At 65.3% G+C, this 53,332-nt stretch carries 53 protein-coding genes and 1 pseudogene; 32 read left to right on the forward strand and 22 right to left on the reverse strand.

The window, feature by feature from the left end:
* Positions 1-248: 248 nt before the first annotated feature.
* From AB1A62_RS19210 to AB1A62_RS19275, 14 genes are all read left to right on the forward strand, one after another.
* Positions 249-1,094, forward strand: a complete 846-nt coding sequence (locus AB1A62_RS19210; protein WP_366663084.1) for a LysR family transcriptional regulator — start codon at positions 249-251, stop codon at positions 1,092-1,094.
* 181 nt (positions 1,095-1,275) lie between these two features.
* Positions 1,276-2,415 (forward strand): mandelate racemase/muconate lactonizing enzyme family protein, encoded by a 1,140-nt coding sequence (locus AB1A62_RS19215; RefSeq protein ID WP_366663085.1) that lies wholly within the window; start codon positions 1,276-1,278, stop codon positions 2,413-2,415.
* Between the two features lie 1,092 nt (positions 2,416-3,507).
* Positions 3,508-4,299, forward strand: a complete 792-nt coding sequence (locus tag AB1A62_RS19220) for a cyclase family protein (RefSeq protein WP_366663086.1) — start codon at positions 3,508-3,510, stop codon at positions 4,297-4,299.
* 93 nt (positions 4,300-4,392) lie between these two features.
* Positions 4,393-4,896, forward strand: a complete 504-nt coding sequence (locus AB1A62_RS19225) for a MarR family transcriptional regulator (RefSeq protein WP_366663087.1) — start codon at positions 4,393-4,395, stop codon at positions 4,894-4,896.
* Between the two features lie 39 nt (positions 4,897-4,935).
* Positions 4,936-7,101: an indolepyruvate ferredoxin oxidoreductase subunit alpha gene (locus AB1A62_RS19230; protein ID WP_366663088.1), complete on the forward strand. Its 2,166-nt coding sequence runs from the start codon at positions 4,936-4,938 to the stop codon at positions 7,099-7,101.
* Positions 7,098-8,639: an indolepyruvate oxidoreductase subunit beta family protein gene (locus AB1A62_RS19235; RefSeq protein ID WP_366663089.1), complete on the forward strand. Its 1,542-nt coding sequence runs from the start codon at positions 7,098-7,100 to the stop codon at positions 8,637-8,639. The genes AB1A62_RS19230 and AB1A62_RS19235 overlap by 4 nt, the downstream gene beginning before the upstream one ends.
* A 338-nt stretch (positions 8,640-8,977) precedes the next feature.
* Positions 8,978-9,946: a TRAP transporter substrate-binding protein DctP gene (dctP, locus tag AB1A62_RS19240; protein ID WP_366663090.1), complete on the forward strand. Its 969-nt coding sequence runs from the start codon at positions 8,978-8,980 to the stop codon at positions 9,944-9,946.
* Positions 9,947-9,986: 40 nt separating this feature from the next.
* Positions 9,987-10,487, forward strand: coding sequence for a TRAP transporter small permease (locus AB1A62_RS19245; protein WP_366663091.1), 501 nt, complete (start codon positions 9,987-9,989; stop codon positions 10,485-10,487).
* Positions 10,488-10,498: 11 nt separating this feature from the next.
* Complete coding sequence (locus AB1A62_RS19250; protein WP_366663092.1) at positions 10,499-11,815, forward strand: TRAP transporter large permease; 1,317 nt, start codon at positions 10,499-10,501, stop codon at positions 11,813-11,815.
* Positions 11,816-11,842: 27 nt separating this feature from the next.
* Complete coding sequence (locus tag AB1A62_RS19255) at positions 11,843-12,007, forward strand: hypothetical protein (RefSeq protein WP_366663093.1); 165 nt, start codon at positions 11,843-11,845, stop codon at positions 12,005-12,007.
* A gap of 232 nt (positions 12,008-12,239) precedes the next feature.
* Complete coding sequence (locus AB1A62_RS19260; RefSeq protein ID WP_366663094.1) at positions 12,240-13,055, forward strand: SDR family oxidoreductase; 816 nt, start codon at positions 12,240-12,242, stop codon at positions 13,053-13,055.
* 193 nt (positions 13,056-13,248) lie between these two features.
* Positions 13,249-13,956 (forward strand): glutathione S-transferase family protein, encoded by a 708-nt coding sequence (locus tag AB1A62_RS19265; RefSeq protein ID WP_366663095.1) that lies wholly within the window; start codon positions 13,249-13,251, stop codon positions 13,954-13,956.
* Positions 13,956-15,329, forward strand: a complete 1,374-nt coding sequence (locus tag AB1A62_RS19270) for an L-serine ammonia-lyase (RefSeq protein WP_366663096.1) — start codon at positions 13,956-13,958, stop codon at positions 15,327-15,329. The genes AB1A62_RS19265 and AB1A62_RS19270 overlap by 1 nt, the downstream gene beginning before the upstream one ends.
* Positions 15,330-15,523: 194 nt before the next feature.
* Positions 15,524-16,438, forward strand: coding sequence for a DMT family transporter (locus AB1A62_RS19275; RefSeq protein WP_366663097.1), 915 nt, complete (start codon positions 15,524-15,526; stop codon positions 16,436-16,438).
* A gap of 3 nt (positions 16,439-16,441) precedes the next feature.
* On the opposite strand, the gene AB1A62_RS19280 is transcribed toward AB1A62_RS19275, so the two are convergent.
* Complete coding sequence (locus AB1A62_RS19280) at positions 16,442-17,107, reverse strand: thiamine diphosphokinase (protein WP_366663098.1); 666 nt, start codon at positions 17,105-17,107, stop codon at positions 16,442-16,444.
* A gap of 119 nt (positions 17,108-17,226) precedes the next feature.
* On the opposite strand from AB1A62_RS19280, the gene AB1A62_RS19285 reads away from it, so the two are divergent.
* Positions 17,227-19,416 carry a chemotaxis protein CheA gene (locus tag AB1A62_RS19285; protein ID WP_366663099.1) on the forward strand — a complete coding sequence of 730 codons (2,190 nt, stop codon included), beginning with the start codon at positions 17,227-17,229 and terminating at the stop codon, positions 19,414-19,416.
* Positions 19,417-19,582: 166 nt separating this feature from the next.
* Here the strand turns inward: AB1A62_RS19285 and AB1A62_RS19290 are convergent, their stop codons facing one another.
* From AB1A62_RS19290 to nthA, 5 genes are all read right to left on the reverse strand, one after another.
* Positions 19,583-19,822 carry a DUF2842 domain-containing protein gene (locus tag AB1A62_RS19290; RefSeq protein WP_366663100.1) on the reverse strand — a complete coding sequence of 80 codons (240 nt, stop codon included), beginning with the start codon at positions 19,820-19,822 and terminating at the stop codon, positions 19,583-19,585.
* On the reverse strand, positions 19,822-21,135 hold the full coding sequence (locus AB1A62_RS19295) for an adenylosuccinate synthase (protein WP_366663101.1): 1,314 nt from the start codon (positions 21,133-21,135) through the stop codon (positions 19,822-19,824). The genes AB1A62_RS19290 and AB1A62_RS19295 overlap by 1 nt, the downstream gene beginning before the upstream one ends.
* Before the next feature lie 705 nt (positions 21,136-21,840).
* On the reverse strand, positions 21,841-22,173 hold the full coding sequence (locus tag AB1A62_RS19300) for a nitrile hydratase accessory protein (RefSeq protein ID WP_366663102.1): 333 nt from the start codon (positions 22,171-22,173) through the stop codon (positions 21,841-21,843).
* Positions 22,170-22,847, reverse strand: coding sequence for a nitrile hydratase subunit beta (nthB, locus tag AB1A62_RS19305; protein WP_366663103.1), 678 nt, complete (start codon positions 22,845-22,847; stop codon positions 22,170-22,172). Before nthB ends, AB1A62_RS19300 begins: the two co-directional genes overlap by 4 nt.
* Positions 22,844-23,470 carry a nitrile hydratase subunit alpha gene (gene nthA / locus AB1A62_RS19310; RefSeq protein ID WP_366663104.1) on the reverse strand — a complete coding sequence of 209 codons (627 nt, stop codon included), beginning with the start codon at positions 23,468-23,470 and terminating at the stop codon, positions 22,844-22,846. The genes nthB and nthA overlap by 4 nt, the downstream gene beginning before the upstream one ends.
* A gap of 174 nt (positions 23,471-23,644) precedes the next feature.
* On the opposite strand from nthA, the gene secG reads away from it, so the two are divergent.
* Positions 23,645-24,013: a preprotein translocase subunit SecG gene (secG, locus tag AB1A62_RS19315; RefSeq protein WP_366663105.1), complete on the forward strand. Its 369-nt coding sequence runs from the start codon at positions 23,645-23,647 to the stop codon at positions 24,011-24,013.
* A gap of 172 nt (positions 24,014-24,185) precedes the next feature.
* On the forward strand, positions 24,186-25,829 hold the full coding sequence (locus AB1A62_RS19320; RefSeq protein WP_366663106.1) for a CTP synthase: 1,644 nt from the start codon (positions 24,186-24,188) through the stop codon (positions 25,827-25,829).
* 154 nt (positions 25,830-25,983) lie between these two features.
* Here the strand turns inward: AB1A62_RS19320 and AB1A62_RS19325 are convergent, their stop codons facing one another.
* Positions 25,984-26,364 (reverse strand): DUF983 domain-containing protein, encoded by a 381-nt coding sequence (locus AB1A62_RS19325; RefSeq protein ID WP_174146552.1) that lies wholly within the window; start codon positions 26,362-26,364, stop codon positions 25,984-25,986.
* A 146-nt stretch (positions 26,365-26,510) separates the two neighbouring features.
* Between AB1A62_RS19325 and AB1A62_RS19330 the strand changes: the two genes are divergently transcribed.
* From AB1A62_RS19330 to AB1A62_RS19340, 3 genes are all read left to right on the forward strand, one after another.
* Positions 26,511-27,881, forward strand: coding sequence for a PLP-dependent aminotransferase family protein (locus AB1A62_RS19330; protein ID WP_366663107.1), 1,371 nt, complete (start codon positions 26,511-26,513; stop codon positions 27,879-27,881).
* A 44-nt stretch (positions 27,882-27,925) separates the two neighbouring features.
* Complete coding sequence (locus AB1A62_RS19335; RefSeq protein WP_366663108.1) at positions 27,926-28,258, forward strand: DnaJ family domain-containing protein; 333 nt, start codon at positions 27,926-27,928, stop codon at positions 28,256-28,258.
* Between the two features lie 80 nt (positions 28,259-28,338).
* Entirely contained in the window at positions 28,339-29,241 is a 903-nt protein-coding gene (locus tag AB1A62_RS19340) for a fructose bisphosphate aldolase (RefSeq protein ID WP_366663109.1), read from the forward strand.
* 64 nt (positions 29,242-29,305) lie between these two features.
* Here AB1A62_RS19340 and AB1A62_RS19345 read toward each other — a convergent pair whose 3' ends face one another.
* The 4 genes from AB1A62_RS19345 to AB1A62_RS19360 all read right to left on the reverse strand — a co-directional run bounded on the left by AB1A62_RS19345 (position 29,306) and on the right by AB1A62_RS19360 (position 32,161).
* The gene (locus AB1A62_RS19345; RefSeq protein ID WP_366663110.1) at positions 29,306-29,584 is read right to left on the reverse strand and encodes a hypothetical protein; all 279 of its coding nucleotides are present in this window, start codon (positions 29,582-29,584) and stop codon (positions 29,306-29,308) included.
* Complete coding sequence (locus AB1A62_RS19350) at positions 29,581-29,778, reverse strand: hypothetical protein (protein WP_366663111.1); 198 nt, start codon at positions 29,776-29,778, stop codon at positions 29,581-29,583. Before AB1A62_RS19350 ends, AB1A62_RS19345 begins: the two co-directional genes overlap by 4 nt.
* Positions 29,779-30,227: 449 nt before the next feature.
* Complete coding sequence (locus AB1A62_RS19355; RefSeq protein WP_366663112.1) at positions 30,228-31,013, reverse strand: crotonase/enoyl-CoA hydratase family protein; 786 nt, start codon at positions 31,011-31,013, stop codon at positions 30,228-30,230.
* A 77-nt stretch (positions 31,014-31,090) separates the two neighbouring features.
* Positions 31,091-32,161: an SMP-30/gluconolactonase/LRE family protein gene (locus tag AB1A62_RS19360; RefSeq protein WP_366663113.1), complete on the reverse strand. Its 1,071-nt coding sequence runs from the start codon at positions 32,159-32,161 to the stop codon at positions 31,091-31,093.
* Between the two features lie 94 nt (positions 32,162-32,255).
* On the opposite strand from AB1A62_RS19360, the gene AB1A62_RS19365 reads away from it, so the two are divergent.
* Both AB1A62_RS19365 and AB1A62_RS19370 read left to right on the forward strand, forming a co-directional pair.
* Positions 32,256-33,365 (forward strand): pyridoxal phosphate-dependent aminotransferase, encoded by a 1,110-nt coding sequence (locus AB1A62_RS19365; RefSeq protein WP_366663114.1) that lies wholly within the window; start codon positions 32,256-32,258, stop codon positions 33,363-33,365.
* 90 nt (positions 33,366-33,455) lie between these two features.
* Entirely contained in the window at positions 33,456-33,650 is a 195-nt protein-coding gene (locus AB1A62_RS19370; RefSeq protein WP_366663115.1) for a histidinol phosphate aminotransferase, read from the forward strand.
* Positions 33,651-33,681: 31 nt separating this feature from the next.
* On the opposite strand, the gene AB1A62_RS19375 is transcribed toward AB1A62_RS19370, so the two are convergent.
* The gene (locus tag AB1A62_RS19375) at positions 33,682-34,890 is read right to left on the reverse strand and encodes an aminotransferase class V-fold PLP-dependent enzyme (RefSeq protein ID WP_366663116.1); all 1,209 of its coding nucleotides are present in this window, start codon (positions 34,888-34,890) and stop codon (positions 33,682-33,684) included.
* A 206-nt stretch (positions 34,891-35,096) separates the two neighbouring features.
* On the opposite strand from AB1A62_RS19375, the gene AB1A62_RS19380 reads away from it, so the two are divergent.
* Positions 35,097-36,959 (forward strand): ABC transporter ATP-binding protein, encoded by a 1,863-nt coding sequence (locus tag AB1A62_RS19380; RefSeq protein WP_366663117.1) that lies wholly within the window; start codon positions 35,097-35,099, stop codon positions 36,957-36,959.
* Between the two features lie 54 nt (positions 36,960-37,013).
* On the opposite strand, the gene AB1A62_RS19385 is transcribed toward AB1A62_RS19380, so the two are convergent.
* Positions 37,014-37,694 (reverse strand): TIGR04283 family arsenosugar biosynthesis glycosyltransferase, encoded by a 681-nt coding sequence (locus AB1A62_RS19385; RefSeq protein ID WP_366663118.1) that lies wholly within the window; start codon positions 37,692-37,694, stop codon positions 37,014-37,016.
* Between the two features lie 98 nt (positions 37,695-37,792).
* On the opposite strand from AB1A62_RS19385, the gene AB1A62_RS19390 reads away from it, so the two are divergent.
* The 3 genes from AB1A62_RS19390 (at position 37,793) to AB1A62_RS19400 (ending at position 39,948) form a co-directional block, all read left to right on the forward strand.
* The gene (locus AB1A62_RS19390) at positions 37,793-38,527 is read left to right on the forward strand and encodes a folate-binding protein (protein WP_366663119.1); all 735 of its coding nucleotides are present in this window, start codon (positions 37,793-37,795) and stop codon (positions 38,525-38,527) included.
* Positions 38,528-38,538: 11 nt separating this feature from the next.
* Complete coding sequence (locus AB1A62_RS19395; protein ID WP_366663131.1) at positions 38,539-39,342, forward strand: fructosamine kinase family protein; 804 nt, start codon at positions 38,539-38,541, stop codon at positions 39,340-39,342.
* 69 nt (positions 39,343-39,411) lie between these two features.
* Entirely contained in the window at positions 39,412-39,948 is a 537-nt protein-coding gene (locus tag AB1A62_RS19400; RefSeq protein ID WP_366663120.1) for a hypothetical protein, read from the forward strand.
* A 137-nt stretch (positions 39,949-40,085) separates the two neighbouring features.
* Here the strand turns inward: AB1A62_RS19400 and efp are convergent, their stop codons facing one another.
* Complete coding sequence (gene efp / locus AB1A62_RS19405; RefSeq protein ID WP_065270015.1) at positions 40,086-40,649, reverse strand: elongation factor P; 564 nt, start codon at positions 40,647-40,649, stop codon at positions 40,086-40,088.
* Positions 40,650-40,868: 219 nt separating this feature from the next.
* On the opposite strand from efp, the gene AB1A62_RS19410 reads away from it, so the two are divergent.
* Both AB1A62_RS19410 and AB1A62_RS19415 read left to right on the forward strand, forming a co-directional pair.
* Entirely contained in the window at positions 40,869-41,186 is a 318-nt protein-coding gene (locus AB1A62_RS19410) for a DUF6280 family protein (RefSeq protein WP_008556013.1), read from the forward strand.
* A 192-nt stretch (positions 41,187-41,378) separates the two neighbouring features.
* A complete protein-coding gene (locus AB1A62_RS19415) occupies positions 41,379-42,833 on the forward strand; it encodes a cobyric acid synthase (protein WP_366663121.1) in 1,455 nt (484 codons plus the stop codon).
* A gap of 256 nt (positions 42,834-43,089) precedes the next feature.
* On the opposite strand, the gene AB1A62_RS19420 is transcribed toward AB1A62_RS19415, so the two are convergent.
* The 5 genes from AB1A62_RS19420 to AB1A62_RS19440 form a co-directional block, all read right to left on the reverse strand.
* Complete coding sequence (locus AB1A62_RS19420; RefSeq protein ID WP_366663122.1) at positions 43,090-44,229, reverse strand: hypothetical protein; 1,140 nt, start codon at positions 44,227-44,229, stop codon at positions 43,090-43,092.
* Between the two features lie 76 nt (positions 44,230-44,305).
* The gene (locus tag AB1A62_RS19425) at positions 44,306-45,730 is read right to left on the reverse strand and encodes a TolC family outer membrane protein (RefSeq protein WP_366663123.1); all 1,425 of its coding nucleotides are present in this window, start codon (positions 45,728-45,730) and stop codon (positions 44,306-44,308) included.
* 134 nt (positions 45,731-45,864) lie between these two features.
* Positions 45,865-46,518 carry a protein-L-isoaspartate O-methyltransferase gene (locus AB1A62_RS19430; RefSeq protein ID WP_366663124.1) on the reverse strand — a complete coding sequence of 218 codons (654 nt, stop codon included), beginning with the start codon at positions 46,516-46,518 and terminating at the stop codon, positions 45,865-45,867.
* A 210-nt stretch (positions 46,519-46,728) separates the two neighbouring features.
* Positions 46,729-47,043 carry a TraR/DksA C4-type zinc finger protein gene (locus AB1A62_RS19435; RefSeq protein ID WP_366663125.1) on the reverse strand — a complete coding sequence of 105 codons (315 nt, stop codon included), beginning with the start codon at positions 47,041-47,043 and terminating at the stop codon, positions 46,729-46,731.
* Between the two features lie 153 nt (positions 47,044-47,196).
* Positions 47,197-47,523 carry a TraR/DksA C4-type zinc finger protein gene (locus AB1A62_RS19440; protein ID WP_366663132.1) on the reverse strand — a complete coding sequence of 109 codons (327 nt, stop codon included), beginning with the start codon at positions 47,521-47,523 and terminating at the stop codon, positions 47,197-47,199.
* A 224-nt stretch (positions 47,524-47,747) separates the two neighbouring features.
* Here AB1A62_RS19440 and AB1A62_RS19445 point away from each other — a divergent pair, with 224 nt between their 5' ends.
* The gene (locus tag AB1A62_RS19445) at positions 47,748-47,885 is read left to right on the forward strand and encodes an entericidin A/B family lipoprotein (protein ID WP_174146532.1); all 138 of its coding nucleotides are present in this window, start codon (positions 47,748-47,750) and stop codon (positions 47,883-47,885) included.
* A 69-nt stretch (positions 47,886-47,954) separates the two neighbouring features.
* On the opposite strand, the gene AB1A62_RS19450 is transcribed toward AB1A62_RS19445, so the two are convergent.
* Positions 47,955-48,194 (reverse strand): hypothetical protein, encoded by a 240-nt coding sequence (locus AB1A62_RS19450; RefSeq protein WP_366663126.1) that lies wholly within the window; start codon positions 48,192-48,194, stop codon positions 47,955-47,957.
* 381 nt (positions 48,195-48,575) lie between these two features.
* Between AB1A62_RS19450 and AB1A62_RS19455 the strand changes: the two genes are divergently transcribed.
* Both AB1A62_RS19455 and AB1A62_RS19460 read left to right on the forward strand, forming a co-directional pair.
* Positions 48,576-49,166: a hypothetical protein gene (locus tag AB1A62_RS19455; RefSeq protein ID WP_366663127.1), complete on the forward strand. Its 591-nt coding sequence runs from the start codon at positions 48,576-48,578 to the stop codon at positions 49,164-49,166.
* Positions 49,159-49,866, forward strand: a complete 708-nt coding sequence (locus AB1A62_RS19460; protein ID WP_366663128.1) for a hypothetical protein — start codon at positions 49,159-49,161, stop codon at positions 49,864-49,866. Before AB1A62_RS19455 ends, AB1A62_RS19460 begins: the two co-directional genes overlap by 8 nt.
* A gap of 98 nt (positions 49,867-49,964) precedes the next feature.
* Here AB1A62_RS19460 and lepA read toward each other — a convergent pair whose 3' ends face one another.
* A complete protein-coding gene (gene lepA / locus AB1A62_RS19465; RefSeq protein ID WP_366663129.1) occupies positions 49,965-51,764 on the reverse strand; it encodes a translation elongation factor 4 in 1,800 nt (599 codons plus the stop codon).
* A gap of 95 nt (positions 51,765-51,859) precedes the next feature.
* Between lepA and AB1A62_RS19470 the strand changes: the two genes are divergently transcribed.
* Positions 51,860-53,200, forward strand: a complete 1,341-nt coding sequence (locus AB1A62_RS19470; protein ID WP_366663130.1) for a hypothetical protein — start codon at positions 51,860-51,862, stop codon at positions 53,198-53,200.
* Positions 53,201-53,204: 4 nt separating this feature from the next.
* Here the strand turns inward: AB1A62_RS19470 and AB1A62_RS19475 are convergent.
* A pseudogene (locus AB1A62_RS19475) lies at positions 53,205-53,332 on the reverse strand (LysR family transcriptional regulator); the annotation flags it as partial.

The raw sequence follows: 53,332 nt of genomic DNA on the forward strand, positions 1-53,332 counted from the left end.
AGCAGGTCTTCAGGGCGCTCCACGCCCTTCAGCAATTCGTCCAGGATTTCTTTCGAGATGCTCATTCATGCTTCCTTTCGGTGAAGCATGGACCGGATCAGTCATACACAGAAGACCGGACACTCTCTCCATTTGGGCTGATGCTTGTTGTTCATCGCACGTCCTCCTTTGGCCAGGCACTATAGCTGCCCGCCTTTGCAAGGAAAAACGAATTGATTCCATCACTCTGATGTGAAATACCTTTCGGTATGCAGCTAGAAGCCATCGAAACCTTCCTCGCCATTGTTGAAACAGGGGGGTTCCACGCCGCCGCCAGGCAACAGGGCATTACCCAGACCACGGCAAGCGCACGGATCCGCTCGCTGGAAGCGGCGGTGAATAACCGCCTGTTCGAGCGCGGGGCCGGTGGCACCAGGCTGACGGCCTTCGGGCAGGAGTTTCAGCCGTTCGCCGAGGAAATGATCTCCTTATGGAAAATCGCGTCCAGCGACTTGGCTGAGCGGCTGTCGAACCGGACCGCGCTTCGCATTGGGGCTCAGCTGAGCATCTGGGACCCTCTGCTTGTCGACCTGACAATCGAGCTTGAGCGATCCTTCGGCAAGCTGCTGTTCGCCCTGAACTTCGACCACATCCTCAATGTGAGTGATGCGGTGATGAACCACATCCTCGACATCGCGCTCACCCACGAGGAGGTGAGCGATCCCCGGGTCAGCTGCCGGGAACTCCCTCCCGAGCGGCTGGCCTATGTCGAAACCCCGGGAGCGTCGGAGCAGGAAGAGCCTCTTTTCATCAATCTGGAACTGGGCAAGGAATACCAGCACTACGTCGAGAGTGTCACCGCACAGTCCGAGCGCCAGAGCCTGTTTCTGGGCAACTGCATGATGGGGTTGCGGTACCTGCTTCGCCGCGGCGGCCGCGGCCTGTTCCCGCAATATGTGGTGGACGATCACCTTGAACGCGGGCGGCTGCAGCTTGTGCAGGGGTCCGAAGCCCTCTCCCTGCCCTGCTACCTGCTGCACCGGGCCGAAGGCCCCTCGGACCAGCAGATCGCCGACGTGATCTCCTGCCTGTCCGCGGTTCGCGGCCGCAGCTGATCCAATCGGCCTTTCTGCAGCCTCTCGCATGGGGGTGGCGCTTGCCCAGGAGCGGCCGGCGAAGGTCCGAAAGGCATGTGATGAAAAATATTCGTTAGAAATGGCAATTATTCATCGGTAATGCCTCAGCGCATCAACGGAGACGATTCGTCTCCCGGTTTGGAGCGAGGGGAAACCACTCATGAGCGCGCGCATCGAAGACAGCATCGGCCGGATTGAACGGATCCGGGTCTACGTGGTGGACACGGGAGTTCCCCGCTTTTCCTGGTCGCCGACCATGCCGGGGCTTCTCACCACAAACACCATTGCCCGGGTCACCACATCCGATGGGATCGAAGGTGCCGGCGGAGTTTTTTCCTGCACAGAAAACGACTTCGACCGGGCCGTCGCAGAGGGGATGCGCCCGCTTCTCAAGGGCCTCCTGGGACGCGCCGCGCTGCGCCGCGAAAGCATCTGGAAATGGATGCAGCTCCGCAACCTTTCGGTGCCGAACACCGCTATCGCCGGGCTGGACATTGCGATGTGGGACCTTGCAGCGAAACGCGCGAACATGCCGCTTTACATGTTTCTCGGAGGCGCGCGGGACCGCGTCAAAGCATATGCTTCAACGCAGGTACTGGATGGCCCTGGTGACTATGTTGGCCTCATTGAGGAACTCAGGGAACAGGGCTTTTCAGCGTTCAAGTTTCACTACAAATGCGAGCCCGAAGCCGACCTCGAAATGATGCGGCTGGTGCATAAGGAGTTTCATGGGCAGGGGCTGGACTTCATGTTCGATGCCGATGCCTACTACACGCACAAATCCGCACTGCGCGTCGCGCGGGAAATGAGCGACATGGGCTTTGTCTGGCTGGAGGCGCCGTTCCCGGATCATGATCTGGATGGTTACCGCGAACTGCGCCGCCGCACGGACATGACCATCCTTCCTGCCGGAAACTCGATCGTGGAACTGGCCAACATTGCCCATGCAATGCGCCATGACTGCTGGGACCGAGTGCGCATTGACGCGACGACGGCCGGGGGCCTGACGCCGGCACGAAAGGTTCTGTCGCTGGCAGAAGCGAATGGCTACAACGTCGAATTTCAGAGCTGGGGCTGCGCATTGTCCATGGCCGCGAACCTGCACTTGATGCTCTCGAATGATAATTGCGATTACTTCGAGATGCCGGTTCCCTATTCGGAGTTCCAGGTTGACGCGCTGGGGCGGATTGAGGTCGACGCCGATGGCTACGTCAACGCGCCAACGGGTGCCGGACTCGGGCTGGAACTAGATTGGGACGAGATTGAAGAACGGTCAGTATACAAGATTGATGTCAGCTGAGACGCAGTTTGCACCCGGGTCGGCGACAAACCGGTTCAGGGAACAGCAATCTCGCCCCTTTTGGATCGGCCGCGACGCAATGTCAGGCGAGCCTGCCGGACCGGCCAAGCTGGGGCGAGATCAAGATCCCAAACATCGCCCGGCGCGTCCCGCAGTTCTTCTCGTCACCAGCCATGGATTCAGTGAGCAAAGAAATCTCTCACGATATGCGGCTGGTGACGGCCGAAGGGCGTCGACAGCCGCTCCTGCGCCTCGCCAGGACTGATTGCCAGAGCCATGCCGGCCTCTTCTTGCAGCGCACCAGCCAGGGAGCAAAACCGCCGCTCCATTCACACGGGGTCCGTTGCACAGGAATTCAGGGGCATGCGGCCAGGCATATGAAAACGCGCTCCGCCAGCTCGCTGCGCGGGGTGATCACCGGCAAACTGCGCAGCCGCTCCAATGCAATCCAAGTCCTTTCATCGGGAAATGCCGGCCGACCACTCAGTGACAGACCGCAGGGCGTGCAGGCAAAGCCCTGGACGGATGCGATTGCAAGAGCAAACACAGCGCGCCAACACTGTATGCATACGCATGTTAACTCCCCCTGACAGCAATCCGCCCGAAACGAGAGGCGCCAGCACCAGGACATATCACATTAGCGGCTCTCCACGGCTTGCGCCGCCGATGTGTCGCGCCAATCAGATTTGCGGGCGCCGTTTCTCAATGCTCTCTTATTGGGCCACGCTTGCCTGGAACCCTCACAGCAGCGCAGCTGGATGCGGCATCAAAGGCCACCGCACCAGCGAAACCCGCCTAAAATTAATGATATCAAACAAAACCCAGGCGGAAACGCCGCCACCAGGCCGCAGCGGGAATCAGGCCAAGCGCACGCCCCGTCTGCCCCCACGCGCCAGCCCCTTGCGGCCTGGTGCACTGCGCAGGCCGGAAACCCGCCGCTTGCGGAAACCGATGCGCTCGAAACGCACAGCCAAGCGGCAGCGCCAGAAGCCAAGCCTCTTGGAAACTTGCAAATACATGTATATTTTGTTTAGAAGTGTTTCACCGGAAGCACGAAGCGGCATTCAGACCGCACGCAACAGGAGAGAGAACATGACTGCAGCCAATGCACTGGACGGCCTGGGCGCCATGATCCTGTCGGGAAAGGTCGAAGTGGTGGACTGCTCCGGCACCTTGGGCCCCGAGACGCCGATCCTGCGCCTTCCAGAGGACTTCGCCAGGAACACGCCCAAGGTCGAAATCCACAAAATCAGCGAATACGACGAGGACGGCCCGTTCTTCGCCTGGAACTGGATGGTTCTGGGCGAGCACTCGGGCACTCATTTCGACGCCCCGCACCACTGGATCACCGGCAAGGATTACAGCGACGGCTATACCGACACGCTGGACGTGCAGCGCCTGGTGGCGCCGGTCAACGTGATCGACTGCTCCAAGGAGAGCGCCGAAAACCCGGACTTCCTGCTGACCGCAGACCTGATCAGGGCATGGGAGGCAGAGCACGGAGACATCAGCGAGGGCGAATGGGTGGTGATGCGCACCGATTGGGACAAGCGCGCGCACGACGAAGAGGCCTTCCTGAATGCGGATGACGCGGGCCCGCACAGCCCCGGGCCGACCCCGGATGCGGTCGAATACCTGCTGTCGAAGAAAATCACCGGCTGGGGCAGCCAGTGCATCGGCACCGACGCCGGCCAGGCCGGCGGCATGGAACCGCCCTACCCGGCCCACAACCTGCTGCACCGCGACAACTGCTTCGGCCTTGCCTCTCTTGCCAATCTGGACAAGCTGCCGCCCAAGGGCGCGCTGCTGATCGCGGCCCCGCTCAAGATCAAGCGCGGCACCGGCAGCCCGATCCGGGCCCTGGCCCTGGTGCCGCGGAGCTGAACCTGGCGGGCACCGCGCCCCACATGGCGCCCGGAACCGGCATCGATGGCCGGGCAGCCGACCCGGCCTGAAGCCGGCAGAAAGGATGAATGCATGACGGCAGAAAAAACCGCCCCCCCGCACGCACCCGCAGAAGAGAACAAACCCTTGCCGCGGCTGGGGGAAATCGGACTGGAAAACTTTCCGCCCTACCTGATGAACCGCATCATGGGCCGCTACAACGCGGCCCTGCGCGAGGAAATGGCCGCACATGGGCTGACCACCGCCAAGATGCGGACACTGGCGGTTCTCTCGGTGCTGGACGGGCTGCTGATCCGCGACCTGTCCGTCTATGCCGTGGTGGAGCAATCCACCCTCAGCCGCGCCCTTGACGCGCTGGAACGCGACGGTCTGATCGAGCGCAAGACCGATCCCGACGACAGCCGCGCCACCCGCATCTTCATGACCAGAAAGGGCCGAGAAACCCACGAGGGGCTCTGGCCGCATGTGGCAGAGGCCTGCGCGCAGATGTTCAAGGGCATCGAGCCGGACGAACAGCGCGCCTTCACCGCCACGCTGCAGAAAATCCTGCGCAACGTGCGTGTGAACCAGTTTTGATCCCGGAAACCTTTCTCTGGTAAACCCACGGAGGCGCCAATGGCCGAACGATCATTCAAGGCTGAGGTCGAGCATCTGCGGAAGGGGGCGGGCAGCACCTTCACCGGCGAGGGCATTCTGGCCATCACCAAGGCGCTTCTGGAAAACGGTGTCGGCTACGTCGGCGGCTACCAGGGGGCGCCGATCTCGCATCTGATGGATGTGCTGGCCGATGCCGAGGAACTGCTGGGCGAACTGGGCGTGCGCTACGAAGCCAATGCATCCGAGGCCGCCGCCGCGGCAATGCTGGCGGCCTCCGTCCATTATCCGATCCGCGGCGCTGTGACATTCAAGGGCTCGGTCGGGGTCAACGTGGCCTCGGACGCGCTGGCCAACCTGGCCTCATCGGGCGTCACCGGCGGCGCGCTGGTCATCGTGGGCGAGGATTACGGCGAGGGCTCCTCGATCATGCAGGAGCGGTCTTATGCCTTTGCGATGAAGTCGCAGTTCTGGCTGCTGGATCCGCGCCCCAATCTGCCGTCGATCGTGAAATCGGTGGGCGACGGCTTTGACCTGTCGGAGGCGTCGAACACGCCGGTGATGCTGATGGTGCGGATCCGCTCTTGTCACGTGACCGGCACGTTTGACTGCCGCGACAACCAGCGCCCGCCGCTCACCGTGCGCGATGCCCTGTCGAACCCGCAGCGCGATTTCAACCGCGTGGTGCTGCCGCCGATGTCCTACCAGCATGAGCAGGACAAGATCGAAAACCGCTGGCCCGCGGCAGAGAAATACATCCTGGAGAACGGGCTGAACGAGCGTTTCGGTCCGAAGCAGGGCAAGGCCGGGCTGATCTGCCTGGGCGGCATGTACAACAGCGTGATCCGCGCCCTGCAGCGGCTGGGGCTTGCCGATCTCAGCGGCAACACCGAGGTGCCGCTCTACGTGATGAACGTGGCCTACCCGCTGGTGCAGAGCGACCTTCTGGACTTCTGCGAGGGCAAGGACGCGGTGCTGATGATCGAGGAGGGGCAGCCCGAATTCATCGAACAGCAGCTGGGCGCCATGCTTTACAAGGCAGGCAGCCAGACAAAGCTGGAGGGCAAGGGCATCTTCCCCAAGGCGGGTGAATACACCGGCCAGGTGATGATGGACGGGCTGGATGACTTCTTCCGCAAATACGCCGCCCACCTGCTGCCCGGCCAGGTGCGCGCGCCCAATGCGCCCGCGCCCGAGATCCCGGACCTGAGCCAGACCGTGCCGATCCGCCCGCCGGGGTTCTGCACCGGCTGCCCGGAGCGGCCGATCTTCGCCTCGATGAAGCTGGTCGAGCAGGAACTGGGCAAGCATCAGATCTCCGCCGACATCGGCTGCCACCTGTTTGCCTCGCTGCCCCCGTTTGAAATCGGCGGGCAGACGATGGGCTACGGGCTGGGCCCTGCCTCGAACGCGGCCTTTGACGGCGGCGGCAAGAAGCGGGCGATCTCGATCCTGGGCGACGGCGGTTTCTGGCACAACGGGCTCAGCAGCTCGATCGGCAACATGGTGTTCAACAAGTCGGACAGCGTGGCGGTCATCGTCGACAACTACTACTCGGCGGCGACCGGCGGCCAGGACATCCCGTCCAGCCGCGCAAAGAACGCCAGCAAATCGACCAACAACCCGATCACCAAGGCGCTGGAAGGCGCGGGCGTCAAATGGATCCGGCAGATCGACCGGACCTATGACGTCACCAGGATGCGCGAGACCATCCGCGAGGCACTCACCACCGATTACGACGGGCCCAAGGTGATCGTCGCCTCCTCGGAATGCATGCTGAACCGGCAGCGGCGGGAAAAGCCGCAGCGCAACAAGGCGATCAAGGACGGCGCGCGGGTGGAGATCCCCCGCTTCGGCGTCGATGAGGACGTCTGCACCGGCGATCACGCCTGCATCCGGCTTTCGGGCTGCCCGTCGCTGTCGCTGAAAAAGCTGGACGACCCGCTGCGCGACGACCCGGTGGCGCATATCGACCAGACCTGCGTCGGCTGCGGCAACTGCGGCGAGGTGGCCGATGCGGCGATCCTCTGCCCCTCCTTCTACGAGGCGCGGGTGGTGCATAACCCCAGCGGCTTGGAACGCTGGGCCGCCGGATTGCGCAGCCGCGTGATCTCCTGGCTTCAAAGCCGCCGCGCGGCGCGGCGCCTGACCTTCAACGGCTCCGCCACCGGGAGGACCGCATCATGACCATCGTACTGCCGGTCGCCGCCCGCCCGGCCCCCCCGGGCCTGCAGGGTGTCATCAAGCTGGCCATTCTCGCCGTCGGCGGCCAGGGCGGCGGGGTGCTGACCAACTGGATCGAGGCCCTCGCCCGCAGCCAGGGATACAGCGCCCAGGCCACCAGCGTGGCCGGCGTCGCCCAGCGCACCGGGGCCACCATCTATTACATCGAGATGGCGCCGGGCAGCGTGGCGCAGCCGGTGTTCTCACTGGCGCCGGCCCCGGGCGATGTCGATGTGATGATCGCTGCCGAGATGATGGAAGCCGGCCGCGCCATCATGCGCGGCTTCGTGACCCCGGACCGCACCACGCTGATCGCTTCGACCCACCGCGCGCTGGCCGTCTCCGAGAAGATGGTGCCCGGTGACGGCATCGCCAATGCCGACGAGGTGCGCGCCGCCGCCGGAACCGCGGCCAGGAAGCTGGTGATGGCCGACATGGACAGCGCCGCGGTGCGGGCGGGATCGGTGATCTCCGCCTCGCTGTTCGGCGCCCTGGCAGGCTCCGGCGCCCTGCCCTTCCCCCGGTCCGCCTTCGAAGAGGCGATCCGCGCCAGCGGCAAAGGGGTCGAGGCCAGCCTGCGGGCCTTTGCCGCCGGTTTTGACCTGGCGGAGCAAGGCGAGCGGCCGGAAGCGGCGCCCGCCACGGAGGCCCCGGCAGAGCCCCAAGGACCTGGCAAAACCCTGCGCGCCTGGAACGCGCTGGCGGCGCGGGTTTCCCAATTGCCCGCCGCGGTGCAGGAAATGGCCGCTCCGGGTTTGCGCAAGGTGGCGGATTTTCAGGACACGGCGTACGGGGCCGAATACCTGGACCGGCTGCAGGGCGTGCTGGACCGCGACAGCGCGGACCGGGGGTATGAGCTTAGCCGCGAGGCGGCGAAATACATCGCCAATGCAATGGCTTATGATGACGTGATCCGTGTTGCCGACCTCAAAACCCGCAGCAGCCGCTTCGGCCGTATAGAGAGCCAGATGGGGTCGCAGGGCAAGCTGATGACTCTCACCGACTACCTGCACCCCCGCGCCGAGGAGATCGCAGGCCTGTTCCCCGCCCGCCTGGGCGCGCGGGTGGAAAGCAGCCCGAAGTGGATGGCCCGCCTCGACAGGCTGTTCAACAAGGGCCGCCGCATCCGCACGGACAGCCTGCGCGGGTTCCTGATGCTCTATCTTCTGGGCGGCTTGCGCGGCTGGCGCCGCCGCAGCCTGCGCCACGCGCAGGAGCAGGCGCATCTGGACCAATGGCTCGCCACCGCGCTTAGCCATCTGCCGCAGAGTTATGGCATGGCGGTCGAGGTGATCCGCTGCCGCCGCCTTATCAAGGGGTATTCTGACACCCACGCCCGCGGCCATTCCAAATTCGACAAGGTGATGCAGGGCGCCCGCATGGTGGCAGCCCGCGAAGATGGCCCGCAATGGGTGGCCCGCCTGCGCGAAGCTGCCTTGCAGGACGAAACGGGGGCGGCCCTGGACGGCGCGCTCAAGACCATCCGGAGCTTCGCCGCATAGCTGGCCCGGGCCGCCCGGCGGGATCCCGGCCGCTCCGGCGCCGGGCAAGCAGCACCGGGGCCGCGCATGGGCATCCGTGCGCCCCCCGGAAAGGCCGCTTTCCGCCGTTCCGGCGCAGTGGGGATGCAGGAAAACCCGAATCACTTGGCCCGCCAGCCGCCCGGAACAGCCGCTCCTCTGAACTTTTTTATGCGTTTGCATATAAACTTACTTGAAGCTTAAAACTTCATGCTTGATGGTGAGACAGCCTAGACCTAGGCTTTTCCAAGGGCGCCCGGAAAAACAAGGGACTGCAAACCACCCGGTCTGCGCGCCGCCACACAGCCAGGGAGACCGACATGACCATCCGCACACTTGCCGCCGCCGCCCTTCTGGGGGCCGCCTCACTCGCCGCCGCTTCCGCGCAGGCCGGGGAAGTCACGCTGAAAGCGGTGACCGCCTTTGCCACCGGAACAACTTTTTCCCGCGATTTCGAAGCCTTCGTTGATTGGGTGAACGAAAACGGAGAGGGGGTCGTGCAGATCGACCTGCTCGGCGGCCCCGAAGCCGTGCCGCCCTTTGAACTGGGCAACGCGGTGCAGGCGGGGATCGTCGACATCGCCAACAACACCACCGCCTACTACCCGAACCTGCTGCCCGCAGGCGATGCGCTGCACCTGGCGCAGAACACCATTCAGGACCAGCGCGCCAATGGCTGCTACGAGCTGATCGACCAGATCCACCAGGATCAGATGGGTGTGAAATATCTCGCCCGCGTCGGCGATCACATGAATTATCATCTATATCTGACCAAACCGCTGGAAGGGCCGGATCTGACAGGGCTGACCATCCGCACCACGCCGGTCTACCGCGCCATGTTCGAGAAACTGGGCGCCACCCTGGTGCGCACGGCACCGGGCGAAGTCTATACCGCGCTGGAGCGCGGGGCGATCGACGGCTACGGCTGGCCCAGCCAGGGCGTGCTGGACCTCGGCTGGCACGAGCAGACCGCCTACCGCGTTGACCCCGGTTTCTACCAGGTGGACGTGAACTTCCTGGTCAACCTCGACAGCTGGAACGGGCTCAGCGATGAGCAGCGCGCCCTGCTGGAACAAGGCGCCGCCTGGATCGAAGAGCAGAACGCCGAGAACATCGCCCGCAACGAGGCCGAGGCCAAAGCCCAGGCCGATGCCGGGATCAAGACCATCACCCTGGAGGGCGAGAACGGCAAACTGTGGAGCACGACCGCACAAGCCGAAGGCTGGAGCGAAGTGACGAAGACAGACCCGCAGCTGGCGCAAAAGCTGCAGGCCTGCCTGCTGAAGTGACGGGACGGGGGCGGCCTCGCGCCGCCCCGCTTCCTCGCCCATGACCCGCTTTGACCGCAGTTTCGGCATCCTGCTCACCGGCCTGGCCGTGCTCAGCGCTGCCATCCTCGCGGCGATCACCCTGGTGATCCCGCTCAATGTCCTGTTGCGCAACCTCGGACTGCCGGTGATCTACGGCGCGCTCGACGCCATCGAATACGGTCTGATGGCGGCGGCCTTCCTCGGCGCCCCTTGGGTGCTGCGCCAGAATGCCCATGTGCAGGTCGACCTGATCACCCACGGCCTGCCGCCGCGCGCCCGCCGCAAGGTCATACTGGCAGCCTGCCTGCTGGGCGCCGCCACCTGTGCCGTCTTGGGATGGGCAGGGCTGCAGGCGCTGCTGCAATCCTTCGCCCGCGGCTCCATGGTGCGCACCGCCTTCACCTTCCCGGAATGGTGGACGCTGACGGTGCTGCCGCTGTCGATGGCGCTGTGCACCCTTGAATTCCTGCGCAAGATCTTCCGCCCCGCGGTGGAAGACGCGCCGCTCTCCGGCCTCTGAAAGGACTGCCGATGGATTGGATCCTCACCCTTTCGCTGATGCTGGGCGGCCTGGCCGCGCTGCTGCTGATCGGCCTGCCGGTGGCCTTTGCCTTCATCACCGTCACCATGATCGGCGCTTACGAGGTGCTGGGCGGCGACCGCGGCCTGCTGCAGCTGGCGCGCAACGCAACCCAGTCGGTGGCCAATTTCCAGATGGCGCCGATCCCGCTGTTCATCCTGATGGGCGAAATCCTGTTCCAGACCGGCATAGCCCACCGCGCCATCGACGCGATCGAGCGGGTGGTCACACGGGTGCCCGGGCGGCTGTCGGTGGTCACCGTGTTCGGCGGCACCATCTTTGCGGCGCTGTCGGGCTCGACCATCGCCAATACCGCTATGCTGGGATCGACCCTGATGCCGGGGATGCTGCAGCGCGGCTATCACCCGACCATGGCGATGGGGCCGATCATGGCCTCGGGCGCCATTGCCATGCTCATCCCGCCATCGGCGCTGGCGGTTCTGGTCGGCAGCCTGGCGGGGATTTCCATCGCCGGCCTGCTGCTGGCGGGCGTCATGCCCGCGCTGCTGCTGGCGGCGGCCTTTGTGGTCTACATCGTGGCCCGCAGCCTGCTCGACCCCAAGGCGGCACCGCCCGACGATCTGCCGCAGATGACCCTGGGACAGCGCTGGCGGCCCTTCCTGATCTATGTGGCGCCGCTGTCGGTGCTGTTCGCCGTGGTGATCGGCAGCCTGCTGCTGGGGTTCGCAACGCCAACGGAATCCGCCGCGCTCGGCTGCCTGGCCGCGCTCGCCACCGGCGCGGCCTACCGGTCGCTGTCCTTTGAAAAGGTTGGCAGGGCGCTGATGGAAACCGTGAAGCTGTCGGTGATGATCCTGTTCATCATGGCCGCCAGCCAGACCTTTGCCCAGGTGCTGTCGTTCAGCGGCGCCACCAACGGGCTGATCAAGGCGATCAACGCGGTGGACCCGACCCCCGCGATGGTGCTGATCGGCATGATCGTGATCCTGCTGCTGCTCGGCTGCTTCGTCGATCAGGTCTCGATGCTGATGGTGACCGTGCCGGTGTTTGTGCCGTTGGCCGCGCAGATGGGCATCAACGAGCTGGTGCTGGGCGTGGTGTATCTGCTGACCATGGAGATCGGCCTCCTGACCCCGCCCTTCGGGCTATTGCTCTTCGTGATGCGCGGGGTCGCCCCCGAGGGCATCGGGATGAAGCATATCTATGCCGCGGTCACGCCCTTCCTGGTGATCAAGCTGGCGGTGCTGGCGCTGATTGTCTGGCAGCCCGCTGTGGGCACCTGGCTGCCGGGGCTGATGGCGAAATGAGCCCCCCCGCAGGCCGGCGCATGGGCGGTGTGTCCAGGCCTTGCCCGCAAGGGGCATTCACATCATCAAGCCCGCATCCGCGGCACCGACCTGCGCCCGGACGGGCTGGCGATGATGATGATCCGCCTGGTCCGCGCCTATGCGGCGAAGACCGGCGCCGCCGGCGCAGACGGCGCCGCCCGCCGCCTCTGAGCCGGTTATCGCCCTCCGGGCAGCGGCCAGCCCCGCGTTTCAAGCAAACCTGCCACGAACCGGCTGCTGGCTGCGGCTTTTCTGAACGCCCGCTGTGCGGGACAAACTTGCCGTTCGCTGCGGCTTCACCAAAGGCTGCTTCATCCAGATTTTTCGTTTGGCCAACACGGCAATTCCTCTGAAACCATCTTAAGCGTTTGACACGGATAATGTTTCGTTCCCTTTTATGCTGATGAACCAATTGAATGGAAAAGTCGCGCTGGTTACTGGCGCATCCGCCCTACGGGGGATCGGTCGCGCAACAGCGATGAGATTGGCTGCCGATGGCGCAAAAGTTGTTGTGACGGATCGCCTCGCCCCAACCACCGTAGACAACACATTTGCGCGGCTCGATGAGATTGCACAGGACATTCGGAATACCGGGGCAGACGCGTTGGCACTGCCGCTCGACGTGACCGATGCGGATCAGATATCCTCGGCAGTTGACCGTTGTATCTCCGACTTTGGCAGTTTGGACATTCTCGTTAACAATGCAAGTTCCCTTGCAGGCTCAGCGGATTTTTTGACAACCACCCCGAACGAATGGGAAATGAGCTACCGCGTGAACGTGCTGGGGCCTATGATGCTGTCACAAGCGGTCATACCTCATATGCAAAAGCATGGCGGTGGTCGGATCATTAACATAGGTTCAACTGGGAGCTTGGGAGCAGAGCCGGGCTTCGGAGCATATACGGCGACGAAACACGCGCTCGTGGGGTTTACAAAGACGCTTGCGGCAGAGTTCGGTCCGGATGGCATTCTCTGCAACACCGTTTGCCCCGGCTACATAGCAACCGACATGCACGAGGCGGCAAATGAACGGCTAGCGGCAGAAGCAGGGGAAAGTTTAGAGGCGGTACGAAAACGCCGGTATGCAAGTGTTGCGCTCCGTTCTGCCGGCCTACCGGATGATGTTGCAAATGCCGTAGCATACTTGGCTAGTCCGGCTGGACAGTATGTCACCGGTATAAACCTGCCTGTCGCCGGTGGCGTCCCCATGGGAATCTGAAAGTCGACGTTCATGCAAGCTGCAGCATCCGGTAAAATGGGCTATGACCAGCCTATCGCTGCGGCGGGCCTGAACGGCCGCTTTCCGCCGCTTGGGCGCCTGTTTGGCAAACATGCATCACAAAGGCGGGTTTCCTATTGGAAACGCCGGAAACGGACACATATTCCGCCGGTCTGCGTCATATTATTGCGCCATGAAGCCCGAATACCGCCTGCATTACGCCCCCGACAACGCCTCACTGGTCATCCGGCTGGTGCTGGAGGAGCTTGGCCAGCCCTATGAAACCGTGCTGGTCGACCGCCGGGCAGAGGCGCAGAACAGCCCCGGATACCGGGCGCTGAACCCGGGCGGGCTGATCCCGGTGCTGGAAACCCCCGACGGGCCGCTGTTTGAGACCGCCGCCATCCTCTTGTGGCTGTCCGAACGCCACGGCGCGATGGCGCCGCAGCCCGGCAGCGCCGACCGCGCGGCGTTCCTGAAATGGCTGGTGTTCGCCTCCAACACGCTGCACGCCGACCTGCGGATGCTGTTCTATCCGGAGAAATACATCGGCGCGGAGAAAGCCGATCAGCAGCAGCTGCAAACCGTGCTGCGCCAGCGCCTGCATGTGCATCTGACCAGCCTCGACCAGGCCGCCGCCGCCCGTCCCGCCTGGCTCGGCGCGCCGCAGCCCTCGGTGCTGGACTATTACCTGGCCTGCCAGATGCGCTGGATGGCGCTCTATCCGGCGCAGGCCGACAAAACCTGGTTCACCCTGGCCCATTACCCCAGCCTGCAGCGCCTCTGCGCCGGGCTGGAGGGCCGCCCCGCCGTTACTGTGGCACGCGAGGCCGAGGGCCTCGGCGCCACCCCGTTCACATCCCCGGCCTACGCCAATCCCCCAGAAGGATCAGCCACCTAATGTTCCTCTCCGTTTTCGACATGTTCAAAGTGGGCATCGGCCCGTCGTCCTCCCACACCATGGGGCCGATGGTTGCCGCCGCGCGGTTCCTCGACATGATGCGCGCCTCGCCCTTTGAATTCCACGGCCTGCGCGCCTCGCTGCACGGCTCGCTCGCCTTCACCGGCGTCGGCCACGCCACCGACCGCGCCACCATCCTCGGCCTCGGCGGCTTTGTCGCCCATGACTATGACGACGAGAAAGCCGAGGCCTTCCTGGCGGAGCTGGACAAGACCCACACCATGCACCCCGAGGGTCTGGGCGCGCTGCATTTCGACCCCAAGGCCGACATGATCTTCGACTATGATCACGCGCTGCCGGGCCACGCCAACGGCATGATCCTGATGGCCACCGACGCCCAGGGCGACGTGATCCTGAAACAGGTGTTCTACTCGATCGGCGGCGGCTTTGTCGTGACTGAGGAGGAACTGGCCGCAGGCAAGGCCACCGACGAGGGCGACCCGGTTCCCTTCCCCTTCAAATCCGCGGCCGAAATGCTGGAGATGGCCAAGGCCAGCGGCAAGTCCATCGCGGACATGAAGCGCGCCAACGAAATCGCCCGCGGCTGCCCCGAGAGCCTGTCCAAGGGCACCGCCCGCATCTGGCAGGTGATGAACGACTGCATCAACCGCGGACTGGAGCGCGACGGCATCCTGCCGGGCGGATTGAAGGTCCGCCGCCGCGCCAAGGGCATCCATGACGCGCTGATGGCCGAGCGCGGCAAGAACCTGACCGCGCCGCACACCATCAACGACTGGATGAGCGTCTACGCGATGGCGGTGAACGAGGAAAACGCGGCCGGCGGCCAGGTGGTGACCGCGCCGACCAACGGCGCGGCAGGCACCCTGCCCGCGGTGATCCGCTACTACCTCGACCACGTGCCGGGCTCGTCGGAAAGCCACGTCGAGGATTTCCTGCTGACCGCCGCCGCGATTGCCGGCCTGGTCAAATACAACGCGTCTATCTCCGGCGCCGAGGCCGGCTGCCAGGCTGAGGTCGGCTCCGCGTCGGCAATGTCCGCCGCCGGCCTCTGCGCCGTCATGGGCGGCACCCCCGAGCAGGTGGAAAACGCAGCCGAGATCGCGCTGGAGCACCACCTGGGCATGACCTGCGATCCCGTGAAGGGCCTGGTGCAGGTGCCCTGCATCGAACGCAACGGTCTGGCGGCGATCAAGGCGGTCTCCGCCGCATCCCTGGCGCTGCGCGGCGACGGCCAGCATTTCGTGCCGCTGGACGCCTGCATCGAGACCATGCGCCAGACCGGCGCCGACATGCACGACAAGTACAAGGAAACCTCGCTCGGCGGCCTCGCCGTGAACGTGCCGAACTGCTGAGTTTCAAGTCCAAAACTGCCCCCGTCGGGACAACCAAACAAAGGTTCGCGCCCGGCACCGAGGGTGGGCGTTTCGCGCCCGCCCTGGGGGGCGGGCGCGAACCGGGCCGCAAGCGGCCCGGGGTCTACTGCCGCAAGCCGCCCCGCTTTCAACCCCACCTTGTAAGTTTCCCCCGCCCCGCATAGCCTGCCGCCATGACACAGGACCGGCCCCTTCTCGGCATCGCCCTGATGCTGGGCTTCTGCATGGTGATCCCGCTGGGCGACGCCATTGCCAAGCTGCTGACCGACCGGGTGCCGGTTGCGCAGATCGTCTTCATCCGCTTTGCCGCCCAGGCCGCGATCCTGCTGCCGCTGGCCCTGGCCCTGCGGCTGCCGCTCAGCCTGTCGCGCCGGGTGGCGCCGCTGCTGTTCCTGCGCACGCTCTTGCAGATGGGCGGCATCGGCGCCATGTTCACCGCCTTCAAATACCTGCCCTTGGCGGATGCGGTGGCGATTGCCTTCGTGATGCCCTTCCTGATGCTGCTCTTGGGCAAATACGTCCTGAAGGAACAGGTCGGCCTGCGCCGCCTCGGCGCCTGCATCGTGGGTTTCACCGGCACCCTTCTGGTCATTCAGCCCAGCTTTGCCGCGGTCGGCTGGAACGCGCTCTGGCCGCTCTTGGTGGCGGTGATCTTTGCCCTGTTCATGCTGATCACCCGCAAGATCGCCAAGGAGACCGACCCGGTCTCGGTTCAGGCCGTGGCGGGCGTCATGGGGACCGTGCTGCTGACGCCGGTGTTCCTGATCGGCGATGCCGCCGGTATCACCGCCCTCTCCACCGCGCCGCCGCCGCAGGACACCTGGACCCTGCTGGCCGCAGCCGGCGCGCTCGGCACCGTTGCGCATCTGCTGATGACCTGGAGTCTGCGCTTTGCCCCCACCTCCACCCTTGCTTCGATGCAATACCTGGAAATCCCGGTGGCGGTGTTCTTCGGCTGGCTGATCTTCGCGGAACTCCCGAACACCCTCGCGGCTTTCGGCATCCTCTTGACCATCAGCGCAGGGCTTTACGCGGTGATGCGCGAGCGCAAGGCCTCGGAAACCGAAGAGCGCATCAACCCCGCCTGAAGCCTAGCGGTCCAGCCGCAGCGCCTCCAGCACATCCGCCAGCAGCCGCCGCGGCACAATCGCCAGCAGCCCCGGCCCCTCCGGCTCCAGCCGCACAGGGCCTGTTGCCCGGTTCGAGGTGCCTATCCGCCCCATCGGCGACATCCGCAGCCCCTCGATGGGCCACTCCAGCCCTTCGGACCGCCCCGTCACCTGCTGCATCGGAAACAGCGAGATCACCTCCCCCGCTTCCGCGGGCAGCTCCACCGCCCGGGTCAGGTGAAAAATCACCTCCGTCCCGCCCACCAGCACGCAGGGCGTTTCATGCCCCTGCACCAGGGTGCTGAACGCCGCCAGCTGGTGGTCCACCCGCGCCCCCAGGAACCCCACCGCCAGCACCGCCGGCGCCGCTATCATCCTCAGCGCCTTGTCGAAATCGGTGCTGTCCTGCTCAGCCACCTGGTGCAGCGCATCCGGCGGCAGCTGGCCCCGCACCGCATCGCTCAGCGAGTCGAAATCGCCGATCACCGCCCTAGGCAGATGCCCCGCCGCCAGCGCCGCCGCGGCGCCGCCATCAGCCGCCACCAGCACCGGCGCCAGCGCCAAAGCCTCCGCCAGCGCGCCAGAGGCCACCTCGCCGCCGCCGACCAGGGTGATTGGTTCCGAAACATCAACAATCTTCGCGGTCATGGGCGGTATTCCTGCCTGATTTGGAAACAGGTCACATTGTGAACACAAAATGATACGATCAATTGCACGGATTCGAGCAAAATTGGTCCTTCCAGCCTTTATGGTGAACGGCAGCAGATGTGACGAAGACGAGCGAGCTGATGGTACACAACAACAAAGTCTTGACCGTATCCTATGGAACCTTTTCCTGCACATTGGAAGGGTTCGAGGACTCCTTCGGCACAATGAAGGCCATTGCCGAGTATTTCCGCGACCTTGCCGCGGATGACCGCTACTTCGGCGCCGAACCCCCGCAGCCCGACGCCGACATGCTGGCCCGCATCGCCCAGCGCGAGATTGCCCGCCAGGTCGAAGCCCGCACCAGCGAGGGCGGCATCCACCTGCGCGCCGCCACCCCGGCGCTTGGTGCAGCCGCTCCTGCCGAAGCCCCCGCACCGGCCCCGGCTCCGGCCGCCGCACCGGTGGCCGAACAGCCCGCGCCCGCCCCTGCCCCGGCAGAGGAACCGGCCGCCGAAGCGGAAGCTGCCGTGAGCGAAGCCGCTGCCGAAGACGCCGCCGCCGCAGACACTCTTTCCGCAGACATCTCCGAAGCCGCCGCCGCAGACACTCTTGCCGCAGACATCTCCGAAGCCGCCGCCGAGGCGGTCGCAGTGGAAGCCGAGGCCGCCGCCGCAGAGATTGAGGACGCGGCGGCAGAGGTAGAGTCCGAAGCAGAGGAAGCCGCGGAAGCCGCCGCCGAAGCAGAGGCAGAAGCCGAAGCCGAAGCCGAAGCCGAAGCCGAAGCCGAAGCCGAAGCCGAAGCCGAAGAAGCCATCGCCGCTGTGCTTGGAACCGCAAGCGAAGAAGAGCCGGCCCCCGCCGTTGAACTGCTGGAAACCACCGAGGCGGAAGCCGAGGCCGAAGAGCCGCAGGCCGAGGCGGAACCGGTTGAGGCCGAGGCGGAACCGGTTGAGGCCGAAGCCCCGGCCCCCGCCGCCGACAGCATCGCCGCCAAGCTGCAGCGCATCCGCGCCGTGGTGGCCCAGACCCCTGCCGAGGAGTTCAGCGAGGACGAGCACGCCGAAGACGTGCTGGAAAGCGTCAAGGACGATGTCTCCAGCGCGCTGCTGGAGGATGACGGCGCGCCGGACTTCGATGACGAAGCCGACGACGAAATCGCCCGCGCCCTGGACCGCCTGGACCTGAACACCGTCGCGGAAGAAGCTGAAGCAGAAGAAGCGGCCGGCACCGAAGAAGCCTCCGGTGACGATGAAGGCGAAGAAGAAGAGGCCGAGGCGCAAGACGGCATCTTCAGCAGCCTGGGCGCAGACGCCGAAGAGGCCGAAGCGGACAGCGCCGAAGATGACAGCAACCTGCTGGCCGGGGAAGAAGACGAGACCCCCGCCCCCGCCCGCGTCCGCATCACCAAGATCAAGCGCGCCGTCTTTGACAAGGCCGTCGCCGCCGGCCAGCTGCAGGAGGCGGAAGACACCGCAGCCCCGGCAAAGGCCGAACCCGAACAGGCCGCCCTCTCGGAAGAGGACGAAGCCGACCTGATGCGGGAGCTGGCGGAGGTGGAGGCGGAGATCCTCGCCGCCTCCGAGCAGCCCGAAACCGGCGGCGCAACCGAGGAGCCTGCCGCCCGGGCGGAGGCCGCCGAGCCCGCGGCGCCCGGCCTGGCAGACAGCGACGTCTCCCGCCTGATGGCCGCCGCCGACGAAAAGCTGGAAGACCCGGAAACCGCCTCCTCGCGCGAGGCCTACAGCCAGCTGCGCGGCGCCGTCGCCGCCACCAAGGCCGACGGCCCGGGCAGCGAAACTTCCGGCGACGAGGCGCAGCCTTACCGCGACGATCTCGCCAGCGTGGTGCGCCCGCGCCGCCCCGAAGCCCGCCAGGGCGCATCGGCGCGTCCGGCCACCCCGGCCGCGCGCCCGGCGCCGCTGAAACTGGTGGCCGAGCAGCGCGTCGACGAAGGTGCCGCACCGCAGGCGGTGCGCCCGCGCCGGGTGTCGGCTGCGGTTCTGGGCAGTGACACCGATGGCGGCAGCGGATTTGCTGACTACGCCGAAGAGCGCGGCGCCGCCGAGCTGCATGAGCTCTTGGAAGCCGCCGCGGCCTATATGAGCTTTGTCGAAGGCCGCGACCACTTCTCGCGCCCGCAGCTGATGAACAAGGTGCGCACCGCCGGCAGCAGCGACTTTAACCGCGAGGACGGGCTGCGCTCCTTCGGCCAGCTGCTGCGCGACGGCAAGATCGAGCGCTCCGGCAACGGCAAGTTCACCGCCTCCGGCGACATCGGCTTCAAACCCGGCAAGCGCGCCGCAGGCTGACCCGGCCCCCCGGAACAGAAAAAAGGCGGCCCCGCGAGGCCGCCTTTTTTGATTTCCGGACCGGATCCCGCTTCACCTTTGCGGAAATACTCCGGGGTGAATTGGCCGCAGGCCAAAAGGGGCAGCGCCCCTCTTTCTTCAAGCCAGCGGGGCAGCGCCCCTGCCCTTACTGGTCCTTTCCGGCGTCCGGGTCTTCCTTGCCGACGCCGCGGAACACGAATTTGAACGGCAGCACCCAGGCGATGCCCAAGGCCACATAGACGATCAGCTCCAGCCACAGCGGCGGCCGGTCGAGCCAGTTCAGCACCGTGACCGCGGCCACGATGTAAACCGGCATCCCGACCAGCAGGATCACCAGGGCCCAGCGCCGCCGGGCCTTGTAGCTCAGGCCTTTGTTCTCCGCCATCAGTCGGCGAACGGGTCGGTCACCAGGATGGTGTCGTCCCGCTCCGGGCTGGTGGACAGCAGCGCGACGGGGCATTCGATCAGCTCTTCCACCCGCTTCACGTATTTGATCGCATTGGCCGGCAGGTCGTTCCAGCTGCGCGCGCCTTCGGTCGACTCGCTCCAGCCCGGCATCTCTTCATAGATGGGGGTGCAGCGGGCCTGCTGGTCGGCGGCGGTCGGCAGATAGTCCAGGCGCTCGCCGTCCAGCTCGTAGCCGACGCAGATCTTCAGGGTCTCGAACCCGTCCAGCACGTCCAGCTTGGTCAGCGAAATGCCGTTGATGCCGGAGGTGGCACAGGTCTGGCGCACCAGGCAGGCATCGAACCAGCCGCAGCGGCGCTGGCGGCCGGTGGTGGTGCCGAACTCATGGCCGCGGGTGCCCAGGCGCTCGCCATCGGCATCCGGCTTGCCTTCCGCATCCAGCAGCTCGGTCGGAAACGGGCCTTCGCCGACGCGGGTGGTGTAAGCCTTGACGATGCCCAGCACGTAATCGATCGAACCCGGGCCGATGCCGACGCCGGTTGCCGCCTGGCCTGCAATCACGTTCGAGGAGGTCACAAACGGGTAAGTGCCGAAATCGATGTCCAAGAGCGCGCCCTGGGCGCCTTCGAACAGGATCCTTTTACCGGATTTGCGCTTCTCGTTCAGCACCTTCCAGACCGGCGCCGCAAACGGCAGGATCTGCGGTGCAATCTCTTTCAGCTGTTCGATCAGCGCGTCGCGGTCGACGGGGTCGACGCCCAGGCCCTTGCGCAGCGGATCATGATGCTGCAGCGCCCGGTCGACGCGGGCGATCAGGGTCGCCTCGTCGGCCAGGTCGGCCACGCGGATCGCGCGGCGGCCCACCTTGTCCTCATAGGCCGGGCCGATGCCGCGGCCGGTGGTGCCGATCTTGGTGCCCTTGGAGGCCGCTTCCTCGCGCGCCCGGTCCAGCTCGCCGTGCAGCGGCAGGATCAGCGGCGTGTTCTCGGCGATCATCAGGGTCTCCGGAGTGATCTCCACGCCCTGCGCCTGAACGGTCGCGATTTCCTTCATCAGATGCCAGGGGTCCAGCACCACGCCATTGCCGATGACGCTGAGCTTGCCGCCGCGCACCACGCCCGAGGGCAGCGCGTGCAGCTTGTAGACCTTGCCGTCAATGACCAGCGTGTGGCCGGCGTTATGGCCGCCCTGGAAGCGGGCGATCACGTCAGCGCGCTCGCTCAGCCAGTCCACGATCTTGCCTTTCCCTTCGTCGCCCCACTGGGCGCCGACTACGACGACATTGGCCATATCCGGTCCTTTACAGTCTGGTTCAAACCCACGCTCATATAGCGATGCTGCGCAGGCAGTGGAACCGCAAATTCGCCGCAGGAGAAGGCTTAGCCAAGGTTTTCGCCCTATCACAGAGGGCTGCGGCTGCTTGGGCGGGCGCGAATGCGCCTGCTTGCCGCTGATTCCCAAAGGACACCACACAGAAAGGAGGGCGAGCGCCTGCCCGCGTGGTGGCGCAGCAACGCCTGTTCGGGGCACTTTATCCCTGCAACATCCGTACGAGTTAACGAGGGAGCATTGCCCTCTCGAAAGCGCCAGCCCGGCGGGGCGGGCAGGCGCTCGCCCGGCGGCGCTGCGCGCCTTGTTCCGGGCTGGGTGTTGCGCACCCGGCGTACGGTGCCTTCACGCGATCCTCATTTCCCTATGACATACTCCCGGATGATCGCGATCCCTTGCCATGGTTCCCGCGCGCGGGGCCATGATACGAGGCGCAGGCATCTGTGAGGCTGCCTGCGCAACACCCGGAGACCGGCCCTGATAAAAAGGGGGTCGTCCAAGCGAGCTTGTCCGAGCAGGCCCCCGGCGGGGTCTGTCCACCTCCACCCGGCGGTGCCGCCCCCTTAACTGGGACTGAGCGCAGACCCGAAGAATACGGAACGAAACAAATCAGCAAGATAAAACCGCCCCGGCCCCGCAACGGCCCCGGCGGCCAAAACTGCGCGCTCAGCCCCGCAGCCGCACCGGCGCGCCATGCGGGGTGCTCAGATACGCCTCCTCCCAGCGGCTGCGCATCACCTCGGCCTCGGCGCGTGACGCCGCCCCATCCTCGGCCAGAAACACCTCCAGCGTTTCCAGCCAGGCGCGGAAGTAATCCTCGCCGCCGTCCAGCTCGCGGCTCAGGCCATGGCGCTTGAGCGTCGCAGAAAACCGTTCCACCCAGTCGCCCCAGCTGAACCGCCCTGCCTCATTCAGATGCACGGTCAGCGCAAAGACCTGCGCGTGCCAGGGTTCGGCAAAGACCGGCTCCGGCGCGGATACTTCGGCACACTCACTCATAGCGGCTCCAGGTAGCTCTGCCACAGGTCCAGCACCACCTCGTCATCGGGGTGCTCCGGATGCGCCCACAGCGCGCGGGCAAAGAAGCGCACCGCGTACAGCGGCTCCGGCGCCTCGCCCAGCCCGTGGGCACTGCTGTCGGGCAGCACATGGGTGCCATGCAGCCGCAGGATATAGCCCTGCGCCCCGGCGGCGTATTGCGGCAGGCGGGTGTGGCCGCCCTCCACCAGCGCGTTATCAGCCGGGATTCGCGCCCGCACCGCCTGGCCGGGGGTGAACAGCGGCGCCGGACCGCCGTCGCGGTCCGCCGGTCCGCCCTTGGCCAGCGCGGCGGCGACATTCTCTGCCTTCAGCGCCCGCTCCGCCAGCGCGTGCAGCCCGGCAGCCCCCTTGCCCTGCAGGTCGTCCCGCGTCAGCACGCCCTTTTCGACCAGCAGGTCGGCCAGCGCCGAAATCCATTTCTCGTAATAGGAAAAGCGGGTGTAATCCTTCGGCGACAGCCGCTCCCGCGCGTGGCGCGACGTGTCGATGTTCCACTGCCCCAGAGCGCCGCAGGCCAGCGTCACCGCCAGCGCCCTTGCGTGCCAGTCCTCGGCAAACACCGGCGCGTCCTCGGCCTCAGGCAGTACCGGCCCGTCGCCGAATCGCCCGCCCATGTCATGCACCCGGGTCATGCCGGCACCTCCCCCGGCACCTTTGCCAGACCGGTGCCAATCATGCTGTCGCGGGTGACCAGCGCCGCCAATTCCTCTTCGCTCATTTCCTCTGTGCCCTCGGGGCGCATCGGCAGCACCAGGTAACGGACCTCCGCCGTCGAATCCCAGACCCGCACCGCGGTCTCCGCCGGCAGGGTGACGCCGAACTCCGCCAGCACCTTGCGCGGCTCGCGCACCGCGCGGGCGCGGTAGGCATCGGACTTGTACCAGCCCGGCGGAATGCCCAGGAGCGGCCACGGGTAGCAGCTGCATAAGGTGCAGACGACCATGTTGTGCTGCGCGGGGGTGTTCTCCACCACCACCATATGCTCGCCTTGGCGGCCGTAAAATCCCAGCTCCGCCAGCACCGGATCGGCATCTGCCAGCAGCGCCGCCCTGAACGCCGGATCATTCCACGCCCTGGCCACCACCCGGGCGCCGTTCTGCGGGCCGATGCGGTTCTGATAGGTGTCGATGATCTCCTCCAGCGCGGCCGGGTCGATCAGGCCCTTTTCGGTGAGAATCGTCTCCAGCGCCTTCACCCGCAGGGCAGGATCGGGCGGCAGCAGGGCGTGCGGGTGGTCGGAATGATCATGGGGCATACCCCATGCTGCGCCTGCGCAGGGGCTGCTGTCCAGTCATGTTTCCTGATGCAATCAATCACGTTGCGTGACGTCCAAGGACGGTTGGCGGAAGAGCCTGCAACTCCGCCCTTGCCCCCCCGGGCAATCTTGCCTATTTACCGCCCGGTACTTAGCCAACCGCCGCAGGGACCCATGGAAAACGTTGTTCTGATCATCCATCTTCTTCTGGCTCTCGGCCTCATTGCCGTGGTTCTGCTGCAGCGCTCCGAAGGCGGCGGCCTGGGCATGGGCGGCGGCGGCGGCGGCGCGATCTCCGGCCGCGCGGCGGCAACCGCGCTCAGCAAGCTGACCTGGCTGCTGGCCATCGCCTTCATCTGCACCTCGATCACCCTGACCATCATGGCGGCGCAGAAATCCGCGGGCTCCTCTGTGGCAGACCGCATCGGCGTGCCGCAGGAAGACGCAGGCGAGACACCCGAAGCCCCGGCGGCACCGCTGGGCAGCGACCTTCTGCCGCCCAGCGAGGGCGACAACGCTCCGCTGGTTCCCAGCGCAGACTGATCCACTACACCTTGAGAGGGTTTTAGGAACCGCAACAGCATCTTGCGGTTCCCTTGCGCATTTCGTGCGAATCCTTTATATATGAAGTCCCGTGATGCTGCGGTTTTTGGAATGATTCCGATCACCGCCGGGCAGCTGAAATCTGACTTCTCACGGGGGCAGCCGAACACATATGGCGCGTTTTATCTTCATCACTGGCGGTGTTGTTTCATCCCTGGGCAAAGGCCTGGCTTCGGCAGCGCTCGGCGCTCTGCTGCAGGCGCGGGGCTACTCGGTCCGGCTGCGCAAGCTGGACCCCTACCTGAACGTCGATCCGGGCACCATGAGCCCGTTTGAACACGGCGAGGTCTTCGTCACCGACGACGGCGCCGAGACCGATCTGGACCTGGGCCACTACGAGCGCTTCACCGGCGTGCCGGCCCGCAAGACCGACTCGATTTCCTCCGGCCGGATCTACACCAACGTGCTGGAGAAGGAGCGCCGCGGCGACTACCTCGGCAAGACCATCCAGGTCATTCCCCACGTCACCAATGAAATCAAGGACTTCATCTCCATCGGCGAGGATGAGGTCGATTTCATGCTGTGTGAGATCGGCGGCACCGTCGGCGACATCGAGGGCCTGCCCTTCTTCGAGGCGATCCGCCAGTTCGCCCAGGACAAGCCGCGCGGCGAGTGCATTTTCATGCACCTGACGCTGCTGCCGTACATCAAGGCTTCCGGCGAGCTGAAGACCAAGCCGACCCAGCACTCGGTGAAGGAGCTGCGCTCCATCGGCCTGGCGCCCGACATCCTGGTCTGCCGCTCCGAGGGCCCGATCCCCGTGAAGGAGCGCGAGAAGCTGGCGCTGTTCTGCAACGTGCGCGCCGACTCCGTGATTGCCGCGCAGGACCTGAAATCGATCTACGAGGCGCCGCTGGCCTATCACCGCGAGGGTCTGGACCAGGCGGTGCTGGACGCCTTCGGCATCGCCCCCGCCCCGAAACCGAACCTTGAGCGCTGGGAAGATGTGGCCGACCGCATCTACAACCCCGAGGGCGAGGTGAAGGTGGCCATCGTCGGCAAATACACCCAGCTGGAAGACGCCTATAAATCCATCGCCGAGGCGCTGACCCACGGCGGCATGTCGAACCGGGTCAAGGTCTCGATCGAATGGGTTGATGCGGAGCTCTTTGACAAGGAAGACGCCGCCCCCTACCTGCAGGGCTACCACGCGATCCTGGTGCCCGGCGGCTTTGGCGAGCGCGGCACCGAGGGCAAGATCAAGGCGGCGCAGTATGCGCGCGAGAACAAGGTGCCCTACCTGGGCATCTGCCTCGGCATGCAGATGGCAGTGATCGAGGCCGCGCGCAACGTCGCGGGCATTTCCGAGGCCGGCTCCGAGGAGTTCGACCACGAGGCCGGCAAGAAGCGCTTCGAGCCGGTGGTCTACCACCTGAAAGAATGGGTGCAGGGCAACACGATGGTCGAGCGCAAGGTGGGCGACGACAAGGGCGGCACCATGCGCCTGGGCGCCTATGACGCGACCCTGGCCGAGGGCTCCAAGGTTGCCGCAGTTTATGGCAGCACCCACATCGAGGAACGCCACCGCCACCGTTACGAGGTCGACACCAAGTATCAGGAACAGCTGGAAAAATGCGGCCTCTCCTTCTCCGGTATGTCGCCGGACGGCCGCCTGCCGGAGATCGTGGAGTGGAAAGACCACCCGTGGTTCATCGGCGTGCAGTTCCACCCGGAGCTGAAGTCCAAACCCTTCGCGCCGCATCCGCTGTTCGACGATTTCGTCCGCGCGGCCAAGGACGCCTCGCGGCTGGTGTAATTCCCGGCAGGCGGGGATCTCCCGCCCGCTGCTTTGCTAATGGCACATGAGCAGCACCCGTTGGGCCCGGCGCCGCCAAGGCGGCGCTGGGAGAGAACAGAAAAAGGCGGGCCGCCGGCCCGCCTTTTGCATTTTGATTGACTGTTTTTCCGGCTCAGAAGCCGTGCATCCGCTTGGCCCATTGATAGGCCACCACCAGCCCCTTCATCCGCGGCAGCATGATCAGCGAGGCCCCCACCGTGATCACCGACATGATGATCGCCAGCGTCCAGGGGTCCGGGCGCAGCTGGGTGTAGACGATGTGCAGCGCAAAGCCGAGGATGTGGCCCACCACCAGGATGGTCAGATAGGCCGGGCCGTCATCGGCGCGCTGGTGGTGCAGCTCCTGGCCGCATTCGGTGCAGCTGTCGTTCACCTTCAGGTAGCTGTGCAGCAGCTTGCCGCCGCCGCAGTTCGGGCAGCGCAGCCGCAGCCCCTTCCACAATGCAGGCTTAAGCTCCCGCTGGTCCTGGTGCAAAACGTCCGCTTGGGTCATCGCGCGTCTCCTTGGGTTCCGGCGCCTGATAACGCGATTCCCCGATTGAATGCAATCAATATGCAAACATTGATGTTGCATTTATTGCCGCAGTCCGGCATTGAACCAATCATTCAGGCAACAATGCGCCAACCGGAGACACGGCGATGAAACAATGGACCCCTGCCCGTCTGGACGGCACCCGGCCCCGCTACATTGAACTGGCGGAGGCGATCGGCGCCGACATCGACGCCGGCGTGCTGTCGCCCGGCGACCGGCTGCCGCCGCAGCGGCGGGTGGCGCAGGATCTGGGGGTGGATTTCTCCACCGTATCGCGGGGCTATGCCGAGGCGGTGCGGCGCGGCTATATCGAGAGCTTTGTCGGCCGCGGCACCTTCGTGCGCAGCCGGGACGCGCTGCCGGAACGGCCCGACCCGCGCCGGGCGCTGGAAGAAGACCCGATGATGAACATGCCGCCGGAGCCGGACGACCCGGCGCTGCTGGCGCGGATGCAAAAGGGGCTGGAGCATGTCTCTGCCAACCTGCTGCCGCTGTTGCGCTACCAGTCGGTGACCGGCAGCCCGCAGGACCGTGCCCTGGCGGCGGAGTGGATGCAGGCCAACGGGCTGCCCTGCGCGCCGGAGCGGCTGGTGATCACGCCGGGGGCGCATGCCAGCCTCTATGCCATTCTGACCGTGCTGTGCGAGCCGGGCTCAACCCTGCTGTGCGAGGATGTGACCTATCCCGGCCTGCGCTCCATCGCGGCGCGGCAGGGGATCCGGCTGATCGGCCTGCCGGCGGACAAGGACGGCATTCTGCCGGATGCGCTGGAGAAGGCCATCACCGGCGACTGGCCTGCGGCGCTGTACCTCAACCCGACACTGCAGAACCCGACCACGAGGACAATTCCGGCCAAGCGGCGGCAGGAGATTGCCGCGGTGCTGCAGACACATGACCTGCCGCTGATCGAGGATGACGCCTATTGCTTTGTCGACAATGGCGCGCCGCAGCCGGTCAGCAGCCTGATCCCCGATCTGGGCTGGCATATTGCCGGCCTGTCCAAGTGCTTTGGCGCCGGGCTGCGGCTGGCCTACACCACAGTGCCGAAACGCGCCCTGCTGGGCCAGTTCAGCCAGGCGCTGCGCTCGATGCATGTGATGGTGTCGCCGCTGAACCTGGCGCTGCTGGGCCGCTGGATCGAGGACGGCACCGCGGCAGAGCTTCAGCGCTTCATCCGCAAGGCCGCGGCGGAGCGGCAGGCGCTGGCGGCACAGGTGCTGCAGGAATGTTTTGTCGAGAGCGACCCGCTGGCCTTCAACCTGTGGCTCACCCTGCCCCGCGGCACCAGCCGGGCCGAGGTGATGGGCCGCATGGCGGGGCGCCAGATCGGCATCATGCCCAGCGACGCCTTCACCGTCTCCGGCCTGCCGGAGGAGGCGGTGCGGGTGTGCCTGGGCGGGCCGGTCGGCCTGGAGGAGCTGCGCGAGGACCTGCTGGCGCTGAACGATGCCGTCACCCGCAAGGACTGGCTGGGCTGAGCCGGGGCTGCTAAGGTCGCGCCGCAACGCAAAAGAGGCCCCGCATGATCCGCGCTTTCCGCAACCTGATCGAACGGCAGCTGACCAAGGCCCAGGCCGAGGGCCGGCTGCAGGGGCTGGAGGGCGAAGGCAAGCCGTTGCCCGACCGCAGCAGCGAGGCGCATGTGGACCCCGCAATGGCAGCGGGCATGCGGATCATGGCGCAGGCCGGTGTGGTGCCGGAGGAGTTCGGGCTGAAGGAGCGGCTGGCGCAGGCGCGCAAGGATTACGCCGGATTGACCGACCCCGGGCAGCGCAAGGCGGCAATGGCGCGGATCTCGGATCTGGAAATGCGCTACAACATGGCGCGGGATGCGCGGAAATCCTTCTTCCGTTAGCGCAACACCCCGTTGTTTCCCGGCAGATTCGCGCTATAGACAGCGCCAAGACAGACCATTCCAAAGAAGAGTGACGCATTATGGCCAAAGACGCTTCTGTTCATCAGGAACAACTCGACCGCATCGCCTCCGGCAAGGGCTTCATTGCCGCGTTGGACCAGTCCGGCGGCTCGACCCCGAAGGCGCTGGCGCTTTATGGCGTGAACGAGGACGCCTATTCGAACGATGACGAGATGTTCGCCGAGATCCACAAGATGCGCACCCGCATCATCACCTCGCCGAGCTTCGGCAAGGAGCGCATCCTGGGCGCGATCCTGTTCGAGAAGACCATGGACGGCGAGATCGAAGGCAAGCCGACTGCCGAGTTCCTGTGGAGCAACTGCGGCGTGGTGCCGTTCCTGAAGGTGGACAAAGGCCTGGCTGATGAGGCCAACGGCGTGCAGATGATGAAGCCGATGCCGGAGCTGGACGCGCTGCTGGCGCGCGCCAACGGCAAGGGCATCTTCGGCACCAAGATGCGCTCGGTCATCAAGGAAGCCAATGCCGATGGCATCAAGGCGGTGGTCGCCCAGCAGTTCGAAGTGGGCCAGCAGATCGCCGCGGCCGGCCTGGTGCCGATCATCGAGCCGGAAGTGGACATCAACTCTGCCACCAAAGCCGAGGCCGAGGAGATCCTGAAGGCGGAGATCCAGGCGCAGCTGGACGCCCTGCCCGAGGGCACCAAAGTGGCGCTGAAGCTGACCATCCCGTCCAAGGCGGGCCTCTATGACGATCTGGCCGATCACGCCAGTGTTGTCCGGGTTGTGGCGCTGTCCGGCGGCTACACCACCGATGACGCCTGCGCGCGCCTGGCGCAGAACAGCAAGATGATCGCTTCCTTCAGCCGTGCGCTGACCGAGGGGCTGAACGTGGCGATGTCCGACGCGGAATACGATGCGGCGCTGGGTGCCAACATCGGCAAGATCTACGACGCCTCGCTGTAAGGCTTTGCAGACCGGAAATTGAGAAGGCCGCGCCTGCACAAGGGCGCGGCCTTTTCCGTTGGTTTCACCAGGTGCTGTTGCGCCCGGCGCAGCACACCGCCAGCACCAGCCCGGCGCCGCTGAGGAAGGGCAGCCAGAAGAAGCGCAGCGCGGTCAGGGTGAACCAGCCGGGCTGGTCCTCCGGCGCCTGGCCCGCACCGCCGAGCCAGGCCCAGAAGATCAGCGCCGAGGCGGAGATCATCACCCCGCTGACCGCCAGCAGCCAGCGCGCCGACCTAGGCATCCTCCCCTCGTTCACGGCAAGCCGTTCCGCCGTGCGGCTGGCAGCGAGCCACCCGCTCACGCCGCTTGGGTCAGCGACGGGCGCAGCCCGGCATAGCTGACCTTGTTCTCGTTCGCTGCCAGGTAGCGCTGCGCCTCCTCGCGGTTTCCGAAGCTCAGCGCCTCGTCATAAAAATAGGTGATCCGGTCCCCGGTCCGGGACAGCAGGCCGCCGCTTTCAAACAGGATAAACCACTTCTTCTGCACCAGTTGCATCAGCCTCACTCCTTTCTGAAGCCCGGCTGCGGCCCGTCTCCGCCGCCGCCGGTTCTATTGCAGTTCCTCAGGGTGCAGGCGGCCGCCCGTCAGCCCCGCCGGGCTGCCGGTCCGCAGTTTTCCAGATGCTGGATTGGCCACTCTTGCGCCCTGCTGAAGGCAGAATTCGCCCCCAGATATTGCCAAAAAGTTAACGGTGTTTGGCGCTGGTTTAACGCGGCATTTTCCTGCCGGCAGGCGGCGGTTTCCCGCCTGTCCGGGCAGGGTTCCGGAAAATTTGGCGAAATTCCGCTGTTGCAGAATCCAAAGACGTTACTGAAGCGTAAACGCCGGTTCCGGGGGCGGCCTTCCCGCGCGGCGGTGAAGCCGCCTGCCGGGCGGCGGGGCGGCAGAATTTGTGCCGGAAAGAAGCCGACGGGACTGCAGCAAAGCAGCCCCGGGGCGGCGCGTCAGCTGAAATCCGGCGGGCGCTTCTGCAGCTGGGCCGCCACCGCCTCGATCTGGTCGGGCTGGCCGATCAGATCCCGCTGTTCGGCGCTTTCCCGCAACAGCACCTCGGCTTGCGGCGCACCGCTTTCGGCATAGGCGATCAGCCGTTTGGCGGCGCGCACGGCGGAAGGGCTCTTGCCCGCGATCTCCACCGCCAGTTCCTGGGCGCGGCTGAGCGGGTTGCCGGCCAGTTCGGTGACCAGCCCCCAGTCGAGCGCCTGCGGCGCCGCCACCTTCTCTGCGGTCCAGGTGAGGCGGCGCAGCACGTCGGTGCGCACCAGCCGCGGCAACAGCGCCATGCCGCCCATGTCGGGGATCAGGCCCCATTTCATCTCCATCACCGACAGCTGCGCCTCCGGGTGGGCGATGCGGATGTCGGCGCCCAGCGCGATCTGCAACCCGCCGCCGAAACAGGCGCCGTGGATGGCGGCGATCACCGGCACCGGCACCCGGCGCCAGACCATCGCCACCTCCTGGAACGCATTGGCGTCGTGGTGGGTGCGCTCCATGATCAGGGTGCTGAGGTCGCGCTGCGCAAAGCTAGCCAGAGCCGCCATGTCGAGGCCTGCGCAGAAGCTCTTGCCCGCCCCTGACAGCACCACCGCGCGGGCGCCGGATTCTGCCACCTCCTGGCCTGCCGCGATGATCGCCTCGATCATCTCCTCATCCAGGGCGTTGTGCTTGTCCGGGCGGGCAAGCGTGACATAGGCGATGTGGTCCTTGTAGCCGGTGGTGACTCTGCTCATGGTTTCTTCCCCGCTGATGATCCGCCCTCAGCCTGCCCCGGACGCGGACCGGATACCAGTCCAACGTGGGGGAAGGGTCAGGGGCGGGGCGCCAGCGGCATCCGGGCGAACCAGGGCGAGTCGAGCGTCATGATGTAGAGCTGCCCGTCCATCACCTTGCCGCCGGTGGTGACGCCCAGCCGCCCGTCCGGGTCCTGCAGCGTGCGCAGGGTTTTGCCCTGCCCGTCCAGCTGCATCAGCATGCCGCGATGGACCGGCGCCGGGCGCACCATCGGGCCGAGGCGCCAGATCAGCTTGCGCAGGAAGGGATAGGGCATCAGCTTCTCAGACGGCACCCGCGGGCTGGCGAAAGCGAGCCAGTAGGTGCCGTCGCCCTGCGCCTCCAGGTTGTCGGGATAGCCGGGGAGGTTGCCGAGAAACACCTCGCGCTCGCCTGTCCGGTCCCCCTTGAGCCAGAGCCGGTGGACGCGGGCGCGGCCGGTCTCGTTGATCAGCAGGAAATCCTCCTCCGGCGAGAGCGCAATGCCGTTGGTGTAGACGAAGCCCGTGGCGATTTTTTCGGCAGTGCCATCGGGGTTGATGCGGGCGACGTAGCCGGTGTCCGATTGCTCCCAGATGGTCAGAATCGAGGTCGGCTTGGTGCCGCCCATGGTTTCCGGGTCGAAGCGGTCGGAGGAGTTGGAGAAATAGACGGTGCCGTCGCGGGCCACGTCGAGCTGGTTGGCATAGACGATCGGGGTGCCGCCGATGCTGTCTGCCAGAACCTCCAGCGTGCCGGGGCCGGACCAGCGCAGGATGCCGCGGAAGCTGTCGGCGATATAAAGCGCGCCGTCGGGGCCAGCCTTGAGCCCCAGCGGGCGGCCGCCGAGTTCGTCAACCAGCACCGGCTCTGTCCCGTCGATCCGGTAGAGATTGCCCGCCAGGCTGGTGGTGTAGATGGCGCCGTCGGGAGTTTGGGCGATGTCCTCCGGCCCCAGCTCTCCGTCCGGCAGATGGATCAGCGCGGCCGCGTCCAGAGCGTTGTTTTCCGCGTAATCGCCGGTGAAGCCCGGCGCTGCGGGCGGGTTGTAGGCGATCGGGTCGACCGGCACCGGCCAGAACAGGAGATAGCCGAGGGCGGCGGCCAGCAGGGCCAGGGCAATGCGCATGAAAGAATCCCTTTGAAATCTTGATGCAGACTGCGCGGCAGCGGATGGTGACGCAAGCCTTGCCCGTTGCCTGCGCTTGCGCTTATCTGCGGCCATGACTGGTCCCCGCTACACCCCGCTTGCCCAATCCCTGCCCGCCACCGTGCCCTTTGTCGGCCCCGAGACCCAGGAGCGTGCGCGCGGCCATGCCTTTGCCGCGCGGCTGGGGGCGAATGAGAACATTTTCGGCCCGTCGCCCCGGGCGGTGGAGGCGATGGCCAAGGCCTCGGCGGAGATCTGGAAATACGGCGATGCGGAGAACCATGACCTGCGCCACGCGCTGGCGGCGCATCACGGGGTGCAGCCGGAGCATATCATCGTCGGCGAAGGCATCGACGGGCTCTTGGGCTATCTGGTGCGGCTGCTGGTCGGGGCCGGCGACGCGGTGGTCACGTCGCTGGGGGCCTATCCGACCTTCAACTACCATGTCGCGGGCTTTGGCGGGGTGATCCACACGGTGCCTTACAAGGACGACCGCGAGGATTTCGAGGCGCTGTTCGCCAGGGCGGCGGAGGTCGATGCCAGGATCGTCTATCTGGCCAACCCGGACAACCCGATGGGCAGCTGGCACAAGGGCGCCGATATTGCCGCGGCGCTGGACCATCTGCCCGCAGGCTGCCTGCTGCTGCTGGACGAGGCCTATGTGGAATGCGCGCCGGAAGGCACCGCGGCGCCCATCAGCGCCGATGACGTGCGGGTGATCCGGATGCGGACCTTTTCCAAGGCCTATGCCATGGCCGGCGCGCGGGTGGGCTATGCCATCGGCCATCCGGAGCTGATTGCCGCCTTCAACAAGGTGCGCAATCATTTCGGCATGAACCGGGCGGCGCAGGCCGGCGCGCTGGCGGCGCTGCAGGATCAGGACTGGCTGGCAGAGGTGCTGGCGCAGATCGCGGAGGCGCGCGGCCGGATTGCCGGCATCGCCGCGGAAAACGGGCTGAGCGCCCTGCCCTCCGCCACCAATTTCGTCGCCATCGACTGCGGCCTGGACGGGGCATTTGCCAAGGCGGTGCTGGACGGTCTGGTGGATCAGGGGGTCTTTGTGCGGATGCCCTTTGCCGAACCGCAGAACCGCTGCATAAGGGTGAGCTGCGGGCCTGCGGCGGAGCTGGACGCCTTTGCCGCGGCGCTGCCGCAGGCGCTGGACGCAGCACGGGGCGGCTGAAACCTGCCGGCGGAGGCCTGATCGCAGCAGTTTTACCGGACATTCACCGGCCCCGGACTACCATCAAAGGGTATAACCGGGAGAATTGTCATGCGTGACCCTGAACTGCCGGACGGAATGCCGGATTTCTTTACCGCGGCAATCATGTTTGCCGGCATCAACCTGATGTGGATCTTCTTTGTGATCTGGGTGATGTACGGGCTGGTGCCGGTGCTGGTGCTGGCCGTGCTGATCAACCATTTCATCACCAGGCTGGACATCAGGCTGAACTCGCAAAAGGCGTGAGCCTTGCCCGCCGCCGCCGGCGGCCGGGCCGTCAGCGGCCCGACAATACCGCTGATGCGGCCTCCAGCGCACCTGCCCCGCGCGGTATATCCAGCGCGGCCAGCCCGGTTTCAATCCCGCCCAGCAGGCCCATCACCATCTGACCGTTCACATGGCCCATGTGGCCCAGCCGGAAGTAGCCGTGCCATTCCGGGCTTTTGGGCGCCGCCATGCCGAGGCCGATGCCCAGCGTCAGGCCCAGGTTCTGCTCCAGCCATTCGCGCAGCCGGGTGCCCTCCGGCGCGCCGATGTGCAGCGCGGTGACCGCGTGGGAGCGCAAGGAGCGGTCCGCCACGTTCATCCGCAGCGGGCCGTCCGCGCCCCAGGCCTCGCAGGCGGCCCAGATGGCTTGGGCCAGACGGGCGTGGCGGTTCCACACGTTTTCAAGGCCTTCACCGTGGATCATGTCGAGCGCCGCACGCAGGCCGTAGAGGTGATGGGTGGGCGCGGTGCCGCCGAAATACTGGTAGAACTCCGCCGGGTTGGCGCGCGGCTGCCAGTCCCAGTAGCGGCTGATCCGCGGCAGCGCCGCCCGTGCCGCGGCGGCCCTGTCATTGAAGAACACGAAGCTGAGGCCGGGCGGCATCATCAGCCCCTTCTGGCTGGCGGCGACCATGACATCGACGCCCCAGGCATCCATCTCGAACCGCTCGCAGCCCAGCGAGGCGATGCAGTCGGCCATCAGCAACGCCGGGTGGCCGGCCTGGTCCAGCAGCTGGCGCAGCCCCGCGATATCGTTGCGGATCGAGCTGGAAGTGTCCACATGCACGCCCAGCACCGCCTTGATGCGGTGTTCGCGGTCTGCGGCCAGCGCCTCGGCGATACGGGCCATGTCCCAGGGCGCGCGGGTGCCGAAGTCGAGGATCTCGGTCTCGATGCCCAACCCTTCAGCCATTTCCGACCAGCCGATGGCAAAGCGGCCCGAGGCGGGGACCAGCACCAGGTCGCCGGGCTGCAGCGTGTTCTGCAGCGCAGCCTCCCAGGCGCCGTGGCCGTTGGCGATGTAGACCGCCGCGTGATGCTGCGTGCGCGCCACCCGGCGCAGGTCCGGGATCAGGCCCGCGGTCATCTCCACCAGCTCGCCCGCGTAGATGTTGGGCGACGGCCGGTGCATTGCCTGCAGCACCCGGTCCGGCACCACCGAAGGGCCCGGAATGGCCAGATATTGACGCCCTGCCGATACGTTCGCCGGTCCGCTCATGCCTGATGTTCCCTGACTGCGCGCGGCCCCAAGGCCGCCGCGGTTGATCCATGCGGGCACAGTAGCCGCACGGCGCGCCGGGTCAATTCCCGGCAACGCAGGGTCACGGCGAATTGCTTGCGCCCTGCTTCCCACCTGCTTAAATGGCGCAGGAACGACAGGGAAAGGCCCGCAATGACACGAATTTCCCGCCGGAACGCGCTGACATGAGCCGGAAACCGCACAAGTCCTCGAAAGAGCTGTTCGGCTGGCTGTGGCGCGGATACCTGCGCCATTACATCGGTCTTCTGGGCATCGCGGTGATCTTCATGCTGCTGGAAGGCGCCACCATGGGGGCGCTCGGCTACATGATGCAGCCGATGTTCGACCTGGTGTTCGTGGCCGGCAATTCCGACGCGCTGGTCTGGGTCAGCCTGGCGTTTCTGGCGATCTTCACCCTGCGCGGGGTGTCCAGCGTCACCCAGAAGGTGCTGCTGAGCAAGGTTTCCCAGACTTCGGCCGCGCATCTGCGCAAGGACATGCTGGCGCGTCTGATCCGCCAGGACCCGGCGTTTCACCAGCAGCACCCGCCGGGGCTGCTGCTGCAGCGGGTGCAAAGCGACGTGGGCGCGATCAACTCGGTCTGGCAGGCGGTGATCACCGGCGCGGGCCGCGACCTGGTGGCGCTGGTGGCGGTGCTGGGGGTGGCGTTCTCGATCGACTGGCGCTGGACGCTGATCCTGCTGATCGGTGTCCCGGTGCTGCTGCTGCCGATCTCCACCATCCAGCGCTATGTGCGCAAAAAGGCATCGCGGGCGCGGGATTTGGGCGCCGATCTGGCGACCCGGCTGGACGAGATCTTCCACGGCATCGTGCCGGTCAAGCTGAACCGGCTGGAGGAGTATCAGGTCAGCCGCTTCTCCGAGCGCACGGATGAATTTGTCAAATCCGAGGTGAAGGCGGCCTTTGGCACCTCCTCGATCTCGGGCATGACCGACATCATGGCCGGCGTCGGCTTCATGGCGGTGCTGCTCTATGGCGGCAATGAGATCATCGCCGGCGAAAAGACCGTCGGCCAGTTCATGAGCTTTTTCACCTCGATCGGCCTGTCGTTTGAACCGATGCGGCGGCTGGCCAATATTTCCGGCGTATGGCAGGGCGCGGCGGCGGCGCTGGAGCGGATCAAGGAGCTGCTGGATGCGCCGATCCTGCTGAGCGAGCCTGCGCAGCCGAAACCGGCGCCGCAGGGGCTGCCCGCGATCCGCCTGGATGCGGTGGACCTGAGCTATGGCGATGCCAGGATCCTGCACGGGCTGAACCTGGAGGCCGAGGCCGGCAGGACCACGGCGCTGGTGGGCGCCTCCGGGGCCGGCAAATCGACGATCTTCAACCTGCTGACCCGGATGGTGGACCCGCAGGCGGGCTCTGTCACCGTGGGCGGGGTGGAGGTCACCGATCTGAACACCGCCGATCTGCGCGGGCTGTTCTCGGTGGTGACCCAGGATGCGATGCTGTTCGACGAGACCCTGCGCGAGAACATCGTGCTGGGGCGCACCGACGTCAGCGATGAGGAACTGCAGGCGGCGCTGGAGGCCTCGCATGTGGCGGATTTCCTGCCCAAGCTGGAGCACGGGCTGGAGACCCGGGTGGGGCCGCGCGGCTCAGCCCTGTCGGGCGGCCAGCGGCAGCGGGTGGTGATTGCCCGCGCGCTGCTGCGAAACACCCCGGTTCTGCTGCTGGACGAAGCGACCTCGGCGCTGGATGCGCAGTCGGAGAAGGTGGTGCAGCGGGCGCTGGACAAGCTGTCGGGCGGCCGCACCACGCTGGTGATCGCGCACCGGCTTTCGACCATCCGCAATGCCGACAAAATCGTGGTGATGGACCGCGGCCGGGTGGTGGACCAGGGCAGCCATGACGAGCTTCTGGCCCGCGGCGGCATCTATGCCGATCTCTACCGGCTGCAGTTTCAGGACGGCAAGACGGTGGTGGACACCGCGGGCATTGCCGCCCAGGCACAGCAGGTGCCCGGCGGCGCGCGGCGCGGCAAGGAGCGCTGGTTCCGCCGTTTTGCAAAGAAGGTGTTCGGGTAAGGGCCGTTTCCCCTGACGAGCGCTGAGGGCATCGCCCGTCCGCGGGCGGAACAGTTATTTGCTGTAAGACTTTGCCAGCCTATCCGGGGCCACACCGAGGAAATACCGTATCAGCGTCCACAGGTTCCGGCCCCCGCGCCGGAGCCATCCGGCCCGCTGATAGCGCGCCGCGCTGGTCAGCGCCGCACAGGGCAAGGCGGTCAGCCCCTTGAGGCGGCGCACCAGCGCCACGTCCTCCATCAGCGGCTGGTCGGGGTAGCCGCCTGCGGCCTCATAATCCGCGCGGCGGATCAGCAGGCCCTGATCGCCGTAGGGCAGTCCGAACAGGCGCGACCGCAGGTTGGCCCAGCCGGCCACCCAGGCGGGCATCAGCCCGCGGGCGCGGAAGCGCAGGCGGAAATGGGCGGGGCCGCCCGGCCCGCTTGCCAGATGCTGCGCCACTGCCGCAGCCCAGCCCGGCTCCAGACGGGTGTCGGCGTGCAAAACCAGCAGCCACTCCCCCTGCGCCGCCGCGCAGCCCCGGCGCAGCTGGCCGCCGCGGGACGGCGCGCCGCTGACCCATTCGGCGCCGGCAGCCTGCGCGATGGCGCGGGTGGCGTCGCTCGAGCCGCCGTCTGTGATCACCAGCTCGCGGATCAGGCCTGCCGCCAGCCCCTCCATCAGATGCTCCAGCGCGGCGGGCAGCTCAGCCTCCGCGTTCAGGGTGGGAATGACGATGCTGACCGGCGCGGGCATGGGCTCTCCTGGGGCGGATTTGCTGTTTTCTTCCGCCCTGCTTCCTATATCACTGGGCCAAGCAGTGAAACGCCCCTGAGGCATACAGGAGAATTGACATGAGCATCCGCCGCATCCTGCGCCTGACCGGAAGTGACGCCAAGAGCTTCCTGCAGGATCTTGTGACCAGCAATGTGGACCGGCTGAGCGAGGGCCTGGTCTATGCCGCGCTGCTGACGCCGCAGGGGAAATACATCGCGGACTTCTTTCTGGCGGCGGACGGCGATGCGGTGCTGCTGGATGTGGAGGCGTCGCTGGCCGAGGGGCTGCTGAAACGGCTGAACATGTACCGGCTGCGCGCCGACGTGCAGCTGGAGATGACGGACCTGCAGGTGAAGCGCGGCACCGGGGACGCGCCGGAGGGCGCGCTGGCGGATCCGCGCCATGCGGAGATGGGCTGGCGGCTCTATGGCGCCGAAGGCGGCGATGACGGCACCGATTGGGATGCGATCCGGGTTGCCCATTGCATCCCCGAGACCGGTATCGAGCTGGGGCCGGAGAGCTATATCCTGGAAGCCGGGTTCGAAGCGCTGAGCGGCGTTGATTTCCGCAAGGGCTGCTATGTCGGCCAGGAGGTGACGGCGCGGATGAAGCACAAGACCGAGCTGCGCAAGGGCTTGCGCACGGTGACGGTCGATGGCGCGGCGCCGGTGGGCACCGGGATCACCGCCGGCGGCAAACCGGTTGGCACGCTGTTCACCCAGTCCGGCGGCAGGGGCATCGCCTATCTGCGGTTCGACCGCGCCAAGGGGGAGATGCAGGCGGGGGATGCCCGCGTCACCTGGCAAGAGTGAGCGGGGCAGCCGTGAGCGGGCTGAACCGGACGGTTCTTTCCCTGCTGGGCGCGGAAGTTGCGCACGCCCGCCCGCTGCACGGCGGCGACCTGTCGGAGGTGCGGCTGCTGACGCTGAGCGATGGCCGCCAGGCGGTGGCCAAGACCGGGCCGCTGGTGGCGGCCGAGGCCGCGATGCTGCGCGCGATCCGGGACGCCGGCGCGCCGGCGCCGGAGGTTCTGGGCGTGGCAGGCCCTGTGCTGCTGATGGACGCGCTGGAGGAAACCGCGGCCGGCGCAGAAGGCTGGCAGGCGCTGGGGCATTCCTTGCGGCAGCTGCATTCTGTCACCGGCCCGCACTACGGCTGGGCGGAGGACTACGCCTTTGGGGGTGTTGAGATTCCCAATGCGCCGCTGGAAAACTGGGTGGAATTCTGGGCCAGCCGCCGCCTGCTGGCAAGCCCGGACGCCCTGCCCCGCGATCTGCGGCAGCGGGTTGAGGCGCTTTGCCTCCGGCTGCCGGAGCTGCTGCCCGCCGCGCCGCCTGCCGCGCTGCTGCATGGCGATCTGTGGAGCGGCAATGTGCTGTTCAGCGGTCCTGCCGCCTATCTGATCGACCCGGCCTGTTACTGGGGGCATGGCGAGGTGGATCTGGCGATGCTGCATCTGTTCGGCGCGCCGCCTGCCGCGTTTCACGACGCCTACGGGGAACCGGAGCCAGGATACGAGGCGCGCCGTGCCATCTATCAGCTGTGGCCCGCGCTGGTGCATCTGCGGCTGTTCGGCAGCGGCTACCGCAGCATGGTGGTGGCCCGCCTGGACGCGCTGGGGTTCTGACAAGCCTCTGTTCATCTCCTTGCGTTAGGATCGCCGTCAGATTTGCTGAAAGGGTATTTGATGCGACTGATGTTTGGAGTTTGTTTCGCCGCGCTGGCGGCCTCCCCGGCCTGGGCGGAGTACTGGAATTTCAAGGACTGGCATGCCGCCACAGAACCCCATGAGACTGAGCAGGATAGCTATCTGACCTGCCGCGCCTGGACCGGCGGCGATGGCGATCCGCTGCTGGCGCTGGAGGTGTTTTCCGGCGATGCCGGCCCGCCTGCGGTCTACCCGATGGCCAAGGTGCAGGAATACGCGCCGCGGCACTACCCGACGCTGATGCAGCAGGGCGGCACGGTGGATTTCATCTTTGACTTCGACCGCAGCTTTTCCATCGCAGCAGGGATCAATTCCTGGATCAACGAGGAAGGGCTGGCGGAGGCCGAAAGCGCGCTGCGGTTCCAGGACCATCTGCCGATGCTGCGGGCGATGCAGCAGGGCAGCTGGGTGGAGATCTGGGCCGGCAACGACATGTTCTACGAGGCCTCGCTCAGCGGGTTCACCGCGGCCTATGGCAAGATGATGGATGAATGCGGTTTCAGCCTGGCGCTGCCGGCGGGGTGACCCGGCCGGTTGCCTGCGCAAAAGTTTTCTGAAAACTTTTGCCAAGACTTTTCTGAAAAGTCTTGGGCGGTGCGCTGAAACAGAAAAAGCCGCCCCCGAGGGAGGGCGGCTTTTCCGCTTTCCGAAGGCGTCCCTGTTCAGGCGCGCTCGGAATATTCCATGGTCTCGGTGTTGACCACGATCATCTCGTCCTGGCCGACGAAGGGCGGCACCATGACCTTGACGCCGTTGTCGAGGATTGCCGGCTTGAAGGAGTTCGCCGCGGTCTGGCCTTTGACGACCGGCTCGGTCTCGACGATCTTGCAGGTGACTTTCTGCGGCACGGTCGCGTTCAGCGCCTCGCTCTCGTAGAATTCCACCACGATGGTCATGCCGTCCTGCAGGAACGGGCGGCGGTCGCCCAGGAGTTCCGCGGGCAGCTCGATCTGCTCATAGGTTTCGGCGTCCATGAACACCAGCATGCCGTCGCTCTCGTAGAGGAACTGCTGGTCCTTCTGCTCCAGGCGGACGCGCTCCACCTTGTCCGCCGAGCGGAAGCGCTCGTTCAGCTTGGAGCCGTTGCGCAGGTTGCGCATCTCGACCTGGGCAAAAGCGCCGCCCTTGCCGGGTTTGACGTGGTCGACCTTCACCGCTGCCCAAAGGCCGCCATTATGTTCCAGCACGTTGCCGGGACGGATTTCGTTGCCGTTGATCTTGGGCATGGGAAAATGCCTTTCAGATGGTTGATGATAATTTGCAAGACCCTATATCTGGCAGGCTGACCGCTGGCAAGACAAGGATATGGTGTGGAGGAAGCGTGAAAAAGCTATGCGCAATTTGCATGAAAGCTATGCATCTGCGCTCTATCCGAATCGTCACACTTCCGTCATAAGCAGCGCTACGCCGAAAATTGCAATAGCAAGAACAACAAGGGATACGAGATGCGAGATTTCGTAGACGGCACCGCTTATAATAACGAGCAAGGCAACCGCGCCCGCAAACTGTTTGCAGCCGTTGTCCTGGCCGCACTGGATGATGCCATCGCCGACGACAAGAAATACGGCAATGGCCCGGAACAGATCGCCCGCTGGGCGCGCTCGCGCGATGGCCGCGAAGTGCTGTCCTGCGCCGGCATCGACCCGAACGAACGGGTTGTGGAAGGCCTGATGGACTTCGTGGGCCGCGGTGTGCGGACCTCGGTTGCACTGTCGCGTGAAGAAAGCGAACGCCGCAACGCTGCGCAGGCTGAAGCCGCCTAAGGCTTCCCTTGCGCATTGCTGAAAAGCGCGCCCTTAGGGGCGCGTTTTTCTTTTTGCACGCCAAGGTTTCCGCAAGGGAACCCTGTCGCGCGGCGGCTGCCGCGGGACGCTTGCGGCACAGCCCCCATGGACGGGGGCGTCTAACCTGCTATGCAGGCCCCTGAACGACGGGGCGCAGGCAGGGAGCAGCGGATGGCACGCGCAATCATGATCCAGGGCACCGGCAGCAATGTCGGCAAGTCACTGCTGGTGGCAGGGCTGGCGCGCGCCTATGTGCGGCGCGGGCTGAAGGTGGCGCCGTTCAAGCCGCAGAACATGTCAAACAACGCCGCCGTCACACCGGAGGGCGGCGAGATCGGCCGGGCGCAGGCATTGCAGGCGCGCGCCGCAAAACGCGCGCCCCATACCGACATGAACCCGGTGCTTTTGAAGCCGGAGACCGACACCGGCGCCCAGGTGATCGTGCAGGGCAAGCGCCGCGGCACCCAAGGGGCCGGGTCCTTCCTGCGCGACAAATCGGGCCTCCTGGAGGCGGCGCTGGAAAGCTTTCACCGGCTGGCGGCGGATGCCGATCTGGTGCTGATCGAGGGGGCGGGCTCCCCGGCCGAGACCAACCTTCGCAAGAACGATATTGCCAACATGGGCTTTGCCTGCGCGGCACAGGTGCCGGTGGTGATTGCCGGCGACATTCACCGCGGCGGAGTGATTGCCCAGATCGTCGGCACCCACGCGGTGCTGGAACCGCAGGACTTGGAGCGGGTCGTGGGCTTCATGGTGAACCGGTTCCGCGGCGACCTGAGCCTGTTTGACGGCGGCCGCGATGATATTGCCGCGCGCACCGGCTGGCCCAGCTTGGGCGTGCTGCCCTGGTTCTGGGACGCCTGGAAACTGCCGGCAGAAGACATGATGGACATCGCCTCGCGCAAGGGCGGCGCCTGCAAGGTGGTGGTCCCGCAGCTGGAGCGGATGGCGAATTTCGACGATCTGGACCCGCTGGCAGCGGAGCCGGAAGTGACGGTGGAGATCGTGCCGCCGGGCCGCGCCCTGCCCGGCGATGCGGATCTGGTGATCCTGCCCGGCAGCAAGTCGACCATCGGCGACCTGAATTACCTGCGCCGCCAGGGCTGGGACATCGACATCCTGGCGCACCACCGCCGCGGCGGCCATGTGCTGGGGCTGTGCGGCGGCTATCAGATGCTGGGCAGGACCATTGACGACCCCGAAGGCGTCGACGGGCGCCCCGGCAAGGTGGACGGGCTGGGCCTGTTGGATGTGCACACGGTGATGGCGGGGGAAAAGCGGGTGACGCTGACCGAGGCGGTGACCCGCGACGGCAACCTGCCGGTCAGCGGCTACGAAATCCACATGGGCCGCACCACCGGCGCCGATTGCGCGCGGGCCTGGCTGAGCATCGAGGGGCGTCCCGAAGGCGCGGCCTCAGCTGACGGGCGGGTCAAAGGCTCCTACCTGCACGGGCTGTTTTCCGCAGACGCTTTCCGCGCCAGCGTGCTGGCGAGCCTGGGGCATGAGAGCCAGGCGGGATACGAGGACGGCGTCGAGGAGGTTCTGGATGCGCTGGCGGATCACCTGGAGCGCTATATGGATCTGGACCGGCTGCTGGAGCTGGCACAGCCGGTGAAATTCTGAGCCCCGGCTGCGGGGCTGGCTGCCGTCCCCTTTCTCCGTCGCCTTCGCTGATGCCGGAAAATGGCGGTCAGGGTTCTGCGTCAAGGATCTGCCAGCTTGCTGGCGCGCAGCGTCCTTGATGCAGGCTCCGGTGCGCCATAGGCATCACAAAGCGAAGGGGATGGGAAAGGGGGAGGCTCCCCCTTTTCTCTTGAGCCGGAAGCGGAAATCTCTCTTGAGGCCAGAGCCGGAAACGGAGACCTGATCCCGGCCCGGATCAGAGCAGATCGTGGGCGGCCAGGGCGCGGTGGATTTCGCGGCGGACCAGCTTGCGCACGTTGCGGGTGATGCGTTCGCCCAGCGGGCCCCGGAGCTCCTCGCGGACGATTGACGCCACCAGATCGCGCAGGCTGTCTTCGTCGAGGTAGCTGTCGCCCTCTTCCTCTGCCAGCGCGTCCATCGCCGCGCCGGTGACGGCGTCCTCCACCACCGTGTCCGCCGGGGTTCCGGCCGTTTCCCGATGCTGCGCGGCCTCGGCGCTGTCCGGAACGACGATCATCTCCGGTTCATCGCCGCCTGCGGCGGCGCCGCGGGCATCCTCCTGCGGCCGGGCCGGCCGGCGGGGCGGCAGCGGCTCATCCCGCCATTCGATGGTGTCGGGGCCGGCGCCCGCAAAAGGCGCCTCGGTCTGGCTGTCCGGCTCCCAATGCTGCTGGGTGGCGGCCTTCGAGGCGGAGCTGCGCGCCTCCATCTCGGCGATCTTGCGGACCACGGAGGCGGCGCGGGCGCCAGCGGTGCTGCTGGCGAGGTTTTCCTCCGTCAGCAGGACAGGCGCGGCCTTAGCGGCCTCTGCGGCCTCATCAGCCTCCGCCTCAGCGTCCGCGCTACGGCCGGCGCCGGCGGCGGCGGCGAACAGGGTGGTTTCGGGGTTGCCCCAGGGCGCGTCCGGTCCGGCGCCTCCGGCGTCCCCGGAGGGCTCCGCCGCGGCGGCGGGCGGGGCCAGGTCTTCGGTATTCTCCTGCCGCGCTTTGGGTTCAGCCCGTTCAGCGGCGAGGTCCCTGTGATGGCGGAAGGCCAGCAACGGCTCTTCCAAAGGCTCCGCCGGGCCGGCAGCAGCTTCGGCGCCGAAGCTGCCGGCATCGGGGCCTTCGCCGCCGGCATCGAAACCGGTTTGCGGCCCCTCCTCCGCGGCTTGCTCTGCCGGTTCCGCCGGTTCCGCCAGGGCCTCTGCGTCCGGCTCTGCGGCAGGCGGGCGGCTGCCTGGGGTTTCGGGCTCCTGCACCCGCAGAGCGGGTGTCAGCACCAGCCGCGCCGCCGGTTCCGGCGCCGCGGGCTGGCTGCGGGTGTCTTCGCTCACCAAGCGGCGGATCGAGGACAATACATCTTCAATCTCAGCGTGGGTAACTGGGTCGGACATTATCTAAAACCACTCTTGCCTCTTGAGTCAGAGTGTAGCCGCCTTCCCGTCACCGCACAACTGATAGGATGAATTGTCAGTTCCGCCCCAAGGCCTTGAGCACCCGGTCCAGATCCTTGCCGCGCTTGCTGTGATGGGCCGGCGCGTCCTTGACCAGGTTGTAATAGAGGGTGGGGTCGTAGATCTCCACCGCCAGGCCGATGTGCTCTGCGGTCAGCAGCCCCTGCGCCTGCAGCAGCTGGTAGGCGGCCAGCGCCTGGTTGGCGCGGGCGTTGACCTGCTCGGTCTGCGCGTCGAGGTATTCCTGCTCAGCCTGCAGCACATCCAGCGTGGTGCGGGCGCCCAGGGTGGCTTCCTCGCGGATGCCGTCAAAGGCCACCTTGGAGGCGCGCACCCGTTCCCCGGAGGAAACCAGGGTGGCGCGGGCGGTTTCGACGTTGAAATATGCCTGGCTGACCGATTGCAGGATCGAGCGCTGGACGTTGATCAGGGTGCCGCGCTCCGCATCAGCGGTGGCAATCGCCCGCCGCCGGGTGGCAGCGTTGAGGCCGCCGGTATAGAGCTCCTGGTTGAGCGACAGCGTGGCGGTGATATCCGAGGAAGTTCCGGTACCCTCGTTCAGGTTCTCGCCGAGGCCCGCGCGGGCGGTGAAGTTCACGCTTGGCCCCAGCGCCTTGGTGGTGGCCTGAACCAGGAGATCCGCGGATTTGACGGAAAACTGCTGCGCCAGCAGGTCCGGCTGGTTGCGCAGGGCAATGGCCTGCGCCCCGTCAAGAGACGCGGTGCGCGCCGGCAGCCGCGGCTGGCCCGCGATGCTGCCCGGCGCATGGCCGACAACCTGCAGATAGGTGGCGCGGGCGGTTTTCAGGGTGCCTTCGGCGTCGGTCAGGTTGGCGCGCGCGGCGGCCACCCGGCTTTCGGCCAGCGCCACATCGGTGCGGGTGACCTCACCGACCTCGAACCGGTCCTGGGCTGCCTTCTGCTCTTCCTGCAGCAGGCGCAGGTTGTTGCGGCGCAGCGACACGTTCTCCTGCCCCTGCAGCACGCCGATATAGGCCTGAACCGCCGAGAACAGCACCTGCTGTTCAATGCTGATCAGCCGCTGGCGGGTGGCCAGCACCAGTTCCTGCGCCGCCTGCTTGCGCAGCCGGGTCTCGCCGCCGTCGAACACCAGCTGGGTCAGCTGCAGCTGGGTGCGGATCTCATTGTCGGTGAACTCGTTGAAGTTGCCGAACTGGCTGGTGCCGCGGGTATAGGTATGGGTGGCGGAGGTGGTCCATTCGATCACCGGGCGCAGCCGGGCAACGCCTGCTGCAACATCTTCGTCCGCGGCGCGCAGCAGCGCCCGGTTCTGCTCCAGAAGGCCGCTGGTCTTATACGCGCCGATCATCGCGTCGGACAGGTTGTCCGCCGCGGCCTTCAGCGGCATCAGCGCCGTGGCTGCCACGCCGCCGGCAAATACAAAAGCCTTAAACACACTCGCCGGAAATTTCATTCGCATCGATTGCCTTATCTTTTGCCGCGCCGCCAGCCGCGGTGAGTTTTTCCCTGATCCGGGCGCGCTGTGAACGGCGCCCGGCCCCTCGTCTTTCCGGTGCGGCCGACCCGGCCGGCCGCAGCGCCCGGCCCGAAGGCTCAGAGCGCGAATTCCTTTGCCGCGGCAAAGCCCGGCAGCACCGGCGCGCTGGCGTTGAATTCGAACCGCCAGGAGATCCGGCCGCCGGTTTTGTAGCCGATTTTCACCTCACCCAGGGCGCCGGTCATCATCAGCGCGGCAATGCGGCCGCCGTCCTTGAGCTGGTCCAGCAGTGCCGCGGGCAGGTCCTCGGCGCCGCCCTGCACCAGGATCACGTCGTAGGCGCCGTGTTCCGCCGCGCCCTCGGCCAGCGGGCCGCTGTGCACGATGGCATTGTCGGCGCCGGTCTCGCTCAGCAGCTCCTGCGCGTCCGCGGCCATTGCCTCATCTTCCTCGACGCCGATCACCATCTGCGCGATCCGGGCCGCAACCGCGGTGGAATAGCCCAGCCCGCAGGCCACATCGAGCACCAGTTCGTCGTTTTGCAGATCGACCGCGTCTAGCATCTTGGCCAGGGTGCGCGGCTCCAGCAGCACACGGCCGCCGCCCAGCCGCACGTTCTGGTCGGCATAGGCCGCCTCGCGCTGCGAGTCCGGCACGAATTTCTCCCGCGGGACCGCCAGCATGGCCTCGATGATCGGGTATTTGGTGACATCCGAGGGACGGATCTGGGTATCCACCATCATGCGGCGGCGCTCAGTGAATTCTGGCATCTGCTAAACTCATTTGTTCAGTCGGTCAGGCCGGTTGTGGCACATCCCGGCAAGCACGGCAACGGGGCCTTTGCGCGCGAAGGGCTAAAGTAGTGCAGCGCTGCCGCGGGGCAACGGCCGCTGCGCATCCGCGCAAAAAGGCCAGCGGCCCGATCGGCCGCCGGCGAGGGATGTCACAGGGATGCGCCGCCGCTGCGGCGGGCGGCGCAGCTACAGGGCGCAGGATTTGCAGAAGGGCGAGGCCGGGCGCTGGTCGAGCCAGTCGTCGCCGATGTCGTCGCCGCAGATCCGGCAATAGCCGTAGGAGCCCTCGCGCAGGCGGGCCAGGGCGGCCTCGATCCGGCGCAGCTCCTCCAGGCTGGCCCAGGGCAGCACTTCGATCGCGCAGCCGGCGCCCCGTTCGGCCCGCGGCTGGCGGCGGGAGCCCATCCGCGCCGCCGCCGGGGCCGCGCCGGCCCGCGACAGCAGCCCGGCCAGTTGCTGGCGCCGCGCTTCAAGCAGTTCTCTTCTGGCGGAAAAGTCCATCGTCCAAACCCTCCAGTTCAGGTTTCGCGCACTCTGCCCCCGGGGTCGGTTCCATCTCCTTGATCCAGGTCAAGATATCCGCGATTTACGGGGATTGCACTATCTTATAAGTTGCAAATTTCTGGTAAATCCCCATCGAACCGGAGGCTGCGCCTACCCGGCCGCGGCGCCGGCGCAGGTCTTGCACAGCGGCGCCGCGGGCAGCAGGTCCAGCCGCGCGTCCGAAATCCGGCCGCCGCAAGCAGCGCAGATGCCGTAGGTGCCCGCCTTGATCCGCTCCAGCGCGGCGTCGATCCGGCGCAGCTCGTCCAGCTCCGCCTTGCCGAGGCTTTCCAGCACCTCGTCGCCCTGGCGCTCGGAGGCGCGGTCCTCCCAGTCCTTCGGCATCGGCGCGTCCAGCGTGTGCTCGACCTTGGCAAGATGGCCGGTCAGTTCGGCGCGGCGCGCCTCCAGCGCCTGCTTGCGGGTGGATAGATCCATGGTTCTGCCCTCCTCGGGGTTGGTTTGCACGTCACGGTAGACCGCCGCCGCACCGGCCGCCTTGACCTCGCTCAACCGTGCAGGCGGCGCCGGCCCGCAAATCCGCCGGCCCGAAAAACCTCTGGCCTGCAAATCCTCTGGCCTGCAAATCCTCTGGCCTGTGCCGGGGCGGCTTGCTAGACATCCGCCAAAGAGGTTTGAGCAGAGATGAGGAGCCTTCACCGATGATGCGGATTTTGACCTGTGCGCTGCTGCTGCTGGGGCTGGCGGCCTGCGAGACCGCCAAGGGCGCCGGGCGCGACATTTCCAAGGCCGGCAACGCGATCAGCGGCGTGGCGCAGGACGTGCAGAACAGCTTCTGAGCCGCCCGCACGCACGGTTTGAAGAACGCCCGGCCAGCCGCCGGGCGGTCTTGTTTCAGGGTCCGGGCGTCAGATCCCCAGCATCGCCTTGGCTTCGGCCAGGGTTGCGACCGAGCTGGCGTGGTCGCCGCTGTCATGCAGCGCCTGGCCTTCGTCGCGCAGTTCCTGGACCGTTGCCAGATCCGCCTCCGACAGTTCAGTGCCTGCGGCCAGCGCGGCGTCGATGGCGGCAATGTCAGCGGGGCACTGCCCGGCCAGAAGCGGCGACGCCAAGAGGGTGATCGCGGCGGCCAAAGTCAGGTGTTTCATGGTGTTATCCTCCCCAGATGAACGGGGTTGAGGATAGCATGGAACGGGTGCGGTTTCAGGCAGGAGTTGCGCGGAGGCCGCGGATGGGCGGAGAGTGGCGCATGGGTGTTGGCGGTAGATGGTGGGCAGGATTACCCACCCTACGGGTATTAGGGCTAGGTCAGATCAATACACGGAGGGCAGCGCCCGGCCCGGCGGGGTGGGAAGCGAAGCGCCCGCACCGTGGGGGACGGGACGGGCGCTGCCCGGCCTGGCGACCGGGCGTTTCTGTAGTTGGGAATTGACGCTTCACTCCCAGCCTTTGGCGCCAGATGAAAGATACTCTTGAATATCAACCCTTGAGGGTTTCATATCTTGTTCAACAGACACGAAAGGACGACGATGGCAAAGATCTTTATTAACGCTGCAGATGGTATTGTTGATATCGAAGCAGACAGTGACTCGTTGTCAGACGTGACTGATCACGCGCTCAGACTACTTGAGACCATTCAATCCGTCGCTGGGGCAAATCTAGTAGGAACTCCAGAACCAGTTGGCCAAACCGTTGATGAAGTTGCAACTGATGAAGCAACAATTGCCCCAAATCCTGAGCCGACAAAAAAGAAAAGAAGATCCAAAGGTGGCGGAAAAACTAAGAACTGGAAAGTCGTACCCGAATTTCTGACTGACGACCAGTGGAAAAGCGTTAAAGATTTTTACTTCGAGAAAGCACCTAATACCCAAAATGAACAAGTAGCGGTCCTTTGTTACACCTTATCGGAGCAATCGAATTCTACAGCGTTTGATGGGCATGAGATTCACACAGCCTTTCAAAGCGTTGGTGTAAAAACACCGGCAAACTTGGCTGGTGTGTTTGGAAACATGACTGGGGCAGGTCTAGGCCGCCAAGTCGATGGAAAGTTTGAACTAATGTTCCGAGGTAAAGAGTTGGTCCAACACGAACTTCCTAGGCAAGTAAAGCTGAATGCCTGACTTAGAAAACTTAGTGGCATCTGAGGTGTTTCAAGGCCTGAATAAGGTCCAGCAAGCTGAAGTGATAATTTGGGCGAAAACGATGCAAGGAATCTCCTGCGTTACTATAAGTGATCTTTCTTCAAGTTTTGTAGACATTGGGTTGCACAGACCGAACACCACACGACTGAGAGACGGTTTAAGAAAGTCCCGCAACGTTTTAACTGTAAAAAGAGATGCTTACGCGCCCAGCAAGGTCTTCGAACAGGATTGCCTAAAGAAATTCTCCGGCTTTCTAACTAGAAAGAAACCGGAAATAGAAGAAGCTATCTTGCCGGATGATTTTCTAGCTGAGGAACCCAAGTTACTTCAAAGCCTAGGCAGGCAAGTCAACGCCACCTACCAGTTTGAATGCTATGACTCTACTTCAGTCATGATGCGCAGGCTTATGGAAGCACTTATTATTCGAGCATTCAACAAGAATGGAGCGCGTGCAGAAATCCTTGATGGCAAAGAGTATCTACCGCTAGAAAAACTCATTGATGCATCCGACAAGACCACATCGTTCAAATTGTCGCGCGGAGTGCGCAAAGCGATGCTGAGGATAAAGCTACTAGGTGACAAAGGAGCGCACTCTCCAACTTACTCGGTAAGGAAGCAAGATGTAGATGAGCTATCTACCGACTATCGGGCGACAATTGCTGATTTGTTGTCAACCTAGCTCAACGTCCCGTCAAAGCACCGCATCACATTCTGAAGCACGAAATCAATTGGCTGCGCCAAGTGCTTTCGCCCGCGCGCCCTCGGAAATGGCCAGCTTTAGCTGTCCATTTTGAGGGCGGAAATGAACGCTTCCTGCGGGATGTCCACCTTGCCGAACTGGCGCATCTTCTTCTTGCCCGCCTTTTGCTTGTCCAGAAGCTTGCGCTTCCGGGTGGCGTCGCCGCCGTAGCATTTGGCGGTCACGTCCTTGCGCAGGGCGGAGAGGGTCTCGCGGGCGATCACCTTGCCGCCGATGGCGGCCTGGATCGGGATCTTGAACATGTGGCGCGGGATCAGCTCCTTGAGCTTCTCGCACATCGCCCGGCCGCGCATCTCGGCCCGGTCGCGGTGCACCATGGTGGAGAGCGCATCGACCGGCTCGTCGTTCACCAGCACCGACATTTTCACCAGGTTGTCCTCGCGGTAGCCGGTCATCTGGTAGTCGAAGGAGGCATAGCCCTTGGTCACCGATTTCAGGCGGTCGTAGAAGTCGAACACCACCTCGTTCAGCGGCAGGTCATAGACCACCATGGCGCGGGAGCCGGCGTAGGACAGGTCCATCTGGATGCCGCGGCGGTCCTGGCAGAGCTTCAGCACGTCGCCGAGGTAGTCGTCGGGCACCAGGATGGTCGCCTTGATGCGCGGCTCCTCCATGTGGTCGACCTTGGAGGGATCGGGCATGTCGGCGGGGTTGTGCAGCTCGATCATCTCCCCGTCTTTCATGTAGACGTGGTAGATCACGCTCGGCGCGGTGGTGATCAGCTCGATGTCATATTCGCGCTCGATCCGGTCGCGGATCACCTCCAGGTGCAAGAGGCCCAGGAAGCCGCAGCGGAAGCCGAAGCCGAGGGCGGCGGAGGTTTCCATTTCGAAGGAGAAGGAAGCGTCATTGAGCGCCAGCTTGTCGATGGCGTCGCGCAGGTCCTCGAATTCGGCCGAGTCGACCGGGAACAACCCGCAGAACACCACCGGCTGGGCGGGCTTGAAGCCCGGCAGCGCCTTCTCGGTGCCGTTGCGGTCGTTGGTGATGGTGTCGCCGACGCGGGTGTCGCGCACCTGCTTGATCGAGGCGGTGAGGAAGCCGATTTCACCGGGCCCGAGCTCATCCACCACCTGCATGGCGGGGCGGAAGACGCCGATGCGGTCGACGTGGTGCAGGGTGCCGTTCGACATGAACTTGACCCGCATGCCTTTTTTCAGCACGCCGTCCATGATGCGGACCAGAACGATCACGCCGAGGTAGCTGTCGTACCAGGAGTCGACCAGCATGGCTTTGAGCGGCGCGTCGCGGGTGCCCTCGGGCGCGGGCAGGTGCTGGACGATCGCCTCCAGCGTTTCGCGGATGCCCTGGCCGGTCTTGGCCGACACCTGGATGGCGCCGGTGGCATCGATACCGATCACGTCCTCGATCTGCTCCGCCACCCGGTCGCAGTCGGAGGCCGGCAGGTCGATCTTGTTCAGCACCGGCACGATCTCATGATCCGCGTCGATCGCCTGGTAGACGTTGGCCAGCGTCTGCGCTTCCACCCCTTGGGTCGAGTCGACGACCAGCAGCGAGCCCTCAACCGCGCGCATGGAGCGGGAGACCTCATAGGCAAAGTCGACGTGGCCGGGGGTGTCGATCAGGTTCAAGACATAGGTCTCGCCGTTCTGCGCGGTGTAGTCGATGCGCACGGTGTTGGCCTTGATGGTGATCCCGCGCTCGCGCTCGATGTCCATGGCGTCGAGCAGCTGTTCTTTCATATCGCGGTCCTTCACCGTTCCGGTCTCCTGGATGAGCCGGTCAGCGAGGGTGGATTTGCCATGGTCGATATGGGCGACGATGGAGAAATTGCGGATGTGAGCGAGGTCAGTCATGCTGAGGCATATGATTTGGATTCGGGGTTTGGTCAAGCTCTGGCGACGCAGTTTAGGAAGCAGAATTGTCTCACGTTTCAGCAATTGTGGATTGGGTGCGCGACGAAAGCACCGCAAGCGAAAAAATCTTCACCACGGCATGGCATAGTCTCAGATGCCTTCCCTTGGTTTTTCTGGATCGGGACGACAAGCGTACCCTTCACAGTTTCAGGCTCGCCGTGAGTGTCAGTACAGCAGCCTACTACCCCGAGACCCGCGACAAATTAAGCGCAACGACCAATAAGCCGCCTTACTTAGACCCAGACTCTCCATTCATGGACGCCTACCGATCCTTAAAGCTGGCTTTGGCAACTGCCACTTCAACTTCCGCCAATGGCAGAGCCAGGAATAGTGAACTGTGCTTGGCTGATGGCTTCGACGCACTAACCGCCTCTGAACACTACACCGGCGCCGCCCTTGATGGTCCGAATTATCCAGCGAAGGACACAGCTGAACAACTCTGCAGCCAGATTACCAATAAAATTGAGAGAGAGCTAGATCGGCTAAGAGAGTCCTCTCAACTAACAGAAGTTCTCGCCAACGAACCTCTATGGCCAAGCCAATTTAATGCGATGGAGCTCGGGCACAACTACGCATTTTCTGAAGCCTTTGACACATTCGATTTGAAAGCAGCGTCTACCCCTGAAACCTGGGGGTTCTGGCGAAATTGGTACCAAGGTTTCATTGATGGCAAACCGCTCAACTGGAACCTCCAGCGCCGAGTTGCGACAGAAATTTCCGACGCCACCTGGGACGCAGGCCCTGAAGCCGTCGCTGCCGAAATCGAGCGTATCAGAGCTGAATTCGGCGCTCTGCATGCAGGCAAGGAAAGGTTCCCCAAGCACGAACCCAGCTCCGTAAACCACTTGTTCGAAAACCGGGTTATCGCCTCTGCAGGCCTGCAAGGCCTTGCGGCGCAAGTCACTTACAGCATTGAGCGCTTTCATGCGGAGACTGGTGCCAATGCCCTCCCTGAAGCGCTGGAGCCTTTGACGGCTTTGCCTGCTTTGCTGCTGGCGGTGAACTCAACAATTCAGGAGGCCCCGCGCGACAGGGCCATTGCGAGCGAAACAGAAGATCAGCTGCGGGCAGAGATTGGCCGCCTGAATGCGAAAGTCGCTCAGCTTGAAAACGAACTTTTGAGAGCGAGCGCCGCTAAACCCTCAGTTTTCTCCGATGCCTTCAAAAAGCAACTGGGCACAAGTCTGGGCGACTGGAAACTGTACGCGGCTCTTTGCACTGGCCTGTGGTTCGTGAGCGGAGACACCGAAGGCACACAGCGCCGGCTTGAGAACATCTCCCACTATAGAGACATGATTTTTGGTGACGTTTCTTCGCCTTCCAAGGCCGCTTCGACACGCACAACGGCGGCGGCAGAAAGTGTTATAGAAATCTAGCCCCCCGCCCGGCGGCGGTCAGCACCATCGGGCGGCGGCCGTGGTCGATCAGCTCGCTGTCCAATGCCTTTTCCAGGTTGCGCATCTGCTGGCTGACCGCGGGCTGGCTGAGGCCGGTCATCTCGGCGGCCT

Origin of the sequence: Leisingera sp. JC11 (assembly GCF_040704725.1) — a bacterium.
Taxonomy (GTDB): Bacteria; Pseudomonadota; Alphaproteobacteria; order Rhodobacterales; family Rhodobacteraceae; genus Leisingera.

Bases quoted from the DNA above. Each gene is read 5' to 3' on its own strand.
- AB1A62_RS19210 (WP_366663084.1), top strand. From the start codon at position 249: ATGCAGCTAGAAGCCATCGAAACCTTCCTCGCCATTGTTGAAACAGGG.
- AB1A62_RS19215 (WP_366663085.1), top strand. From the start codon at position 1,276: ATGAGCGCGCGCATCGAAGACAGCATCGGCCGGATTGAACGGATCCGG.
- AB1A62_RS19220 (WP_366663086.1), top strand. From the start codon at position 3,508: ATGACTGCAGCCAATGCACTGGACGGCCTGGGCGCCATGATCCTGTCG.
- AB1A62_RS19225 (WP_366663087.1), top strand. From the start codon at position 4,393: ATGACGGCAGAAAAAACCGCCCCCCCGCACGCACCCGCAGAAGAGAAC.
- AB1A62_RS19230 (WP_366663088.1), top strand. From the start codon at position 4,936: ATGGCCGAACGATCATTCAAGGCTGAGGTCGAGCATCTGCGGAAGGGG.
- AB1A62_RS19235 (WP_366663089.1), top strand. From the start codon at position 7,098: ATGACCATCGTACTGCCGGTCGCCGCCCGCCCGGCCCCCCCGGGCCTG.
- dctP (WP_366663090.1), top strand. From the start codon at position 8,978: ATGACCATCCGCACACTTGCCGCCGCCGCCCTTCTGGGGGCCGCCTCA.
- AB1A62_RS19245 (WP_366663091.1), top strand. From the start codon at position 9,987: ATGACCCGCTTTGACCGCAGTTTCGGCATCCTGCTCACCGGCCTGGCC.
- AB1A62_RS19250 (WP_366663092.1), top strand. From the start codon at position 10,499: ATGGATTGGATCCTCACCCTTTCGCTGATGCTGGGCGGCCTGGCCGCG.
- AB1A62_RS19260 (WP_366663094.1), top strand. From the start codon at position 12,240: ATGAACCAATTGAATGGAAAAGTCGCGCTGGTTACTGGCGCATCCGCC.
- AB1A62_RS19265 (WP_366663095.1), top strand. From the start codon at position 13,249: ATGAAGCCCGAATACCGCCTGCATTACGCCCCCGACAACGCCTCACTG.
- AB1A62_RS19270 (WP_366663096.1), top strand. From the start codon at position 13,956: ATGTTCCTCTCCGTTTTCGACATGTTCAAAGTGGGCATCGGCCCGTCG.
- AB1A62_RS19275 (WP_366663097.1), top strand. From the start codon at position 15,524: ATGACACAGGACCGGCCCCTTCTCGGCATCGCCCTGATGCTGGGCTTC.
- AB1A62_RS19280 (WP_366663098.1), bottom strand. From the start codon at position 17,107: ATGACCGCGAAGATTGTTGATGTTTCGGAACCAATCACCCTGGTCGGC.
- AB1A62_RS19290 (WP_366663100.1), bottom strand. From the start codon at position 19,822: ATGGCGGAGAACAAAGGCCTGAGCTACAAGGCCCGGCGGCGCTGGGCC.
- AB1A62_RS19295 (WP_366663101.1), bottom strand. From the start codon at position 21,135: ATGGCCAATGTCGTCGTAGTCGGCGCCCAGTGGGGCGACGAAGGGAAA.
- AB1A62_RS19300 (WP_366663102.1), bottom strand. From the start codon at position 22,173: ATGAGTGAGTGTGCCGAAGTATCCGCGCCGGAGCCGGTCTTTGCCGAA.
- nthB (WP_366663103.1), bottom strand. From the start codon at position 22,847: ATGACCCGGGTGCATGACATGGGCGGGCGATTCGGCGACGGGCCGGTA.
- nthA (WP_366663104.1), bottom strand. From the start codon at position 23,470: ATGCCCCATGATCATTCCGACCACCCGCACGCCCTGCTGCCGCCCGAT.
- secG (WP_366663105.1), top strand. From the start codon at position 23,645: ATGGAAAACGTTGTTCTGATCATCCATCTTCTTCTGGCTCTCGGCCTC.
- AB1A62_RS19320 (WP_366663106.1), top strand. From the start codon at position 24,186: ATGGCGCGTTTTATCTTCATCACTGGCGGTGTTGTTTCATCCCTGGGC.
- AB1A62_RS19325 (WP_174146552.1), bottom strand. From the start codon at position 26,364: ATGACCCAAGCGGACGTTTTGCACCAGGACCAGCGGGAGCTTAAGCCT.
- AB1A62_RS19330 (WP_366663107.1), top strand. From the start codon at position 26,511: ATGAAACAATGGACCCCTGCCCGTCTGGACGGCACCCGGCCCCGCTAC.
- AB1A62_RS19335 (WP_366663108.1), top strand. From the start codon at position 27,926: ATGATCCGCGCTTTCCGCAACCTGATCGAACGGCAGCTGACCAAGGCC.
- AB1A62_RS19340 (WP_366663109.1), top strand. From the start codon at position 28,339: ATGGCCAAAGACGCTTCTGTTCATCAGGAACAACTCGACCGCATCGCC.
- AB1A62_RS19350 (WP_366663111.1), bottom strand. From the start codon at position 29,778: ATGCAACTGGTGCAGAAGAAGTGGTTTATCCTGTTTGAAAGCGGCGGC.
- AB1A62_RS19355 (WP_366663112.1), bottom strand. From the start codon at position 31,013: ATGAGCAGAGTCACCACCGGCTACAAGGACCACATCGCCTATGTCACG.
- AB1A62_RS19360 (WP_366663113.1), bottom strand. From the start codon at position 32,161: ATGCGCATTGCCCTGGCCCTGCTGGCCGCCGCCCTCGGCTATCTCCTG.
- AB1A62_RS19365 (WP_366663114.1), top strand. From the start codon at position 32,256: ATGACTGGTCCCCGCTACACCCCGCTTGCCCAATCCCTGCCCGCCACC.
- AB1A62_RS19370 (WP_366663115.1), top strand. From the start codon at position 33,456: ATGCGTGACCCTGAACTGCCGGACGGAATGCCGGATTTCTTTACCGCG.
- AB1A62_RS19375 (WP_366663116.1), bottom strand. From the start codon at position 34,890: ATGAGCGGACCGGCGAACGTATCGGCAGGGCGTCAATATCTGGCCATT.
- AB1A62_RS19380 (WP_366663117.1), top strand. From the start codon at position 35,097: ATGAGCCGGAAACCGCACAAGTCCTCGAAAGAGCTGTTCGGCTGGCTG.
- AB1A62_RS19385 (WP_366663118.1), bottom strand. From the start codon at position 37,694: ATGCCCGCGCCGGTCAGCATCGTCATTCCCACCCTGAACGCGGAGGCT.
- AB1A62_RS19390 (WP_366663119.1), top strand. From the start codon at position 37,793: ATGAGCATCCGCCGCATCCTGCGCCTGACCGGAAGTGACGCCAAGAGC.
- AB1A62_RS19400 (WP_366663120.1), top strand. From the start codon at position 39,412: ATGTTTGGAGTTTGTTTCGCCGCGCTGGCGGCCTCCCCGGCCTGGGCG.
- efp (WP_065270015.1), bottom strand. From the start codon at position 40,649: ATGCCCAAGATCAACGGCAACGAAATCCGTCCCGGCAACGTGCTGGAA.
- AB1A62_RS19410 (WP_008556013.1), top strand. From the start codon at position 40,869: ATGCGAGATTTCGTAGACGGCACCGCTTATAATAACGAGCAAGGCAAC.
- AB1A62_RS19415 (WP_366663121.1), top strand. From the start codon at position 41,379: ATGGCACGCGCAATCATGATCCAGGGCACCGGCAGCAATGTCGGCAAG.
- AB1A62_RS19420 (WP_366663122.1), bottom strand. From the start codon at position 44,229: ATGTCCGACCCAGTTACCCACGCTGAGATTGAAGATGTATTGTCCTCG.
- AB1A62_RS19425 (WP_366663123.1), bottom strand. From the start codon at position 45,730: ATGCGAATGAAATTTCCGGCGAGTGTGTTTAAGGCTTTTGTATTTGCC.
- AB1A62_RS19430 (WP_366663124.1), bottom strand. From the start codon at position 46,518: ATGCCAGAATTCACTGAGCGCCGCCGCATGATGGTGGATACCCAGATC.
- AB1A62_RS19435 (WP_366663125.1), bottom strand. From the start codon at position 47,043: ATGGACTTTTCCGCCAGAAGAGAACTGCTTGAAGCGCGGCGCCAGCAA.
- AB1A62_RS19440 (WP_366663132.1), bottom strand. From the start codon at position 47,523: ATGGATCTATCCACCCGCAAGCAGGCGCTGGAGGCGCGCCGCGCCGAA.
- AB1A62_RS19445 (WP_174146532.1), top strand. From the start codon at position 47,748: ATGATGCGGATTTTGACCTGTGCGCTGCTGCTGCTGGGGCTGGCGGCC.
- AB1A62_RS19450 (WP_366663126.1), bottom strand. From the start codon at position 48,194: ATGAAACACCTGACTTTGGCCGCCGCGATCACCCTCTTGGCGTCGCCG.
- AB1A62_RS19455 (WP_366663127.1), top strand. From the start codon at position 48,576: ATGGCAAAGATCTTTATTAACGCTGCAGATGGTATTGTTGATATCGAA.
- AB1A62_RS19460 (WP_366663128.1), top strand. From the start codon at position 49,159: ATGCCTGACTTAGAAAACTTAGTGGCATCTGAGGTGTTTCAAGGCCTG.
- lepA (WP_366663129.1), bottom strand. From the start codon at position 51,764: ATGACTGACCTCGCTCACATCCGCAATTTCTCCATCGTCGCCCATATC.